The sequence below is a fragment of the Albidovulum inexpectatum genome, from assembly GCF_002927635.1.
Taxonomy (GTDB): Bacteria; Pseudomonadota; Alphaproteobacteria; order Rhodobacterales; family Rhodobacteraceae; genus Albidovulum; species Albidovulum inexpectatum.
In genome coordinates, this window is record NZ_PRDS01000001.1 from 280650 (window position 1) to 335705 (window position 55056).

Consider the following 55056-nt stretch of genomic DNA (forward strand, 5'->3'; position numbering starts at 1 on the left):
ACGGCCTTGCGCAGGGCTTCGACAAGGTCCAGCCGTTCCCAGCTGAAGCCACCATCTGATTCGGGCTCACGGCCGAAATGGCCATAGGCGGCGGTGCGTTCATAGATCGGCCGGTTCAGGCCCAGATGCGTGCGAATGCCGCGTGGGGTCAGGTCCATCACCTGCGGGATCGCCTGTTCGATTCGCGCGGCGTCGATCTCGCCCGTGCCATGGGTGTTCACATAGATCGACAGGGGGTGCGCCACGCCGATCGCATAGGACAGCTGCAGGGTGCAGCGCCGGGCCAGACCGGCCGCCACGATGTTCTTGGCCAGATAGCGTGCCGCATAGGCCGCCGAGCGGTCGACCTTGGTCGGGTCCTTGCCCGAGAACGCCCCGCCCCCATGCGGCGCGGCGCCGCCATAGGTATCGACGATGATCTTTCGCCCCGTCAGGCCGGCATCCCCGTCCGGCCCGCCGATCACGAACTTGCCCGTCGGATTGACATGCCAGACGGTCGCGTCGGTCAACCAGCCTTCGGGAAGGATCTCGCGGACATAGGGTTCGACGATGGCGCGCACGTCCTGCGACGTCAGGTCCGGGTTCAGATGCTGGGTCGAAAGCACCAGCGAGGTCACCTCGACCGGGCGGCCGTCCTCGTAGCGAATCGAAAGCTGCGTCTTGGCGTCGGGGCCCAGGTCCGGGGCCTCGCCGCTCTTGCGCGCCTGCGCAAGACGACGCAGGATCGCGTGGGAATACAGGATCGGGGCGGGCATCAGTTCGGGCGTTTCGTCCACGGCATAGCCGAACATGATCCCCTGATCGCCGGCGCCTTCGCCCCGGGCTTCGTCACCATCGACACCGCGGGCGATATCGGCCGACTGGGCATGCAGGTAGCTGTCCACCTTCATGTTTGCCCAGTGGAAACCATCCTGTTCGTAACCGATGTCGCGCACGCAGGCGCGCGCGATTTCCTCGACCCTCTGGATCACGCTGGCCGGCCCGCGCACCTCGCCACCGATCACGACGCGGTCTGTCGTGGCAAAGGTTTCGCAGGCCACGCGGGCATTGGGATCCTCGGCCAGGAAGGCATCGAGAACCGCATCCGAGATACGGTCGCAGACCTTGTCCGGGTGGCCCTCCGAAACGCTTTCGGAGGTGAAGACGAAGTTGGGACGTGCCATGAAGAGTGCTCCATTGAATGATCCCCGCCACGCCAGGAAGCCGTTGTGGCGGTTCGATGAATGTCTGGTTATCGGCCGAACCGGGTCGGGTCAATGGACCTTTGCGCTGCGCCGCCATGCAAGGGCCGCAAGCAAGAACGCCAGCAACGCGCCCATGGGCCAATCGCCCATGCGCGAATATGGCGTGGGCGGCAGCGCCGCCGGAACAGCAACATCGATCGCGCCGATCGCGCCCAGGGGAAGGGCGTCGATCACCCTGCCCCTGCCGTCAATCGCTGCGCTGATGCCGGTATTGGCCGCACGCAACAAGGGAAGTCCCTGTTCGATCGCGCGCAGCCGGGCCTGTGCCAGGTGCTGATACGGACCGGCGATCTTGCCGAACCAGCCGTCATTGGTGACCTGCAGGATCCAGTCGGGCCGATCACCCGCGGCGCGCACGTCCTGGGGGAACACGGCCTCGTAGCAGATCAGCGGCAAGACCCGGCCGGCGCGGCCCAGATCGATCAGGCGCGGCCCCGGGCCGGGGCTATAGCCATTCCCCTCCTGCGCGGCGAAGGCCGTCAGACCGAACGCGGCCAGCGCATCGCCCAGGGGCACATATTCCCCGAAGGGCACCAGATGCCATTTGTCGTAGACATCGATGACACGCCCCGCACCGTCGGCAAAGGCAAGGCTGTTGTAGAACCGCGCGCCGATCTCGCGCTGGATGCCGACGGCAACGGGCACGCCACCCGTGGCGCCGGCCAGGCGTTCGAAGAACGGCTCGGCCCCGTCCAGCAGGAAGGGCACGGCCGTCTCGGGCCAGACGATCAGGTCCAGGGCCACGGCCGAGGGTTTCGCGCTCAGCGCCATCTGGCGATCGAGGAACAGACGCCACATGTCGGCGCGCCATTTCAGATGCTGCTCGGCATCCGGCTGGACCAGACGAACATGGATCGGTCGATCGCGCGGCACTTCCGGCAAAGCCAGCCGCCACAGGCCAAGAGACCAGCCAAGCGCCAGAACCGCAACGGACGGGATGGTAACGAGCCCGCGCATGGACCAGTCGCGCGCCCCAAGCGGAAGAATCACGACAGCAACCGTGAGCACGCTCAGCCCCACCGGCCCGAACCAGGCCGCAAGCTGCGCCACCGGCGTATCGATCCAGACATGACCGATCAGGGCCCAGGGAAAGCCGGTCAGCACATAGCTGCGCGCCAGATCGGCCAGCCCGAAGCCCAGCACCAATCCCATCGCGCGGCACGCCCGGCCCGGCCAGAGGGCAGACATCCACCCCGCAAAGGCCCAGAACAGCGCCAGACCCGTTGCCGTGAAAACCAGCGCAAAGGGCGCCATCCAACCATAGGTGTCGGGATCGACAAGGAACGGCTCGACGATCCAGAACATCGCAGCGGCAAAATGGCCCACGCCGCCCGCCCAGCCCAGCCAGGCGGCCCGGACCGGGCGCGTCTCGGCCAGGATCAGTACGGCCAGGGCCCCAAGGCCGATCAGAGCCAGCCACCAGGCCCCCCAAGGTGCCTGCCCCATGGCGATGCCTGCGCCACACAGGATTGCGCCCAGCAATCGTGCCGCCGGGGGCCGCGCATCGCGACGAAAAGGGGCGGACAGACGCGCGATCATGGCCGATCAGGCAGAACCCTTGGGCAAACGCACGCGGATGCGCTTGATGCGCCTGGGATCGGCCTCGACGATCTCGAATTCGGCGCCGCTTTCGTGCGGGATCACCTCTCCGCGCGCAGGTACGCGGCCCAGCAGCATGAAGACCAGCCCGCCCAGCGTATCGACCTCGTCCTCTTCGTCCTCGTCGGCAAGGCGCAGGCCGATCTCGGCCTCGAACTCGGACAATGGCGCGCGCGCCTGAACCAGGTACTGGCCGGGCTTTTCAAGCTGCCACATCGCATCGTCGGCGGTGTCGTGCTCGTCCTCGATCTCGCCGATCACGGTCTCGATCAGATCCTCGAGCGTCACCAGCCCGTCCACACCGCCATATTCATCGATGACCAGCGCCATGTGGATGCGGTCGGTCTGCATCTTCTGCAGCAGGACGCCGATCGGCATCGATGGCGGCGCATACAGCAGGGGCCGCAGCATCTTGCGCAACACGAAACGCGGACGCGGATTGGCAAAGCCCTGCTGCAGCGCCAGGTCCTTGAGATGGATCAGCCCCAGCGGCGAATCGAGCGTCCCCTTGAACACCGGCAGACGGGAAAAGCCGCTTTCGCGAAAGGCCTCGACGACCTCTTCAAGCGTCGCAGTCACCGGCACGGCAACGATCTCGGCCTTGGGGATCGCCACGTCGCCCACCCGCATCCGCCGCAGGTTGCCGATGCCGGGAAGAAGCTGGGCGCCCGGATCGCGCGTTTCGTCATGCGATCTCTCGGTGCTTTCGGATTCGGTCGGTTCGGAATGCGTGAAGGCCTCGATCAGGCGGCCGAAAAAACCGCGATGTTCGTGACTTTCGGTTTCGTCATGCGCGTCATGCGCCACGCTAGAGCCGTCAGAGGTTTCGCCCATCGTTCCTTTCCATCCATTCCGGGGCCTTGCGCGACCCCGGCTCAATCCCCTGCGTCATATGGGTTCGCGATCCCCATCTTGGCAAGTATCCGCACTTCGGTCGACTCCATCAATTCGGCGTCGCCATCGCGCACGTGATCGTAACCCAGAAGATGCAACAGCCCGTGGACCAGAAGATGCGTCACATGGTCCTGCATCGTCTTGCCCTGTTCGGCCGCCTCGCGCGCGCAGGTGTCCCACGCGATGGCGATATCGCCCAGCTCCACCCCCATGCCGAATGGGTCGGGCGCGATCGGCGCGGGCAGGGCGCCTTCCTCTTCGGCGCCGCGTTCTTCGGCCGGCCATGACAGGACGTTCGTCGGTCTTGGCTTGCCCCGGAAATCGGCGTTCAACTGCGCGATGCGTGCATCGTCACAGCCAAGCAGGCTGATCTCGACGCCCGCCTCCGGCAGGCCCAGCTCGGCCAGGGCGATGCGCGCGACGCGTTCGGCCAGATCCGGCAGACCCAGCGTCTCCCAGCGCGCGTCCTCGATGACAGTATCAACCAGTGGCTCCATCCTCGGCGTCATACGCCTCGATGATGCGGGCGACAAGCGGATGACGCACGACGTCGCGCGCCGTGAAATAATTGAAGCTGATGCCGTCCACTTTGGACAGGATGCGTTCGGCATCGGCCAGGCCAGAAACCTGCCCCCGCGGCAGATCCACCTGACTGCGATCACCCGTGATCACCATGCGCGACCCTTCGCCCAGCCGCGTCAGGAACATCTTCATCTGCATGGTCGTCGCGTTCTGGGCTTCGTCCAGAACCACAAAGGCGTTCGACAGCGTCCGCCCCCGCATGAAGGCAAGCGGCGCGATTTCGATGCGCTTCTCCTCCATCAGCTTGGCCAGTTGCTTGGCCGGCAGAAAGTCGTTCAGCGCGTCGTAAAGCGGCTGCATGTAGGGATCGACCTTGTCCTTCATGTCTCCGGGCAGAAAGCCCAGACGCTCGCCCGCCTCGACCGCGGGGCGCGACAGGATGATCTTGTCCACATGCCCGCCGATCAGCATGGTCACACCGACGGCAACGGCCAGATAGGTCTTGCCCGTTCCCGCCGGCCCGATACCGAAAGCCATCTCGTGGCGGAAGAGATTGCGCACATAGGCTTTCTGCGCCTCGGTCCGGGGTTCGACATGCTTCTTGCGGGTGCGGATCTCGAACTGGCCCGCGGCGAACATCTCCAGCTGCTGATCCAGGGTGCCGCCCATATCGGGTCCGCCGCCCAGCCGGATCGCGGCATCGACCGCGCCGGCATCGACGGGCCGACCGGTTTCAAGCTTTTCATACAGCGATTGCAGGACCTGCGCGGCCTGGGCGCGGGCATCCGCCGGTCCGACAACGGCGACCTGATTGCCCCGTCGCAGGATATGGACACCCAGCTGATGCTCGATCTGGGCCAGATTGCGGTCAAACTCGCCGCAAAGGTCGATCAGCAATCGGTTGTCGGAAAATTCCAGAAGGGTTTCATGCAGATCCTCTGGATTCGGCGGCGGGGTCAAGGCGCTGATGCCCAAGCAAGTCTCCTTCAGTCAGGCGTCCTGGGCCAATGGTGCCCCCGTCTTGCCTGCAAGGCAAGCCCGTCAGGGCCGCACCGGCCCGGGAAACAGGGAATCCGCCGAAGGTCACACCAGCATGACACCGCGCGTCAGATCAGCTCTCCCGCCAGCGAATGCGGCGCCGATGCGGTGATGCGCACGCGACGGATCTCGCCCACGGCGGCGTCGGTCACGACATGCACCGCATAGAGGTGATCGGACTTGCCGACCATCTGACCCGGCAGGCGACCGGGCTTTTCGAACAGAACCGAAACCTCGCGCCCGACCATGGAATCCTGGGTCTCACGCTGCTGTTCGGACAACAGCGCCTGCAGCTGTTGCAACCGCGCATCCGCGACCTCGGGCGCAACCGGGTCGCGCTCGGCAGCGGGCGTGCCGGGCCGGGCCGAATACTTGAACGAATAGGCCTGGCCATAGCGGACGGTGCGCACCAGATCCATCGTCGCCTGGAAATCCGCGTCCGTCTCGCCCGGGAAACCCACGATGAAATCGCCCGACAGGACGATATCGGGCCGGGCCGCGCGGATCCTTTCGATCAGGCGGACATAGCCTTCGGCCGTGTGCTTGCGGTTCATCGCCTTCAGGATACGGTCCGATCCCGACTGCACCGGCAGATGCAGATAGGGCATGAGCTTGTCCACCTCGCCATGCGCCGCGATCAGGTCGTCGCTCATGTCGTTGGGATGAGAGGTAGTGTAACGGATCCGCTCCAGACCATCGATCTGGGCCAGTTCGCGCACCAGCCGCGCCAGCGTCCAGTCGCCATCGGGACCGGCGCCGTGATAGGCATTGACGTTCTGGCCCAGCAGCGTGATCTCGCGCACGCCCTTGTCCACCAGCGCTTGCGCCTCGCGCAGGATGCGATCGACCGGACGCGACACTTCCGCGCCGCGCGTATAGGGCACAACGCAGAACGAACAGAACTTGTCACAGCCCTCCTGCACGGTCAGGAAGGCGGTCGGGCGGATAGTCCTGGCCGGGCGTTCAGGCAGATGGTCGAACTTGTCCTCGGCCGGAAAGTCGGTATCGACCGGACGCTCGCCGCGTTCGGCCGCGCGCGTCAGCCGCGGCAAGCGGTGATAGCTTTGCGGCCCCACGACAAGATCGACGATCGGCGCGCGACGCATGATCTCTTCGCCCTCGGCCTGGGCGACACAGCCCGCGATGCCGATCTTCAGATCCGGGCGCGCGGCCTTCAGCGGCTTGAAACGGCCCAGTTCCGAATAGACCTTCTCGGCCGCCTTTTCCCGGATATGGCAGGTGTTCAACAGGATCAGGTCGGCCTCTTCGGGCCGGTCGGTCGTGACATAGCCCTCGGCGCCCATGGCTTCGGCCATGCGCTCGCTGTCATAGACATTCATCTGACAGCCATAGGTCTTGATGAAGAGCTTCCTGGTCTGGGTCATGTCATACCTCCGGGGCCGGACCCGCGGCATGTAACGCAAACTGGCCCGCGCTTCAATCGCAACACGCATTGCGCGACCGTCGGTGGCCGTTTGCCGCCCCTTGCATTCGACCGCGGCCTGCCCGACCTTGGCCCCGCCCCGCCGGATGGACGCGCGCAACGATCAGGATCGCAATGACGGGAACAATGTTCGCTTCGCTGGACGATTTCGTGGCCAAGGGGCGTGCCCATCTGGCGCGTGGCCCCGTGGCGTTGGTCTTTGTCGAGGACAGTGTGGAAATTGCCTCGACCCTGCTGCACCTCTCGCGGTCGGGTTTCCGCGCGATCATCGCATTCGTGCCCGCGCCGATCGCGCTGCCCGAGGCCGTGGGGTCGCTTGCCATCCGGGTGACGCACGACACCCTGACGCCACGCGCATGGGTTCACACGGTCAACACCGTCATCGATGCCGCGCCGGCGGGAACCTGGCTGCACTACTGCTTCAACGCGGAATACCTTTTCTACCCTTTCTGCGAGACCCGCAGCGTGGGCGAGCTGCTGACCTTTCATGCCGAGGAGCGGCGCGACGCGATGCTGACCTATGTCATCGATCTCTATGCGCGCGACCTGTCGGCTCACCCCAACGGCGTCAGCCGGGAAGAGGCCATGCTGGATCGCACCGGGTATTACGCGCTGGGGCGAAACGACCCGGTCACGGGCCAGCCGCTGGATCGTCAGCTGGATTTCTTTGGCGGTTTGCGCTGGCGGTTCGAGGAACACATCCCACCCGCCCGCAGGCGCATCAGCCGCATCGCGCTGTTTCGGGCGCAAAAGGGCCTGCGCCTGCAGGCCGACCACACGTTCAACATTCAGGAATACAATACCTATTCCTGCCCGTGGCATCACAACCTGACCGCGGCGATCGCCTCGTTCCGGGTCGCCAAGGCGCTGCGCACCAATCCAGGCTCACGCCATGATATCCACAGCTTTCTTTGGAGCCATTCGGTGCCGTTCGAATGGTCATCGCGTCAGCTGATGGAGCTGGGCCTGATGGAGCCCGGCCAATGGTTCTGAATGCCGCGCCCCGTCGCGCCGGTCAGGTGCGGCGCAGGCGGATGACGACATCGACGCGCGACAACTCGGCCCCGTCGGGCAGGCGCGGAAGACGCGCGATCTCGAGATCCTCGGCGGGTGCATCGACCAGACGGCCTTCGTCCTCCCAGAAGAAATGGGGATGGTCGTCAAGCCGCGTGTCGAAATAGCTGCGCGACCCGTCAACGGAGATCTCGTGGATCAGGCCCGCCTCGCAAAAGGCCCGCAGCGTGTTGTAGACCGTCGCCAGCGAGACCTGTTCACCCGCGGCATGGGCGGCGGCATGCAGGCTTTCGGCCGTGACGTGCCGGTCCTGCCCGTCGCCAACCAGCAGCGCGGCCAACGCCACCCTTTGCCGCGTCGGGCGCAGACCGGCGCGCGAAAGCCACGCCGTGCCCCGACGGGCGGCATCATTACTGATCGCGTCTTTTTCGAATGCGTCGCTCATGTCAATCATATAGGCCGACAACGCTGTCTTTTTCAACAAGCCGGGCGTCGGGACGACATCGCGCTGCAGCCTTGCCCTGTGGCCGAAACGGGTGATAGAGGGGGCAGCAAGTTGGTGGCGAGAGGGACAGGCCATATGGCGAACTATCCGACCCGGTTTGACAAGGAAGACCTGCTGAAATGCGCGCGCGGCGAGTTGTTCGGCCCGGGCAATGCCCAACTGCCCGCGCCGCCGATGCTGATGATCGACCGCATCACCGACATTTCGGCCGATGGCGGCGAACATGGCAAGGGCCACGTCGTCGCCGAATTCGACATCACGCCGGACCTGTGGTTCTTCGAATGCCATTTCCCCGGCAACCCGATCATGCCCGGTTGCCTGGGCCTGGACGGGCTGTGGCAGCTGACCGGCTTCAACCTTGGTTGGCGCGGATGGAAGGGACGTGGCTACGCGCTGGGCGTGGGCGAGGTCAAGCTGACAGGCATGGTCCGGCCCGACCGCAAGCGGCTTACCTATCATGTCGATTTCACCAAGGCGCTGCAGACGCGCCGACTGACGATGGGCGTGGCCGACGGCCGGGTCGAGGCCGACGGCGAGACCATCTATCTGGTCAAGGACATGAAGGTCGCCCTGTCCGAAAGCTGACACAACAGACAGAAGGAGAGCGCAGATGCGCCGCGTCGTAATCACGGGGATCGGGATCGTCTCGCCCATCGGCAACAATGCCGAAGAGGTCGAGGCCAGCCTGCGCGCCGGCCGGTCCGGCATCGTCTTTGCGCCCGAATATGCCGAACATGGCTTCCGCAGCCAGGTCCACGGCAAGCCGCAGATCGTACTGGAAGATCACATCGAAAAGCGCGACCTGCGCTTCATGGGGCCCGGCGCGGCCTACAACTTCATCGCCATGCGCCAGGCCATCGAGGATTCGGGGCTCGAGCCGAACGAGGTCTCGAACGAACGCACGGGCCTGGTGATGGGTTCGGGCGGGCCGTCCACCTCGAACTTCTTCCAGGCGCATCAGATCGTGATGGAAAAGGGCAGCCCCAAGCGGATGGGCCCCTTCATGGTGACGCGCTGCATGTCGTCCACCAACTCGGCCTGCCTTGCGACGCCGTTCAGGATCAAGGGCGTGAACTATTCGATCACCTCCGCCTGTTCGACCAGCGCGCATTGCATCGGCAACGGCGCCGAGCTGATCCAGATGGGCAAGCAGGACATCGTCTTTGCCGGCGGCGGCGAGGAGCTGGACTGGACCCTGTCGTGCCTGTTCGACGCGATGGGCGCGATGAGCTCGAAATACAACGACGCGCCGCAGACCGCCTCGCGCCCCTTCGACCGCAACCGCGACGGATTCGTCATCGCGGGCGGCGCGGGCGTCGTCGTGCTCGAGGAACTGGAACATGCCCGTGCCCGGGGCGCCAAGATCTATGCCGAGCTGACAGGATACGGCGCGACCTCGGACGGGTATGACATGGTTGCCCCGTCGGGCGAGGGCGGCGAACGGTCGATGCGGCTGGCCTTGTCCACCCTGCCAGCCGACCGCAAGATCGACTACATCAACGCGCATGGCACCTCGACGCCCGTCGGCGACACGACCGAGATCGAGGCGATCCGCCGCGTCTTCGGCCGCGGCAGCACGCCGCCGGTATCGTCGACCAAGTCGCTGACCGGCCACAGCCTGGGCGCGACCGGCGTGCACGAGGCGATCTATTCCCTGCTGATGATGCAGGGCAACTTCATCGCGGCTTCGGCCAACGTGTTCGAACTGGACCCCGCCATCGACGAAGGCGAGATCGTCACCGAACTGCGCGAGGGGGTCGAACTGGATTCCGTCCTGTCGAACAGCTTCGGCTTCGGCGGCACCAATGCCACGCTCGTGATGAGCAAGTTCCGGGAGTGAACCGATGGCCGATCTGATGAAGGGCAAGCGCGGGCTGGTCATGGGCGTGGCCAATGACCATTCCATTGCATGGGGCATTGCGCGCGCCTTGGCCGGCGAGGGGGCCGAACTGGCCTTCTCGTATCAGGGCGAAGCCTTCGGCAAGCGCGTCCAGCCGCTGGCCGCATCGGTCGGGTCGGATTTCCTTGTCGATGTCGATGTCACGGACGAGGCAAGCCTCGACGCCTGCTTCGATGCACTCGCACGGCGTTGGGGACGGATCGACTTCCTGGTCCATGCCATCGCCTATTCCGACAAGAGCGAACTGACGGGCCGCTTCATCAACACGACCCGCGACAACTTCAAGCGGTCGCTGGAAATCTCGTGCTTTTCCTTCATCGACGTCGCAAGGCGCGCCAGCGAGCTGATGCCCGAGGGCGGGTCGCTGATCACGCTGACCTATGCGGGATCGAACCGGGTCACGCCGAACTACAACGTCATGGGCGTGGCAAAGGCCGCCCTTGAAAGCGCCACGCGCTATCTGGCCAATGACCTTGGGCCGCAGAAGATCCGCGTGAACGCGATCAGCCCTGGCCCGATGCGGACGCTGGCGGGCGCGGCGATCGGCGGCGCGCGCGCGACCTATCGCCATACCGAACAGAACGCGCCCTTGCGCCAGAATGCCACGCTTGAGGCCATCGGCGGCACGGCGGTCTATCTGTGCTCGGATTACGGTTCATGCACGACGGGCGAGATCATCCATGTCGATGGCGGCTTTCACGTCCTGGGCATGCCGCAGCAGGAAAACCTGTGAGGCCGGCCGGGCCCTCAGTCGGCCAGTTTCTCAATCGGCCAGGCCCTCTTCGTCCAGCAGCGCGCGGCCGTCGCGCGATTCGACCTCGATCGCCCACAGATCGGGATCGAACCGTGCCTGACGGGCGATGGCCTCGTCCACCTCGGCCTCTGCTCCCTCGGCCAGGACGACCCAGGCGCGCGCGCCCGTCATCAGGTCAAAGGACCGGTGGTATAGCCTTGCCCGACCGTCGAGCGTTGCGACCTTGACCACGATCGCGCCCGCCGTCGGGTCCCCCCTGCGCAGCACATAGGCCGGCAGATTGGCGGCCTGAAGCCGCGCCAGATAGGCGCGGACCCAGAAATCCGATGTCAGTCGTGCCGTCACGGGATCCCCGCCATTGGCGACGCCTGTCATCCGTCGCGGCCCTCGTCGTAATCAAGGCCCATTTCGTCGAAACGCTCGCGCTCTTCCTGCCAGTTGGGCCGCACGCGCACCTGAAGGAACAGGTGCACGGGACGGCCGAGGAATTCCATCAGCTCGGCCCGGGCCAGCTGGCCGATCGTCTTGATGGTTTCGCCCCGGTGGCCCAGAACGATGCCCTTGTGGCCATCGCGCGCCACATAGATCACCTGGTCGATACGCACCGAGCCGTCCTTGCGTTCCTGCCAGCTTTCGGTCTCGACCGTCAGCTGATAGGGCAGCTCTTCATGCAGGCGCAGGGTCAGCTTTTCGCGCGTGATCTCGGCCGCGATCATGCGCAGCGGAAGATCGGCGATCTGGTCCTCGGGGTACAGCCACGGCCCTTCGGGCAGCTCGCGCGCCAGCCACGCCTTGAGATCCTGCACGCCGCGCCCCTTCTCGGCCGAGATCATGAAGGTGCGTTCGAACGGGAAGGCTTCGTTCAGTTTCTGCGACAAGGGCAGCAGGGTCTCGGGCTTGACGCGGTCGATCTTGTTGATGGCCAGGACCACGCGTTGATGCGGGGCAAGTCTTTCGCGCAAGGTGTCGATGATTTCCTGTACGCCGGGCGTCAGCCCGCGATGGGCCTCGACCAGCAGGACGACGATCTCGGCATCCGTGGCGCCGCCCCAGGCCGCGGCCACCATGGCACGGTCCAGTCTGCGGCGCGGACGGAACAAGCCCGGCGTATCGACGAAGATGATCTGGCTCTCGCCCTCGATGGCGATGCCGCGAATGCGGGTGCGGGTCGTCTGCACCTTGTGCGTGACGATCGATACCTTCGCCCCCACCATGCGGTTGAGCAGGGTGGACTTGCCCGCATTGGGCTCTCCGATAAGGGCGACGAATCCGGCGCGTGTGGTCATGGTTGTCGATGTTCCCGGCTGATCAGAAGCGGGGTTTACCCCAAAGCCGGCCGCGCGGCCAGCCCGTTCCTGCCCCATCCGCCCACAGGGGCATGCACCGGCTCAGGCGCCCTTCTGTACCTGCGCCAGCAGGGCCTGCGCCGCTGCCTGTTCGGCGGCGCGCTTCGACCGCGCCTCGGCCCGCGCGCTGCGCCCATCCTGCAACTCGGCCTGAATGGTGAAGGTCGGTTCGTGGTCCGGCCCTTCGCGGTTGACGACCTGGTAGCGCGGCGGCGTCATGCCGCGGGCCTGCGCCCATTCCTGCAGCGTCGTCTTGGCATCGCGGGCGTCGCTTTCGACCTGACCGATCCGATCGCCCCAGAGACGCAGAACCATGTCGCGCGCCGCTTCGAAACCCGCATCCAGATACACCGCCGCGATGACGGCCTCCATCGCATCGGCAAGCAGCGCCTCCTTGCGCCGACCGCCCGACATCATCTCGGACCTGCCAAGCTTCAGAACCTCGCCCAGACCGATTTCATGCGCCACGGCGGCGCAGGTTTCCTTGCGCACCAGCGCGTTGAAGCGTGGGGCCAGCTGGCCTTCGGTCGCCTGACGGTCGGCGGCCAGCAATGCCTCGGCCATGACCAGGCCCAGGACACGATCGCCGAGGAACTCCAACCTCTGGTTGTCGGGTCGCGAGGGCGTGGACAGCGAAGCATGGGTCAACGCCCGGGTCAGCAGCTCGGGGCGGCGGAACTGATGCCCCAGCCGGCGGGAAAAGGCGGCAATGTCGGCTGACAGCTTCACCGGTCTATTCCACCGCCTTGAAGAATCTGTCGGGGCGCCATGTCCAGAAGAAGAAAAGCGACCGCCCCGCCGACGAAAACATGATGCGGTCCGCGCGGCCGATCAGGTATTCCGCCGGAAGGAAGCCCACGCCATTCGGCCGGGCAAAGCGACTGTCCTGGCTGTTGTCGCGGTTGTCCCCAAGAAAGAAGTAATGCCCGGGCGGAACGGTAAAGACCGGGGTATTGTCCGCAAAGCTGTCGCGGATGTTCAGCACGTCATAGCTGCGCCCGTTGGGCAGGGTCTCGCGCTTGCGTTCCTTGATGCAGATGCCCCCGATACCCACCGGATCATTGGCACATTGCGGGATGTTGCGCTGAGACCCCTGGGGCTCCTTGATCTCCTCGAACAGGCCGGCATCCTCTTGCGGCAGAGCCTGGCCGTTCAGATAGACGATCCCGTCGCGCAGCTGGATCGTGTCTCCCGGCAGGCCGATCACGCGCTTGATGAAATCGGCGCCCGTTCCGGGGTGACGAAAGACCACGACGTCGCCGCGCTCGGGCTCGCGTGCGAAGATTCGTCCCTCGATCGGACAGATCGCAAAGGGGCAGGAATAGCGGGAATAGCCATAGGCCATCTTGTTGACGAACAGGAAGTCGCCGATCAGCAACGTGTCCTTCATCGAACCGGACGGAATCCAGAAGGGCTGGTAGAACAGCGTGCGAAAGACGCCCGCGATCAACAGCGCCCAGATCACCGTCTTGATCGTCTCGACGATGCCTTCCTTCTTTTCCGCCATGTCAGCCTGCCCCGATCCTTGGTTGCGGTGTTTCATGGGCGCGCCGGACAGGAAAAGTCAAGCACGCGTCGCGTCACATCATGCCCGCATGTCCGAAGCCAGGGGCCGGGCCTCGATCAGCACGAAGGCCTGCGCCCAGGGATGGTCGTCAGTCAGGCTGACATGAACGATCGCCTCGTGCCCGGGCGGAGTCATCTCGGCCAGCCTTCTGGCCGCCCAGCCGGTCAGCCGCATCACCGGCTGCCCCGTCGGCAGGTTCGAGACGGCCATGTCCCGCCACGCGATGCCCATGCGCAACCCGGTGCCCAGCGCCTTCGAGCAGGCTTCCTTGGCGGCCCATCGCTTGGCGTATGTGCCGGCCTCGTCATGGCGCGATGCCGCCTTGCGCTGTTCTTCCTCGGTAAAGACCCGGTTGCGGAACCGGTCGCCATAGCGCTCGAGGACCGAGGCAATGCGGTCGATATTGGCCAGGTCTGTCCCCACCCCCAGGATCATGCCGTTCTTCCCTTCTGCCTTGCGCCCGACGGCCAAGGACTAGCCCCGCTTGCGGCGGGTTTCCAGCTGGCGCACCCGCACGTTGCGCATGATCTCGACCAGCATCGCGGTCAGAAAGCCCATGATCAGCAGACCGTTGGCCGCTGCAAGCCCCCCAAGAAGCCGCCAGTCCACCGGCAAGAGGATGTCGCCAAAGCCCAGCGTCGTGAAGGCGACCAGCGCGAAATAGACCGCCCCCTCCATCGTGGCGAACAGGCCCAGAAGTCGAAACGCGATCGCCCAGATCCAGACCGAGGCCGTGATCACGCCCAGCACCCAGACGACCGCGACCCCAAGCCCGATCGAAAGGCGCAGGCCGTGCGGTTCGCGCAGGAACCAGTCCTGGGCGCGCAGCATGGCGGTCTCGACCGCCCAGAAGGCCAGCCCGGCGACAAATACGGTCAAAAGGATCAGTCCGGTTCCGACGGCAAGCTGCAGGATCATCGTTTTCCCTTTCCCACGATTCAGGATACGGGCAGACCCGCACAAGCAAAAGGGCGCGTGGGCTCTATGGACACCGCGTTCGCGCTGACCTATCTGATGCGGGCCATGGCCGAGAAACTGAACCCCAATTACAAGATCATCGCCGAGAACCGCCGCGCGCGCTTCGACTATTTCATCGAGGACGACCTCGAGGCAGGCATCGTCCTGACCGGCTCCGAGGTCAAGTCGCTGCGATCGGGCCAGTCGAACATCGCCGATTCCTATGCCTCGGTCGAGGATGGCGAGCTATGGCTGATCAACGCCTATATCGCCGCGCTGCCCCATGCGGGCATCTTCAATCACGAAGAACGCCGCAAGCGCAAGCTGCTGGTCAAGAAGCGCGAACTGGCACGCCTGTGGGCGGCGACCGCGCGCGAAGGCATGACGCTCGTGCCCTTGGTGATGTATTTCAACCACAAGGGCATCGTGAAGCTGAAGATCGGCATCGCCAAGGGCAAGAAGAAGGCCGACAAGCGCGAAACCGAGGCCAAGCGCGACTGGAACCGCCAGAAGCAGCGCCTGCTGAAGCAGCACGGATAGGCCAGATCGGCCTTGCGAAGCCCCCTGCCCGCCGGTTAATGCAAGGGCAGACTTGTCCGGCGCCACCACAGGCGCCCGCGCAGCAGGGGGGCCGCCCATGTCCGCTGACGATCCCAGAACGCTGGTCTCGACCGACTGGCTGGCCGCGCATCTGAAGGATCCCGACCTTCGGATACTCGATGCTTCCTGGTATCTGCCCGACATGGGCCGTGATGCCCGCGCGGAATACGAGGCCGCGCATATTCCCGGTGCCCGCTTCTTCGATATCGACGAGATTTCCGATCACCGGTCATCGCTGCCGCACATGGCCCCGCCACCCGAAAAGTTCGTCTCGCGCATGCGGGCGATGGGTGTGGGCGATGGGCACCAGGTGGTGGTCTATGACGGCGCGGGGCTGTTTTCGGCCGCGCGCGTTTGGTGGCTGTTCCGCCTGATGGGCAAGACCGATGTCGCGGTGCTGGACGGCGGTTTCCCCAAATGGCAGGCCGAGGGCCGCCCCGTCGAAGACATGCCTCCGGTCTTGCGTGATCGCCACATGACGGTCAGCCGCCAGGCGCAACTGGTCAAGGATGTCACGCAGGTCGCGGCCGCCTCGAAACTGGGCGATCACGAGATCATCGATGCCCGCAGCCCCGAACGCTTTCGCGGCGATGTGCCCGAACCGCGCCCGGGGCTGCGCGCGGGCCATATTCCCAATTCGCGCAACGTGCATTACCGCACCTTGCTGAATGCCGACGGCACGATGCTGCCGCCGGACGAGCTGCGGCGCGTCTTCGAGGCCGCCGGTGTCGATCTGAACAAGCCCGCGATCACGACCTGCGGGTCGGGCGTGACCGCCGCGATCCTGAACCTTGCGCTGGAACGCATCGGCAAGCGCGACCATGCGCTGTATGACGGATCCTGGGCCGAATGGGGCATGTATGGCGACCTGAAGGTCGCCAAGGGATAGCAGGAGCAGACAGATGCTGGGCAATCTGAAGCCGCAGGCCGTGGACAAGATCCTGATGCTGATGGGCGAATTCCGCGCCGATCCCCGGCGTGACAAGATCGACCTGGGCGTCGGGGTCTATCGCAACGCGCAAGGCGTGACCCCGATCATGCGCGCGGTGCACGCCGCCGAGGAACGTCTGCTGCAAACCGAAACCACGAAGACCTATACCGCCCTGACCGGCGAGCCGGGCTTCAACGCGGCGATGGCCGAACTGGTGCTGGGCCAAGGCTACCCGGCCGATCGCCTGGCCTCGGTCGCCACGCCCGGCGGAACGGGCGCCTGCCGCCAGGCATTCGAGCTGATCCGCATGGCCTCGCCCGATGCCACGATCTGGGTTTCGGACCCGACCTGGCCGAACCACCTGTCGATCCTTCGGCATCTGGGCATGAAGGTCGCCCTGTATCGCTATTTCGATACCGAAACGCGGGGTGTCGATTTCGCCGGCATGACCGAGGATCTTGCGGCCGCACAGGCGGGTGACGTGGTGCTGCTGCATGGCTGCTGTCACAACCCGACCGGTGCGAACCTGAACCTGGACCAGTGGGAACGGATCGCCGACCTTCTTCAGCGCACCGGCGCGACGCCGATGATCGACATCGCCTATCAGGGCTTCGGCGACGGGCTCGAAGAAGATGCCGCGGGCGTGCGTCTTCTGGCCCAGCGCCTGCCCGAAATGCTGATCGCGGCGTCCTGCTCGAAGAATTTCGGCATCTATCGCGAACGCACCGGCGTCCTGATGGCGCTGTCCGATCCCGCCCATCGCGAGGTGACGCAGGGCAACCTGAACTATCTCAACCGCCAGAACTATTCCTTCCCGCCGGATCACGGAGCGCGGATCGTCATGACGATCCTGAACGACCCCGCCCTGCGCGCCGACTGGCAGGCGGAACTCGAAGAGGTCCGGCTGGGCATGCTGGCGCTGCGTCAGCAGCTGGCCGAAGAATTGCGGCGCCTGTCGGGGTCGGACCGCTTCGGATTTATCGCCCAGCATCGCGGCATGTTCTCGCGCCTTGGCGCCACGCCCGAACAGGTCGAGAAGATGAAGAAGGATCACGCGATCTACATGGTGGGCGATTCGCGCATCAACGTCGCGGGACTGAACGAAAGCACCGTCCCCGTTCTTGCCCGCGCGATGATCGAGGCCGGCCTGTAATTCACACCGCCCGGAACCGTGGAAACGGACAGGCCCGGACCAGATGGTCCGGGCCTTCTGCTTGCGTTTATGTAAGGTCAGCAGGGTCAGCCCTTGGCGAATTCGGGATAGGCTTCCATCCCCAGCTCTGCCGTGTCCAGGCCGACGATTTCGGTTTCCTCGTCCACGCGGATGCCCATGACCGCCCGCAGCACCAGCCACACGGCCAGCGAAACGAAGAACACGAAGACGCCGACGATCACGATCGAAGCCAGCTGCCCGGTCAGGGTCGCGTCCGGGTTGGTCAACACGACGGCCAGCGTGCCCCAGATGCCGCAGACCAGGTGGACCGGGATCGCGCCGACCACGTCATCGATCCGCAGCCGGTCCAGAAGCGGCACCGCAAAGACCACCAGCACCCCGCCCACAGCGCCGATCAGCGTCGCCGCGCCCAGCGACGGCGTCAGCGGTTCGGCGGTGATCGAGACCAGCCCCGCCAGTGCGCCGTTCAGCACCATGGTCAGGTCGGGCTTGCCATAGCGAAGCTGCGTCGCGATCAGCGCAGCCAGGGCGCCACCCGCGGCGGCCGTGTTGGTGTTCGCGAAGATCCGGCTGATATCGGCGACATTGGCTGCGGTGTCCATGTAAAGCTGCGATCCGCCGTTGAAGCCGAACCAGCCCAGCCACAGGATGAACATGCCCAGCGTCGCCAGCGCCAGATTCGACCCGGGGAAGGGATTGACCTTGCCATCCTTGTATTTGCCCAGACGCGGCCCCAGCACGATCGCCCCGGCAAGCGCGGCCCAGCCCCCGACCGAGTGCACGACGGTTGAACCGGCAAAGTCGAGGAAGCCGAAATTGGTATCCAGGAACCCACCGCCCCATTTCCACGACGCCTGGATCGGATAGATCAGTCCCGTCAGCACGACCGTGAAGATCAGGAAGGGCCACAGCTTGATCCGCTCGGCCAGCGCGCCCGACACGATCGAGGCGGTCGTGGCGCAGAACATCAGCTGGAAGAAGAAATCCGACCCGACCGAGGCATAGGTAAGATCGGTCTGCGTTTCGGCCAGCCCGACTGGTTCCAGCGATGTCGTGCCAAAGGCGCCAAGCACGTTCTGGATGGTCCAGCCGTCGCCCGGATACATCAAATTGTAGCCGATCAGGTAATAGAGGATCGCCGCGATCGAGAAGAGCGCCACGTTCTTCATCAGCTGCATGGTGACGTTCTTCTGGCGGACAAGCCCTGCCTCGAGCATGGCAAAGCCCGCGCCCATCCACATCACCAGAAAGCCGGTGACCAGGAACATGAAGGTGTTCAGGATATAGCCGATCTCTTCCATCGGCGGCGTCGTGTCCGGCGCCGCATCCTGGGCAAGTGCAGGCACGCCCATCATGGCGCCGATGGCCACCAGACCGGCAAAGGCGGTCAGTTTCATTTGGATCTTCCCCTTGCTTGTCGAGTTGTTCACAGCGCGTCCTCCCCGGTTTCGCCGGTGCGCACGCGCATCGCGTCCTTCAGGTCCAGCACGAAGACCTTGCCGTCGCCGATCTTGCCGGTCTTCGAGACCCGCGCGATCGTGGCGACCACATCCTCGGCCAGCGCGTCCGCGACCGCGATCTCCAGCTTGATCTTCGGAACGAAATTCACCGCGTATTCCGCGCCGCGATAGATCTCGGTATGGCCCGACTGCGTGCCGAAGCCCTTGATCTCGCTTACCATCATTCCCCGCACGCCGATCGCGGTCAGCGCTTCGCGCACCTCGTCCAGCTTGTAGGGCTTGATTGCCGCTATGACGTATTTCACATCCCTCTCCTTCGCTGACGGCCCATCAGGCCTCGCTTCCAGTGGGGATGCCGCGGCGCGGCAAGACAATGTGCGGGGGCCTGAACAGGGCGGGGAATCCGCAATACGCCACCAGATCGGCACATTTTCGTGCAAATGCCTGAAATTTGATCAGCGGCATAACGCGCGGCGGCTTCCGAACGGCTCCACATTCGCCGCGCGACCCTGTATGGTCCGGGCCAAGACCGGCAGATCGGCAGTCAGCAGCGGAACAGGCAGGAATGAACGGAACAGGCGGCAGGAAACGCCCCCTTGTGGCGGAACGGCGGACGAACAGCACATCTTCGAACGCGAAGAAAAAGACCGCCTCGTCGCGCAGATCGACCCGCCGCGCCCGGTCTCAGGGGTCCCGGGCACCATGGCCTGTGCGCGCGGTTACGGGCCTGTTCAGATTCATCGCCCGGGCGATCTGGGCGATCGGCTGGCGCATCGCGGCGATGGTCGGATTGGTGGTGCTGCTGGCGACGCTGTATTTCTATCCGCAGCTTCCGCCGATCGATTCGCTGATTGATGCCCGAACGCGCGGATCGGTCACGATGCTGGACCGCGAGGGGCGCGTCTTTGCCTGGCGCGGCGAAACCTTCGGCGGCACGATCACGGCCGACACGGTCAGCCCGCATCTGAAGAATGCGATCATCGCAACCGAGGACAAGCGCTTCTACCGCCATCTGGGCATCAGCCCGCGCGGCATCCTTGGCGCGATCCGGATCAACCTGGCCGAGGGGCGCGGCCCGTTCGAGGGCAATGGCGGCTCGACCATCACCCAGCAGGTGGCCAAGCTGATCTGCCTCGGCGTGCCTTACGACAAGAGCAAATGGAAATCCGAAGCTGATTACGAAGCCGATTGCCGCCGTTCCAGCCTGTGGCGCAAGATCAAGGAAGTGCCGTTCTCCTTTGCCATGGAGGCCCGCTATGGCAAGGACAACATCCTGACGCTGTATCTGAACCGCGCCTATCTGGGTGCGGGCGCGCGTGGGTTCGAGGCCGCCGCACAGCGTTATTTCGGCAAATCGGCAAACGAGGTGAACCCGGCCGAAGCCGCGATGCTGGCGGGATTGCTGAAGGCGCCGTCCTATTACGCGCCGACCGCCAACCTGAAGCGCGCGCAGGACCGCGCCGCCGTCGTTCTGGGCCTGATGCACGATCAGGGCTACCTGACCGACCGGCAATATCGCGATGCGCTGGCCAATCCCGCCCGTCTTTCCAAGGCCGCGGAACAGCGCACGGGCGGGTATTTCGCGGATTGGGTCGTGGACAGCAGCCCGGCCTTCCTGGGCGACAGCACCACCGAGGACGTGATCGTCTGGACGACCCTGGACCAGAAGATCCAGAAATCCGCCGAGGAGGCCCTGCAAACGGTCTTTGAAACCAGGGTGAAGCCCGGATCACGGGCCGAGGCCGCCATCGTCGTGATGTCCGCCGATGGCGCGGTGCGGGCCATGGTCGGGGGGCGCCAGACCAAGGTATCGGGCGCATTCAACCGCGCCACGCAGGCGCGCCGGCAGGTCGGGTCGACCTTCAAGCCCTTTGTCTATGCCGCCGCGCTGGACATGGGCTATGACATGAATGCCTATGTCGAGGACGCGCCGCTGACGGTCTATGTCAAGGGCTCGGGCGAATGGTCGCCCAAGAACTATGACGGCAAGTATCGCGGCATGATCACCCTGACCGAGGCCCTGGCCAATTCCGTCAATACCGCGACCGTGCGGGTGGGCCAGGCCGTGGGCCTCGAAGCCGTGCGCCAGGTTGCCGCCGATTTCGGGCTGCAATCGGACCTGTCCACCGGCCCGGCGATCCTGCTGGGTGCGTCGGAATCCACGCTTCTGGAGATGACCGGCGCCTATGCGGGCATCCTGAACGGCGGGTCCTCGGTCCGGCCCTATGGCGTGCTGGAACTGCGCCTGCAGGGGGACGAGACGCCCCTGATGGGACAGGACGGTGGCATCGGCGAACGGGTGATCTCGGAACGCGCGGCGCGGCAGCTGACCTACATGATGACCCAGGTGATCGAGCAGGGCACCGGACGGCGCGCGCGACTGAAGGGGCGCGAGGCCGCCGGCAAGACCGGCACGACCTCGGATTACCGCGATGCGTGGTTCATCGGTTTCACGGCGGATTACGTGGTGGGCGTCTGGATGGGCAATGACGACAACACGCCGTTGACGGGCGTGACGGGCGGCGGCCTGCCCGCCGAAATCTGGCGCGAGGTCATGGAACGGATCGAGGCCGATCTGCCGCCACGCCCGCTGCCGATGATCCGGCCCGAGGACCTGCCGCCCCCGGCACTTGCCGAACCCTACAGCGAACAGCCCCGCCGACAGGCCACACCGCGCACGAGCGGCGATCCGATCACCGACCTGTTGCGCGCGATCCTGGGCAACTGACGGCTGCCCGGCGCGACGCGGGGCAAGCGATCAGCCTGCCCGCAGCAGGTCCCGTGCAAGCGCGCCGACATCCCCGCGCCGCCGATCCAGCATCGCGCCGATCTCGGTGCGCTCGGCCGCCAGCATGTTCACGCCTTCGATGATGATGTTGAAGAACAGCCGTTTCCCGTTCTTTTCGAACACGTGCCAATCGACCTGGAACGGGGCTTCGCCGCGCAGATGCGCGACCGAACGCACCTCGTAGAAGCTCTTGAGCGGGTGCGCATCGACGACCTCGATCCGGCCGCCGATGAATTCACGAAACCGCTTGCCGTATTTGCGCGCGATATAGCCCTTGAACGCCTTGATATAGGCTTCGAGATCGGCCTTTGACGCGGTCCGGCCCGCAGGGCCCAGGGCGCTGAGCGCGATGAATCGCGTATCGGCATAGCGCTCGAAGATCCGTTCGAACTCGGCATACATCTGCGTTTCGGACTTGCCCGAAGAGATGACCGCGTTCACCTCGCCGATCGCGCGCTCGATCAGCTCGCGCGCTTCGGCCGTGTTCAATGCAAGGGCCCGCCCCGGCAAGACCGCCGCGAACGCGGCGGCAGACAGCAGGCCAAGGGTCGAACGTCGCGTCAGGTCAGTTGGCATAGGGGTCCTCGTAGGGGTCGATGACATCGGCCTCGATGCCAAGCTCGAAATGGCGGTTCTGCAGATAGATCAGCCGCATCTGCGCATAGCTGTCGGCACTGTCGTAAATGACCGAATCCACCGCATCCCCGTATTTCTGCCGCTTGAGCACCTTTCCGGCCAGCTTGATGCCGGTGATATAGGTGCTTTCAGGCGCTTCGGTAAGAAGCCCCAGCGGGTCGATGACGGCATCGACGACGGTGCCGGCCAGGTCGCGCTCGGTCGTCGGGCCCATCACGGGCAGGACGAGGAATGCCCCTTCGGGCGCGCCCCAGACATGCAGCGTCTCGCCGAAATCCGTTTCCTCGGCATAAAGCCCCATCTCGCTGGCCGGGTCGAAGATGCCGCCGATCCCCAAGGTGGAATTGATGGCGAAGCGCAGCGTGTTCGTCAGCGCGGGCTTCAGGCGGAACTGCAACAGGCTGTTGAGCGCATCCGAGGGCGTGCCAAGGTTCTCGGCGACGTTGATCAGGCCATCGGCAACCGGTTCGGGCAGAAAGGGCTTCTTGTCCTTTCGGCCGCCGCCAAACAGCGTCCGGTCCAGTGCGACGTTTTCCGCATGAACCGCGCGGTTCTGTTCTTCGAACGGATCGTTGAACTCGGCTCCTGGCTGCGGGCGGGTACATCCGGACACCAGCAGGGCCGAGACCATCGCCACAAGACCAAGCCGCCGAACGCGGGTGGTATCGATCAATGAATTGCCAATCATTTTCGCTTTAACTTTCACGCCGGGATGCAACAATGGGGCTGTCACAAGGCTTAAGGGCCAAGCAGGGCAGAGACAAGGGCGCGTGCCATTTTGCCCCGATCGTCGGCGGCAGGGCACAAGCAGGGGGAAATGCGCGGGATGGCGGCCACATGATCCAGCAGGCATTGTTCAAGGGCAAGCGCGAGCTTGCGCGCGCAGTGCGAAAGGATCGGGCGCTGTTTGCAGCGATCGGTCTGTTTTCGGTCTTTGTGAACCTGCTGATGCTGACCGGGCCGATCTTCATGCTTCAGGTCTATGATCGCGTTCTCGGCAGCCGATCGGAAGAAACCCTTGCCGCGCTGTTTGCGCTGGTGATCCTGCTGTTTGCGATGATGGGGATCCTGGATCTGGCGCGCGCGCGGGTGGCGGCGCGGGTGGCCGCGCGGCTTCAGGACCGGCTGGATGCGCGGGTCGAAACCGCCGCACTGCGCCGGGCGGCGGTCGCCCCGAACGATAGCGTTGCGGCCAATGCCGGGCGCGACCTGGAATCGATCCGGCAGTTCCTGTCCTCGCCCGTCTTCCTGGCCCTGTTCGACGCCCCGTGGGCGCCGGTCTTTCTGGCGGCGGTGTTCGTGTTTCACCCGGCGCTGGGCGCCGTTGCGCTGATTGGCGGCGGCGTCCTGATTCTGGCCGCCGTGTTGAACCAGATCGTGACACGCGAACCGGTCCTGGAGGCCGCGCAGGCCCAGCGCGAGGCCGAGCGGATTGCCGACCGCTTTCGCGACGAGGCCGAGACGATCGAAAGCCTGGGCATGCGTGGGTCCAGTCTGCGCCGCTGGCTGCGGGCGCGCCGACAGGCGCTGGCGGATGGGGTTCGCGCCACTGATATCGCGGGCGCATTTTCGGGTTTTGGCAAGACCTTCAGACTGTTCCTGCAATCGGCGATGCTGGCGGCGGGCGCCTTCCTTGTGCTGAAGGGGCAACTCACGCCCGGCGCCATGATCGCGGCGTCGATCCTGATGGGGCGGGCCCTGGCGCCGATCGAACAGGCGATTGGCGGCTGGGCGCTGTTGCAGCGCGCGATCGCGGCGCGCCGACGGCTGAGCGCCCTTCTGGGTGCCGTGCCCGAACCCGAGCCGCGCACGGCCCTGCCGCGCCCACGCGCGGTTCTCGAAGTCAATCAGCTCTCGGTCGTGCCACCAGGACAGACCACGGCGACGCTGCGCATGATCTCGTTCCGGCTTGAACCCGGCCGCGCCTTGGGCGTCATCGGGCCATCCGGCGCGGGCAAATCGACATTGGCGCGGGCTCTGGTCGGCCTCTGGGCGCCCGCCGCGGGTTCGATCCGGCTCGATGGTGCAACGCTCGACCAATTCGATCCCGACGCGCTGGGACGTCATATCGGCTATCTGCCCCAGCGCGTGGCCCTGTTCGACGGCACGATCGCCGAAAACATCGCGCGCCTTGATCCCGATCCGGACCCCGAAGCCGTCATCAAGGCCGCGCAGCGCGCAGCGGCGCACCGGATGATCCTCGAGCTGCCGGACGGATACGACACCCGGATCAGCCAGACGGGCGGCCGCCTGTCGGGCGGCCAGATCCAGCGTATCGGACTGGCGCGGGCGCTCTACGGCGACCCGGTCATACTGATCCTGGACGAACCGAACGCGAATCTCGACAACGAAGGCTCGCTTGCGCTGAACGCGGCCATCCGATCGGTCAAGGAAAGCGAAGGCGCGGTCATCATCATGGCACACCGGCCGGCCGCAATTCAGGAATGCGACCAGCTGATGATTCTTGATTCGGGTATACGCCGCGCGCTGGGCCCGCGGGACGAGGTGCTGAAGGCGATGGTCAGAAACGTGGGCGACATCACGCGCGCCACGGGGCCCGGAGGCGTGACATGAAGGATGCGTTCTCGGTACGCGGGCCGCTGCTTGCGGGCTTTGTGGCGCTTGGCTTTCTGGTCGGCGGGCTGGGTCTCTGGTCGGTCACCACCACGATCGCGGGCGCGGTCGTCGCGCCCGGACGGGTCGAGGTCGAACAGAACCGGCAAGTCATTCAACATCCCGATGGCGGGGTGGTTGCCGAAATCCTGGTGAAGGATGGCGATTACGTCGAAAAGGGCGCACCGCTGCTGCGGCTGGATGGTACGCTTCTGCGATCGGAGCTTGCGATCGTCGAGACCCAGTTCTTCGAAATCCTGGCGCGCCGCGGACGGCTGGAGGCCGAGCGTGACGGCAACACGTCCATCCGCTTTCCATCCGAACTGGTCGAGGCCGCGCAAACCCGCCCCGAGATTGCCCAGCTGATGGCAGGCCAGCAACGCCTGTTCGAAGCGCGCGCAGAGACCGAAGCGAACGAGATCGAGCAATTGCGCCGCCGGCGCGGACAGATCGAGGCCCAGATTGCCGGGATCGCGGCCCAGCGCGCGTCGATCGACACGCAGCTTGGGTTGATCGAAGCCGAACTGGCCGATCTGCAATCGCTTCTGGATCGCGGCCTGACGCAGGTCGGCCGGGTTCTGGCGCTGGAGCGCGAGCGGGCCAATCTGCAAGGCATCGCGGGCGAACTGGATGCCGCTCGCGCCGAGGCCGAAGGGCGCATGACCGAGATCGACATCTCGATCCTCAAGCTTGGGGCCGAACGGCGCGAACAGGCCAACAGCCAGCTGCGCGACCTGGGCTATCGCGAACTTGAACTGGCCGAACGCCGGCGCGCGCTTGTCGAGCAGATCGACAGGCTCGAACTGCGTGCCCCGGTTTCCGGCATCGTCCATGCGATGCAGGTCACGACCCCGCGTTCGGTCATTCGCCCGGCCGATCCCGTCATGTACCTGATCCCACAGGACAGGCCGCTGGTGATCGCAGCGCGCATTTCGCCGATCCATGTGGACGAGGTTCAGCTGGGACAGCCGGTCGTCCTGCGCTTCTCTTCTCTCGACAGCCGCACGACGCCGGAACTGACGGGCCAGGTCGCGCGGCTCTCGGCCGATGCGCTGACCGATCAGGCAACCGGCGTCAGCTATTACCGGGCCGAGGTCGTTCTGGGCCCGGACCAGATTGCGCTTCTTGGCGATCGGGCGATCATTCCCGGCATGCCGGTCGAGGTCTATGTCCGCACGGGCGAACGCACGCCGCTGGCCTATCTGGTCAAACCGCTTGCCGATTACTTCAACCGCGCCTTCCGCGAGGGATGAGTCTTCCGTTTTCGTCATCAACAGGTCGCGCGCGGGCTTTCGCGCAGGACGAAGCATGACTAGGTTGCGCTACACAAGAACAACGGAGCCATGACCATGACCGGAAAGATCGAAGCACGCCTTGCCGAGCTGGGGCTGACATTGCCCGAGGCACCGGCGCCGGCGGCCAATTACGTGCCCTTCGTGCAGGTGGGCAAGCTGGTCTTCGTATCCGGCCAGATCAGCCAGGGCCCCGACGGCCTGATCAAGGGCAAACTGGGCGCCGATCTGGACGTCGAGGCGGGCGCGATGGCGGCGCGGGCCTGCGGTCTGGCGCTGATCGCACAGCTTCGGGCAGCCTGCGATGGCGACCTCGACCGGGTCGCGCGGGTCGTCAAGCTGACGGGATTCGTCAATTCCACCCCCGATTTCACGGACCAGCCCAAGGTCATCAACGGCTGTTCCGACCTGATGGTCGAGGTCTTCGGCGAGTCTGGCCGCCACGCCCGCGCCGCTGTCTCGGCCCCGGCCCTGCCGCTGGGCGTGGCGGTGGAAATCGAGGCCATCTTCGAGCTGCACTGATGCCATATGCCGTCGTCCCCCTGCCGCCCGAATTCCTGCAGGCGCCCATAACCCACCGCGGATTGCACGATCTGGCGGCCGGAATTCCCGAAAATTCCCTGGCGGCCGCGCGCGCCGCGATCGCGGGCGGCTATGGCATCGAATGCGATATCCAGCCCTCTTCCGACGGCGTGCCGATGGTGTTTCACGACTACGACCTGCGTCGGCTGACCGGTCGGGCGGGCCGCACGCGCGGCATGACGGCTGCCGAGCTTCAGGGCCTGCCCCTGCTGGGCGGGAACGAGGGGGTTCCGACCCTTGCCGCATTGCTTGACCTGATCGCAGGCCGCGTGCCCCTGCTGATCGAGATAAAGGACCAGGACGGCGCGATGGGCGAGAATGTCGGTGCGCTGGAGGCCGCCGTGGCCGAAGCGCTGCGCGGTTATCGGGGCCCCGTGGCCGTGATGTCATTCAATCCGAATACGGTCGAGGCCATGGCGCGCGCGGCCCCCGATGTGGCGCGCGGCCTCGTGACTTCGGCCTACCGGCCCGAGAACTGGCCGCTGCTTCCCGCCGCCTCCCGCGACCGGTTGCGCGACATCCCCGATTACGACCGCGTCGGCGCCAGCTTCATCTCGCACGAGGCATCAGATCTGGACAGGCCGCGCGTGGCCGAATTGCGCGACAAGGGCGCACATATCCTGACCTGGACGATTCGGTCGCCCGAAGAAGAAGAAGCCGCCCGGCGCGTCGCGCAGAACGTGACCTTCGAAGGCTACCGCCCCGCGCGGCAGGCTTGACGGAATGCGGGCACCGCCCCAATTGCATTCACAGGGGGCGTGCGATGGACACAGAGGCAATCGAGGTCGTGATGATCCCCGGTCTTGGCGACGTCGCCGAGACTGATTGGGACGCCTGCGCCTGTCCCGAAGCGGCAGAGGGCCGGCCGCGCGATCCATTCACCACCTACCGTTTCCTGTCGGCCCTGGAACGTTCGGGTTCCGTCGGGCCGGGCACGGGCTGGCAACCATGTCATCTGGTTGCGCGCGCAGCGGGTCGCATGGTTGCTGTCATGCCGCTTTACGCCAAGACCCACAGCCAGGGCGAATACATCTTCGATCACGGATGGGCGGATGCGTTCGAACGCGCGGGCGGGAACTATTACCCCAAGCTGCAATCGGCGGTTCCCTTCACCCCGGCCACGGGTCGGCGCCTGCTGACGGCGCCCGGTTGGGAACAGGCCGGACGCGCCGCGTTGCTGCAGGCCATGATTGCCATCGCCGAGCGCAACGGCCTGTCCTCGGCGCATGTCACCTTCTGCACGCAAGAGGAGGCCCGGTTCGGTGCCGACATCGGCCTGCTGCACCGCGTGACGCAGCAATTCCACTGGCAGAATGCGGGCTATGCCGATTTCGACGGGTTTCTTGCAGAACTGTCGTCGCGCAAGCGCAAGGCGATCCGCAAGGAGCGCGCGCAGGCCCAGGCCTTCGGGGGAACGATCCGGCGCCTGACGGGCGATCAGATCAAGGAACATCACTGGGACGCGTTCTGGGCGTTCTATCAGGACACGGGCAGCCGGAAATGGGGCCGCCCCTATCTGACACGCGCCTTCTTTGACGAAGTCCACCGGACCATGCGCGACGACATCCTGCTGGTTCTGGCCGAACGCGAAGGGCGACCCGTTGCGGGCGCTCTGAACTTCATCGGGCGCGACACGCTGTATGGCCGCTACTGGGGGGCGATCGAACACCATCCCTTTCTGCATTTCGAATGCTGCTATTATCAGGCCATCGAACATGCCATCGAACATGGCATGACCCGGGTCGAGGCCGGTGCGCAGGGCGAACACAAGCTGGCGCGCGGCTATCTGCCCCGCCCGGTGCACTCGCTGCACTGGATCGCGCATCCCGGTTTTCGCGAGGCCGTCGCCCGCTATCTTCGGGCCGAACGCGATGCGATCGACCACGAGATCGAAGTGCTGACCGACTATGGCCCGTTCCGCAAGGAGACCGGCCGCGAATAGGATGGAGGAACACATGACCACAATCCTGACCACCGAGGAACGCGAAGCCGCGCTGCCCGATCTGGGCGCAACCGGCTGGGCCGCCGTCGAGGGCCGCGACGCGATCCGCAAGATCTGGAAGTTTCGCAGCTTCTCGGAAGCCTGGGGCTTCATGTCCCGCGTCGCCTTGCAGGCCGAGAAGCTGAACCATCATCCGGAATGGACCAACATCTACAACGTGGTGGATGTCACGCTGACAACCCACGATTGCGGCGGCCTCAGCGCGCTGGACCTGAAGCTGGCGCGCGCGATGGACCGGATCGCGGGCGATGCCGAGGTGCAGAGGGACCACGGCGCGCCGGTCACGTGCCTGTGCCAGGAACATGCCGCGCGAGGCACCGCGCCCGAATGACACCGGGAACCCCTTGACCCCGTGCCGCGTTCCGTTAGGCGGGTTGCGGGACGATCCGCGCCCGCAACACGACGACGAACAACGGTAAGGGGATGGAATGGATCTGCAACTTGGTGATCTTTCGAACTGGCTGACGCAAGAGCGCATCGACCTGGCCATCGCGATGGCCTTGAACGTGGTCTATGCGATCATCATCCTGATCGTGGCGCTTTTCGCATCGGGCTGGGCCCGGCGCCGGATCACGCGCATTCCCGAACGAAATCCCCGGCTTGACCCCACCCTGTTCGGCTTTCTGGGCAGCCTGGCCAAATACGGCATCCTGGCACTGGCCGGCGTGTTCATCCTGAACCGCTTTGGAATCCAGACGGCATCCCTGGTGGCGCTGATCGGTGCCGCGGGCCTGGCAATCGGCCTGGCGCTTCAGGGCACGCTTTCCAACCTTGCCGCGGGGGTGATGCTGATCCTGTTCCGGCCCTTTCGCGTGGGCGACTATGTCGAGATCTCGGGTGTCTCGGGCACGGTCAGGGAGGTCGCATTGTTCTTCACCGAGCTTGCGACCGCGGACAACCTTCAGGTGATCCTGCCAAATGGCGATGTCTGGGCGAACAAGATCGTGAACTATTCTGCCAACCCGACCCGGCGCGTCGATCTGACGATCGGCGTCAGCTATGACACCGATCTGAAGCGGGCCGAAACCGTCCTGCGCGACATCGTCACCGCCGACCCGCGGGTCCATGCGGATCCCGAACCGTTCATCAAGGTCAAGGCCCTGGGCGATTCCTCGGTCGATTTCGCGGTCCGTGCCTGGGTGGATCGCGCCGACTGGTGGGATACGACCTGCGACCTGACGCGGGCGATCAAGGATCGGCTCGACGCCGAAGGGATCGACATTCCCTATCCGACCCGAACCATCCTGATGCCCGGCAATCAGGCCGCGTAGTCTGACTCAGATCGCCTCGAGCAGCGACTCGCCCGCCGAAACCGTGCATTCACCGGGCGAGTCCTCGACCTGCAGCACGCGAACGACACCGTCCTCGGCCATCAGGGCATAACGGCGCGAGCGGTTGATCAGGCCGACGGGCGGCGCGGAGAAGTCCATCCCGATCGCGCGCGTGAACGCCGCCTCGGGATCGGCCAGCATCAGCAGACCGGCCTTCTCGGCCCCGGTCGATTCGGCCCAGGCCTTCATCACGAAGGGGTCGTTGACAGACACGCAGATGATGTCCTCGACGCCCTTTTCGGCGAACTTGTCGCGGGTGCGCATGAAGCTGGGGACATGCGCCGTGGTGCAGGTGCCGGTATAGGCGCCGGGCAGCCCGAAGATCACGACCTTGCGGCCCTTGACCAGGTCGGACAGCTGGACGGTTTCGGGGCCATTGTCCCCCATGCGCATCAATGTGGCATCGGGCAGGCGATCGCCGGGTTTGATTGTCATCTGGATGTCCTTCACATTGCGTTTTCCCAAGCCAACGATATAGCCTCCGCACCAGCTTGGACCAGAGGAGACATCGCATGGGCGACCGGATTGTCATCGTGGGCGCGGGCCAGGCGGGCGCGTCGCTTGCCGCGAAACTGCGCGCGCTGGGACATGACGGGCCGATCACGATGATCGGCGACGAACCCGTTCCGCCCTATCAGCGCCCGCCCCTGTCAAAGGCCTATCTGCTGGGCGAGATGGAGGCCGAGCGGCTGTGGCTGCGCGCGCCTTCCTTCTGGCAGGAAAACGGGATCGAGCTGATCACCGGACACCAGGCGACCGCCATCGATCGCGACCGCCGCGTCGTCCGCGCGGGGGGACGGGAGATCCCCTATGATCAGCTTGCCCTGACCACGGGGGCACGGCCGCGCCGCCTTGCGGCGGAAATCGGCGGCGACCTGCCGGGCGTGCATGTCGTGCGCACGCTGGCGGATGTCGATGCCATGGCGCCCGAGTTTCGCCCCGGACGCCGCGTGCTGATCGTCGGCGGCGGTTATATCGGGCTCGAGGCCGCAGCGGTCGCCTCGAAACTGGGCCTGAAGGTCACGCTGATCGAAATGGCGCCGCGCATCCTCAATCGCGTTGCTTGCAAGCAGACCGCCGACCATTTCCGCGCGCTGCATCAGGCCCATGGCGTGACGATCCGCGAATCGACCACGCTGCAACGACTGGAGGGCGAGGGCCATGTCAGCGCCGCGATCCTCAATGACGGCGAGCGGATCGAGACCGATTTCGTCATCGTCGGCATTGGTATCCTGCCCAATGTCGAGCTGGCGCAGGAGGCCGGCCTGACGATCGAGAACGGCATCTGGACCGATGCCCTGGGGCGCACATCGGACGCGGCGATCTGGTCGGCGGGCGACTGCGCCTCGTTTCCCTGGGCGGGCGGGCGTATCCGGCTGGAAAGCGTGGGCAATGCGATCGACCAGGCGGAATGCGTGGCCATCAACATGCTGGGCGCGAACACGCCCTACCAGGCCCGGCCCTGGTTCTGGTCGGACCAGTATGACGTCAAGCTGCAGATCGCCGGGCTGGGCACCGGCCATGACCGGATCGTGACCCGGCAGGGTGAAGGCGGCGCGGTCAGCTTCTGGTATTTCAGGGGCGACCGCCTGATCGCCATTGATGCCGTCAACGACGCGCGCGCCTACATGATCGGCAAGCGCCTGATCGAGGCGGGAAAGACGGCCGACCCCGACCGGCTGGCCGATCCGGGCTTCGACCTCAAGTCGCTGTTGCGCGCATGAGGATCATCGGCGGAACGCGGCGTGGCCTGAAACTGGCCGATCTTGGGCCGGGCGACGAACAGGCACGGCTGCGCCCGACCTCGGACCGGGTGCGCGAGGCCATCTTCAACCTGCTGACGAACGGCCCCTACGGCAATCCGGTCCATGGCGCGCGCGTGCTGGACCTGTTCGCTGGAACGGGGGCACTGGGGCTCGAAGCCCTGTCGCGCGGGGCGGCGCGCGTGGCCTTCGTCGATGACGGCGCGGTGGCGCGCGCGCTGCTGCGGCGCAATATCGAGAAGATGCAGGCGATGGGTGTCACCGATGTCTGGCGCCGCGACGCAACCCGGATGGGCCCCAATCGCGGCCCGGGCTATGACCTTGTCTTCCTCGACCCGCCCTATGGCCAGGGCTTGGGGGAGCGCGCGGTGGCATCCCTGATCGAGGGCGGCTGGCTTACGCCACAGGCCTTGATCGTGTGGGAGGAAAGCACCCCGCCGGTGCCGCCGGCGGGCATCGAACAGATCGACCAGCGCCGCTATGGCGACACGATCATCACCATATGCAGGGCGGCCGGATGACCCGCCCCTTGCCGCGGCCGGCTGCCGTGCTGTTCGATTGCGACGGCGTGATCGTGGACAGCGAACCGATCACGGATCGGGTGATCGCCCGCAACCTCAGCCGCCATGGCTATCCGGTTACGCCGGACCAGGTTTCGGCCCTTTTCGTCGGCGGCACCATCGCGGGCATCGCCGCTCACGTCCACCGGCAAGGCATTGCCCTGCCCGAGACCTGGGTCGAAGACGTCTATGACGAAATGTTCGCGGCGCTGGCCCGGGGCACGCCCCTGGTCGCGGGGGTTGGGGATGTGTTCGATGCGCTCGATCGCGCGGGCATCCCTTATGCGGTGGGCTCGAACGGACCCCATCGCAAGATGCAGGTCACCCTGGGCCAGCGTCCTGCCATGATGCAACGACTTCAGGGGCGGATCTTTTCGCGTGAGGATGTGGCCCGGCCGAAACCTGCGCCCGATCTTTACCTGCACGCGGCACGCGCGCTGAACGTTCCCCCCGGCGCGTGCATCGTCGTCGAGGACAGTGCGACTGGCGCACGCGCGGCCGCGGCCGCCGGGATGGCGTGCCTGGGCTATGCACCGCACGGGCGGATCGAGCATCTGGCGAGTGAAGGCGCCACGCCGTTTTCCGACATGGCCGACCTGCCGCGGCTTCTTGGCCTGTGACGCGATCAGGCGGCCTTCCACGTCGGATGGAACAGGCCCGCAGGCGATAGCGTGAAGATCTCGCAGCCATCGGCCGTTACGCCCACGGAATGTTCGAACTGGGCCGAAAGCTGCTTGTCGCGCGTGACCGCCGTCCAATCGTCGGACAGAACCTCGGTTTCGGGCCGCCCGAGATTCACCATCGGCTCGATCGTGAAGAACATGCCCTCTTCCAGCACCGGCCCGGTTCCGCGCCGGCCATAGTGCAGCACGTTGGGCGGCGCGTGAAAGACACGGCCAAGCCCGTGGCCGCAGAAGTCGCGCACCACGCTGAAACGCTGGCTTTCGACATAAGACTGGATCGCATGGCCGATATCGCCAAAGGTCGCGCCGGGACGGACGGCCTCGATCCCCTTCATCAGCGCGTCATGGGTCACCTGAATCAGGCGCGCGGCCTTCTTGCTGGGCTTTCCTGCGACATACATGCGGCTGGTATCGCCATACCAGCCATCGACGATCACGGTCACGTCGATATTCAGGATGTCGCCATCGCGCAGCACGTCATCGGCACGCCGCTTCTCGAGATCCTTCGAGATCGTCTCGTCCCGGCTCATCGGGATGGGGGCGCCCGGTATGCCGTGACAGACCACGTGGTTCACCGAAATGCACGAGGCATGCTGATAGCCGCGATAGCCGATCGTGGCCGAACGCACACCCAGCTCCTCGATCCGGTTGCGGATGAAATCGTCCAGCGCGCCGGTCGTGACACCGGGCGCGACCATCGGCGCGACCTCGTCCAGGATCTGGGCGGCGACGCGACCCGCTTCGCGCATTCCGGCAAAATCCTCCGGCTCATGGATGCGGATTCCGTCCTTGGTCACTCGGCCACGGGAAGTCTTCAAGGGTCGCTCCTTTCCTGATCTCGCGGTGTAGATAGTGAACTGCGGGGCCAAAGACCAGAGCCGGGGCTTTCCCGCGCGCCCGCGCCAGCCTAAAGATGCTGGGAAAGACGGGGGAAACCATGCCGAATCCGACAGCCGCAATCCTGATCATCGGGGATGAAATCCTGACCGGCCGCACCCGCGACGCCAACATGCACCACCTGGCGCAAGAGCTGGCCCGCGCGGGCATCGACCTGATCGAGGCCCGCTTTGTACGTGACGACCACGACGCGATCGTGCGCGCGGTCAACGACCTGCGCAAGGCTCATGACCATGTCTTCACCTCGGGCGGGATCGGGCCCACCCATGACGACATCACGGCCGATGCCGTGGCCGCCGCCTTTGGTGTCCCGATCGGGATCCGCGAGGATGCGCGCGCGATCCTGGCCGCCCATTACGACCGCGCCGGGCTGGAATTCAACGCCGCGCGCCAGCGCATGGCGCGCATTCCCGAAGGCGCGACGCTGATCGAAAACCCGATCTCGGCGGCACCCGGCTTCTCGCTGGGCAATGTCCACGTGATGGCGGGCGTGCCGGACATCTTCAAGGCGATGGTCGCATCGCTTCTGCCTCGCCTGACCGGCGGCAAGCCACTGATGTCGCAAAGCTGGCGGGTCGAGCAGGGCGAAGGCGTGATCGCCACGCCCCTGGCCGAACTGGCCGCCGAATTCCCCGATCTGTCCTTTGGCTCCTATCCCTTCATTCAGAACGGGGTCCACGGGTCAAACATCGTCGTGCGCGGCACCGATCCCGCCCGCATCGACGCGGCAATGGCACGGCTGGCCAAACTCTTCCCCAATCCACGCGTATGACCGACCTGTTTGCCGTGACCGAGGCGACATGGCCGGCCGCCGCATTGCACCGGGCCGGTGCCTTTGTCGTGCGCCAAGGGCAGGGCGGCGGCAAGCGTGTCTCTTCGGCCACGCTGGACGGCCCGTGGGATGCGCGGGACATAGCGGCGGCCGAGGCCATGCATGCCCGCCTCGACCAGCCTTCATTGTTCATGATCCGCCCCGGTGAGGAAGCGCTGGACACGGCGCTTGCGGCGCGCGGCTACGTCGTGGTCGATCCTGTCCACATCTTCCACGCCCGGCTCGACGTCGGCGTGCCATTGTGCGGGCCGGTCCCGCCTGTTTCCGCCTTCGAAATCTGGCCGCCTCTTGCGGTCATGCGGGACATCTGGGCCGAAGGCGGCATTGGTCCCGAACGCCAGGCCGTCATGCAGCGGGCAAAGGGCCCGAAGACCGCGATCCTTGCCCGCAGCCGCGACCGCGCCGCGGGCGTGGCCTTTGTCGCAATCCACGACGGAACGGCCATGCTGCACGCATTGCATGTCCTGCCGCAACTTCGTCGGCAAGGATCCGCCGTCAACATCATGCGCAAGGCTGCCCATTGGGCACAAGATCACGGCGCAGGCCAGTTATCTGTCGTCGTCACGCGCGCGAACGCCGCTGCCTGTACATTGTATTCTTCTTTGGGAATGCAGATTGTGGCAGGATATCACTATCGTCTGGGGGGGACGAAAACGGGGATGACGGCACGTTGAAGGACATGGATGCCAAGCCGACGGCGCTTGACCTGCCCATGGTCGAGCCTCTTCCGGTTGAGACCCGGAAGTATTTCGACCTGTGCCAGGAAAAGCTTGGCCTGATCCCGAATGTCCTGAAAGCCTATGCCTTCGACATCGCAAAGCTCAACACCTTCACCACCTTCTACAATGACCTGATGCTGGGCGAAAGTGGCCTGTCCAAGCTGGAACGCGAGATGATCGCGGTCGTCGTTTCCGCGTTGAACCGCTGCTGGTATTGCCAGGTCGCGCACGGGGCCGCGGTGCGGCAGCTGTCAGGCGACCCCGCGCTGGGAGAGGCGCTGGTCATGAACTGGCGGGTTGCGCCGCTCGACGCACGGCAGCGCGCGATGCTGGAATTTGCGGAAAAGCTGACCCAGTCCTCGCACAAGATCGAGGAAAGCGACCGTCAGGCCCTGCGCGATGTCGGGTTTTCGGACCGCGACATCTGGGACATTGCCTCGGTCATCGGCTTTTTCAACATGACAAATCGCATCGCCTCGGCGACCGGGATGCAGCCCAATCCCGAGTATCACGGGGTGGCGCGATGAAACGTCTGCTGACTGCATTGGTTCTGGCGGCACCCGCCCCGGTCATCGCGGCACCCACATTGTCCATGCCGCCCAGCGCCCATGCCACGGCCGAGGAGGTCCGGCCGCTGGAAAGCTATGCGATGCCCATCGGGCCCTGGCATGACGGCAAACTTCCCGCCATCGAGGTACGCGGCGAAGTCACACGCACCGCATGGCGCATTCGCGAAGGTGACACGACGACACTGGCCGTGATGAACCGCCTGCGCGAACAGCTTGTCGCCGAAGGCTTCGAGATCCTGTTCGAATGCGAGTCCGAAGCTTGCGGCGGCTTCGATTTCCGTTATTCGACCGAGATCCTGCCCGAGCCGGACATGCATGTCGATCTGGGCGATTTTCGATATCTGGCAGCGCGCCGCGACGCGGGCGCGACCAAGGACCATTTCAGCCTGCTGGTCAGCCGTTCGGCCGACAGCGCATGGGTCCAGATGATCCGCGTCGGCGCGCCGATTTCCGATCCCACCCCGCTTGCCAGGGCGCGCTTCACGGCCGATGACGCCGCCGCGGATCCAGAAAGATCCGTGACCGACACGCTCGTCGCGCTTGGCAGGGTCGTGCTGGACGATCTGGAATTTGCATCGGGCACAACCTCGCTTCGTCCCGGGGATTATCGCTCGCTTGCCGCGCTTGCCGCCTATCTGAACGAGGATCGCGCCCGCCACGTCACGCTTGTGGGGCACACCGATGCCGATGGCCCGCTTGAGGCCAATGTCGTCATTTCGCGCAAGAGGGCCGAGGCCGTGCGCCGCGCGCTGATCGATCGGTTCGGGGTCAATCCCGACCAGATCGCGACCAACGGCATAGGCTGGCTAAGCCCGATCGCCTCGAACATGACCGAGGAAGGCCGGGCACGGAATCGCCGGGTCGAGGCGTTGCTGACCGCGCCCCGATAGGACATGCCCGTCCTCGATCGAAATCATGCGGCAACGGATTGCCCCGTTGCCGGGACGTTTCACCACAGGTCGGGGCCCTTGTCGGCAAAGGCTTCCGCCAGAAAGTCGATGAAGGCCCGGACCTTGGGCTGCGTGAAGCGCCCGGGCGGATAGACCGCATAGACGCTCAGCGTCTCTTTCGGCAGGCTCGGGATCGCATCTTCCAAAAGGCCCCGCTTCATCGCGTCGGCGTACAGGAAGGACGGCAGATAGGCGATGCCAAGTCCGGCAATCGCCGCCTGCAACAGCGACTGGCCGTCATTCACGGTCAGCCAGCCCTGCGTGCGCACCTGACGCTTTTCCCCCGATGGCGCCGTGATCTTCCAGACATTGCCCGAGGCCTGGTTGGAATAATGCAGCAGCTTGTGTTCGTTCAGATCATCGATCCGCTGCGGGCGTCCAAACTTCTGGAAATAGGACGGTGAGCCGACCATGCGCCGCGTCGTCTCACACAGCTTGCGGGCGCGCAGCGAGGAATCCTCCATTTCGCCCAGCCGGATCGCCATGTCGAAGCCTTCCGAGATCAGTTCGACATAGCGGTTGTTCAGCACCATGTTCAGCGAAATGTCCGGGTATTGGTGCAGGAAACGGCCCAGAATGGGCGACAGCAGACTGACGCCGAAATCTGTCGCCACGGAAATGCGCAAAAGGCCCGAGGGCGCGGCCTGCATCGCGGTGACCAGGGCATCCGCTTCGCCCGCGTCATTCAGAACGCGCCGCGCCCGGTCGTAATAGGCAAGGCCGATCTCGGTCGGGGAGACACGCCGCGTCGTGCGGTTCAAAAGCCGCGCGCCCAGCCGCGCCTCCAGCGAGGAGACATGCTTCGAAACGGCAGACTTGGAAATGCCAAGCTTCTTGGCCGCGTCCGTGAACCCTCCCTGATCAACGACCGCGGCAAAGGCTTCCATCTCTGTCAGTCGGTCCATTGATTTCACCCGTTATATAATGACCGCCGTCATCATGTATCGGGCGCAATTCGGGCAACATTGCGATCTGCGCTGGACAAGACTGGGGTATTGTTCGGCACCAAAATGCCTGAATTCCGTCGTTTCGTTCCAAATCCTTGACAGCGGATCAGATCGTCATGGCCAGCCGCGTGCCCTGGTCGATCGCCCGCTTGGCGTCAAGCTCGGCCGCCACATCGGCCCCGCCGATGACATGCACGGGCTTGCCCATGGCCGCGATCGCGGGTTCCAGCGCGCGCAGGCTCTTCTGCCCGGCGCACAACACGATCGTGTCGGCCTCGATGACCTGGGGATCCTTGCGCTCGGGACCAAAGCTGACATGCAGGCCGGCCTCGTCGATCAGCTCGTAATTCACGCCGCCGATCATGCGCACGCCGCGCGCCTGCAACGAGGCCCGATGGATCCAGCCGGTCGTCTTGCCCAGCCGGCGGCCCAGCTTTTCGGCCTTGCGCTGCAACAGGGTGACCTGACGCGCGGGGCGCGGCGGATGCGGCTGGGTCAGTCCGCCCGGCGCGATCTCGGGGTCCGTGACGCCCCATTCCCGCAGCCATTCCTGCAGGTTCAGCGTCGGGCTTTCGCCTTCGTGGGTCAGGAACTCGGCCACGTCGAAGCCGATGCCACCAGCGCCGATGATCGCGACGCGCTCGCCGACCTCGGCACCGGTAAGCACATCGACATAGCTCAGCACATTGGGGCGATCCTGACCCGGGATTCCCGGATCACGCGGAACGACACCGGTTGCCACGATGACCTCGTCAAAGGGCGCAAGAAGCTCTGCGCCCGCCTCGGTGTTCAGGCGCAGCTCGACGCCGCGCCGGCCCAGCATCGTCGAGAACCAGTCGACCAGCGCGTTGAATTCCTCCTTGCCCGGGATTCGGCGGGCAAGGTTCAGCTGGCCTCCGATCTGGTCGGCTTTCTCGAAAAGCGTGACGCGGTGGCCACGTTCGGCCAGCGCAATCGCCGCAGCCATTCCTGCCGGGCCGGCGCCCACGACGGCCACGGATTTGGGCTTGGCCGCCGGACGCAGGACGATCTCGGTTTCATGGCAGGCGCGCGGATTGACGAGGCAGGTCGAGATCTTGCCTTGGAACGTGTGGTCCAGGCAGGCCTGATTGCAGGCAATGCAGGGCGCGATCTCCTCGGCCCGGCCCTCGGCCGCTTTGAGCACGAAATCGGGGTCGGCGAGGAAAGGACGGGCCATCGACACCAGATCGGCGCAGCCCTCCGCCAGCACCGCCTCGGCCACTTCCGGCATGTTGATTCGGTTCGAGGTGACGACCGGAATATCGACCTTGCCCTTCAGCTTTTTCGTTACCCAGGCAAAGGCTGCGCGGGGCACGCTGGTCGCGATGGTGGGCACGCGGGCCTCGTGCCAGCCGATACCGGTATTCAGCATGGTCGCACCCGCCTCCTCGATCGCGCGGGCAAGACGCATGACTTCGTCCCAGCTCTGCCCCTCGGGCACCAGATCGAGCAGCGAGATCCGATAAATGATGATGAAGTCCCGGCCCAGCGCCTCGCGCGTCCGGCGCACGATCTCGACAGGCAGCCGCATGCGGTTTTCGTAGGCCCCGCCCCAGCGATCTGTGCGCTTGTTGGTCCTGAGGGCAAGGAACTGGTTGATGAAATAGCCTTCGGAGCCCATGATCTCGACCCCGTCATAGCCCGCTTCGCGGGCACGCAGGGCGGCGGTCACGAAATCGCCAATCTGCTTCTCGATGCCTTCCTCGTCCAGTTCCTTGGGCACGAAGGGCGAAATCGGCGACTTGATCGCCGACGGCGCGACGCAGTTCGGCCCATAGGCATAGCGTCCCGCATGCAGGATCTGCATCGCGATCCTTCCGCCCTCGGCATGGACGCGATCGGTCACGACGCGATGATTGGCGATGTCCTGTTCGGTAAACAGGCCGGCCGCCCCGGGAAAGACCGCGCCCTCGGCGTTGGGCGCCATGCCCCCCGTGACCATCAGCGCAACGCCGCCCCGCGCACGGGTGGCATAGAACTCGGCCACCCGGTTCCAGTCCTTCGTCTCTTCCAGATTGGTATGCATCGAGCCCATGATGACCCGGTTGGGCAAAACCACATGCCCCAGATCAAGCGGCGACAGAAGATGCGGATAGGTTGTCATCGATGCCTCCCAGATTTTGGCGCCAAGATGACGCATCAACCCGCCCCGGTCATCATCGACGCTGCGTCAGCAGGCGGGGCAGTCCTGCTTGACCCGATGGCGGCCATTGGCTAGGCGAAGCTGAACGCAACCCAACGCGCAAGGAGCCGCAAGGTGGCCAATCCCTCCATCCTCATTCTTCCCGGCGACGGCATCGGCCCCGAAGTCATGGCCGAGGTCAGGAAAATCATCTCGTGGTTCGACGCAAAGCGCGGCCTGTCCTTCGACGTCAGCGAAGATCTTGTCGGTGGCGCGGCCTATGACGTGCACGGCACGCCGCTGGCCGATTCCACGATGGAAAAGGCGCAATCGGTCGATGCGGTCCTTCTGGGGGCCGTGGGCGGGCCGAAATACGATTCCCTGCCCTTCGAGGTGAAACCCGAACGCGGCCTGCTGCGCCTGCGCAAGGAAATGGATCTTTACGCCAACCTGCGTCCGGCGGTCTGCTTCGATGCGCTGGCCGATTTCTCGTCGCTCAAGCGCGACGTCGTCGCCGGTCTCGACATCATGATCGTGCGCGAGCTGACATCGGGCGTCTATTTCGGCGAACCGCGCGGCATCTTCACCGAGGGCAACGAGCGCGTGGGCATCAACACCCAGCGCTATACCGAATCCGAGATCGCGCGCGTGGCGCGTTCGGCCTTCGAGCTTGCGCGGCGGCGGCGCAACAAGGTCTGCTCGATGGAAAAGGCCAATGTCATGGAATCGGGGATCCTGTGGCGCGAGGTTGTCCAGAAGGTCCATGACGAGGAATATCCAGACGTGGAACTGTCGCACATGTATGCCGACAACGGCGCAATGCAGCTGGTGCGCAACCCCAAACAGTTCGACGTGATCGTGACAGACAACCTGTTCGGCGACATCCTGTCAGACGCCGCCGCCATGCTGACCGGCAGCCTCGGCATGCTGCCCTCGGCCAGCCTGGGCGCGCCGATGGCCAATGGCCGACCCAAGGCACTGTACGAACCCGTCCACGGTTCGGCCCCGGACATCGCCGGCCAGAACAAGGCCAACCCGATCGCCTGCATTCTCAGCTTTGGCATGGCGCTGCGCTATTCCTTTGACCAAGGGGCCGAGGCAGACCGGCTGGAACGCGCGGTCGAAGCGGTCCTGGCCAAGGGCCTGCGCACAGCCGACCTGATGGGGCCGGAAGGCGGCAGCCCGGTCTCGACCAGCGAGATGGGCGACGCGATCGTTCAGGCGCTGGACGAATCGCTGTAAGCCCGCCGGGCAGCTGCAGACATGACCGGGCGCCCCGCGGGGCGCCCTTTCCTGTTGCGACAAAGGAAAACCCCCGGGCCAGAGGCACGGGGGTTCAAATCGTGCGGGTTACCCCGCCAGCGTATTCAGGCGTCAGAGCGCGCCTTCGCGCTGGGCCTTCTTGCGCGCCAGTTTACGGGCGCGGCGAATGGCCTCGGCCTTTTCGCGGGCACGCTTCACCGAGGGTTTCTCGTAATGCTGCCGAAGCTTCATTTCGCGAAAGACCCCCTCGCGCTGAAGTTTCTTCTTCAGAGCACGAAGCGCCTGTTCGACGTTGTTGTCGCGAACGCTGACCTGCATGTGGTTGTCACCACCTTTCCGGGTTAGAGTTGCAATCGATCGCAGGAGCCGTCCCTATAGCAAGAGCCTTGGCACTTGTCCATTCCGCCGCAAGAGGCCAGATTCCACCAGGGACGCAACAGGGGATGACACAGCCATGACGACCGACCCGTCCTTCGAGACAGGCACCGATTCCGCCGACCTGCGCGCCCGGCTTCTGCAGGCTGCGCTGCCTCATGTGGTCTTTGATGGCTGGTCGCAGGCAACCTTCGAAGCCGCCCTGAACGACAGCGGGATCAACCCCGACCTGGCCAGTCTGGCCTGCCCGCGCGGGGCCGTCGATCTGGCCGTGGAATATCACCGGCAGGCGGATGCGCGCATGCGCGATGCGCTGGCGCAGGAAGACCTTTCCGGGATGCGTTTCCGTGATCGGGTCGCCCATGCAATCTGGCTGCGTCTGCAGCTGTGCGACCGCGAGATCGTGCGGCGCGGCGCGGCCCTGTTCGCCCTGCCCCAGAATGCCGCCATTGGTGCGCGGCTGGTCTGGGAGACGGCAGATTCCATCTGGCGCGCGCTTGGCGACCGCTCGGACGACATCAACTGGTACACCAAGCGCGCAACGCTTGCGGCTGTCTGGTCATCGGTCGTGCTGTACTGGCTGGGCGACGACAGCGACGGCCAACAGGCCACGCGCGACTTCATCGACCGCCGGATTGACGACGTCATGCGGATCGAGACGCTCAAGGCAAGGCTGCGTGAAGCGCCGCTTGTGGGCCGGATGCTGTCGGCGCCCCTTCAGATCCTGTCGCGCATTCATGCGCCGTGGGGCACGCCCGAAGATCTGCCCGGCCGCCTGAAGGGAGCATCGAAATGACGCCGCCCGGCAAGATGCGCGCGATCGAGATTTCCCGCCATGGCGGTCCGGAAGTTCTGACACTGGTCGAGCTGCCGGTTCCCCAACCCGGCCCCGGTCAGATCCTGATCGAGATCCACTGGGCCGGCGTGAACCGCCCCGATGCGTTGCAGCGCGCGGGGGCCTATGCGCCTCCGCCATCGGCCTCGCCGCTTCCGGGACTGGAAGCGGCAGGCCGGGTGGCCGCAATCGGGCCCGATGTCAGCCAATGGCAGGTCGGGGATCTGGTCACCGCCCTCTTGCCCGGCGGCGGATATGCCGAATATGCCATCGCGCCCGCGGCCCATGCCCTGCCCATTCCCGCCGGCCTGTCGCTGCGCGAGGCCGCCTGCCTGCCCGAGACCTGCTTTACCGTCTGGACCAACGTCTTCGATCGCGGGCGCCTGCGCGCGGGAGAGCGGTTTCTTGTGCATGGCGGCAGTTCGGGTATTGGCACGACGGCGATCCAGCTGGCCAATGCGATGGGCGCGCGTGTCTTCACGACGGCGGGGACGGCAGAAAAATGCCTTATCTGCGGGGAACTTGGCGCCGAACGCGCGATCAATTACCGCGAGGAAGATTTCGTTGAAATCCTGCGCGCCGAGGGCGGTGCGGACCTGATCCTCGACATGGTGGGGGGCGACTACATTCCGCGCAACATCCGGGCCCTGGCCGATGACGGTCGGCTGGTGATGATCGCGTTCCTTGGGGGACCGAAGGCCGAGTTGAACTTTGCCCAGATCATGGCGCGCAGGCTGACCGTCACCGGATCGACCCTGCGCCCGCAATCGGATCTGGCCAAGGCCCGGATTGCCGAAAGCCTGCGCACCCATGTCTGGCCCCTGATCGAATCGGGCCGGATGCGCCCCGTGATGGATTCCGAATTCCCGCTGGATCAGGCGGCCGAGGCCCATCGGCGGATCGAATCCCCCGAGCACGTCGGCAAGATCGTTCTCAGGGTGCACAAGGATGCAGGCTGAAGCCAACATTCGGCCGCCGCGGATCAAGGCTATGGGCAAACGGCACGCGGCACGCTATGCTGCAACGCAGCAAAAGGTGCGCCCATGACAGGCAAGGTCATCGCAATCGTCCAGCAGAAGGGCGGATCCGGCAAGACCACGCTGGCCGCCAATCTGGGTGTCGCAGCCAGCAAGCGCGGCTTGCAGGTTGCGCTTCTCGATACCGACCCGCAGGGATCGCTGGGCCGGTGGTTCATGACGCGGCGCGAAAGACTGGGCCAGCCCGGGCTGGACTTTTCGACCTCGTCGGCCTGGGGCGTTTCCTATGAATGTGAAAAGCTGAAACGTGTCGCCGATCTGGTGATCGTCGATACGCCGCCCAAGGTCGATGCCGATCTGCGCCCGGCCCTGCGCGAGGCCGATCTGGTGCTGGTGCCCGTCTCGTCATCGCATGTGGATCTGTGGGCGACCGATGGCGTTCTGGACCTGGCGGCGCGGGAAAATCGCGACGCTTGGCTGGTGCTGAACCGCACGCGATCGGGCACGCGTCTGGGTGAACAGGTTGCCCAGGCCGCGGCCGGCCTGAATGCCGGCCTTCTGCAGGCGCATCTGGCCAATCGCGTCGCCTATGCCGAATCCCTGGGCCTGGGCCTTGGGGCGGTCGAAATGGGCCGCGGCGTCGCCGCCGATGAGGTCAGCCGCCTGACCGACGAGGTGCTGCGGCTGCTGGAGGCCTGAGACGGCGCCAGTCACCCGGCATGTCCGCGATCGGCTGTTTGCACTTCGCCCACCCGGGCGCAATACTGGCAACATGCGTCAGCTGCGCAAAAGGGAATCGACATGCCGAAGATCGACGAAAGCTTCACCGGCCAGACAGTCATCACGACGTTCGAAACGATGCCGGGAACGGCGCTGGAACTGATGGATGAACTGAAGGACGCCTATGAGAACTTCATCCGCCATCAACCGGGCTTCATCGCGGCCGGCCTGCACATGAACGACGCGCAGACCCGCATCGCCAATTACAGCCAGTGGCGCGACCGCAAGGACTTTCAGGCCATGCTGCGCACGGCCGAGATGCGCGAACGCAACAAGCGCATCGCCGCGCTCTGCACCCGCTTCGAACCCGTCATGTACGAGGTGTTCGCGACCTACTGATCCGTCCCTGCCAACAGGTCGCGCACCATCGGGGCAACCCGCGTCCCGTACAGTTCGATCGAGCGCATCATGTATTCGTGCGGCAGCGGCCCCGATGAATATTTCATCTCGAACCGGTCCAGACCCAGCGCGCGCACCGTGGCCGCGATCTTGCGCGCGACGGTTTCGGGACTGCCGACATAGAGCGAGCCGCGCTCGATCTCGGCTTCGAACTGGGCACGGGTGACGGGCGACCAGCCTCGTTCACGCCCGATCCGGTCATACAGCGCCCGGTAATGCGGCCAGAGCTGTTCGCGCGCGATCTCGTCGGTATCGGCGACATGACCGGGCGAATGGACCCCGACCGGCCGGTGCGGTCGGTCCAGCTCGGCCTGTGCGCGGCGGTACAGATCCACGTAGGGTCGGAACCGCGACGGCGCCCCCCCGATGATTGCCAGGATCAGCGGCAGATCGTAATGCACCGCCCGCATCACCGATTCGGGCGATCCGCCCACCCCGATCCATACCCGCAGCGGCTGGGCCAGCGGCGGATAGACGGGCTGATCCTTCAGCGGCGGGCGCACCGTGCCCGACCAGGTGACGCGCGGCTGGCGGATCAGACGGGTGAAAAGGTCCAGCTTCTCGTTGAACAGGCGTTCGTAATCCGACAGGTCGAAGCCGAACAACGGAAAGCTTTCGGTGAACGAGCCCCGCCCAAGGATCACTTCGGCCCGGCCGTTCGACAGGGCATTCAGGGTGGAAAACCTCTGGAACAGGCGGACCGGATCGTCCGATGACAGAACTGTCACGGCGGTACCAAGGCGGATGCGCGAGGTCCGCGCGGCGATGGCCCCCAGGACAGGCTCGGGGGCCGAGATGGCAAAGTCGTCCCGATGGTGTTCGCCAAGGCCGATGAAATCCAATCCGACCTGATCGGCCAGAACCGCCTCCTCGACCACGTCCCGGATGACCTGATCGTGCGGCTTCAGACGCCCGTCGGGGGTCTGTGTGACATCGCCGAACGTGTCCAGCGCAAATTCCAGTTCCATCGTTCATCCCCAGAAGGTTGACACCCTGTCTAGCCCATCGGGGATGGGGGACGAAAGGCATGGGAATGCGCGGGGCATGTGCGCCGCTGCACGGTCAGCCGTTTTCGCGCAGAACCTGTCCCGCCAGATAGAGCGACCCGCAGATCAGGATGCGGCTGCCCGGGTCCCTCTGCGCGATGGCGCGCACGGCGTCCAGCACCGATTCGGCCGTCTCGGCATGGATCCCCGCCGCCAAGGCCGCGTCTCGGGTCTGCCCGGCGCTGAGCGTGTTCGGCTCACCGGGAATAGACACGGCCGTCAGGCTGTCGGCGCGGGCCGCGACCGGGCGCAGATAGCCCGCGATATCCTTGGTGTTCAGCATGCCCACGATCAGATGCGTACGCCGTGCGGGCATCCGGGCCAGCGTCTCGGCGACTGCCTGACCGCCCGCGGGATTATGCCCGCCATCCAGCCACAATTCGCATTCGCCCGCTGCATCGACCAGTGGACCGCGTCGCAGGCGCTGCATGCGCGCGGGCCATTCTGCCCGGGTGACGGCTGCCTCGCAGGCCGTTTCGTCGAACCCAAGCTCTCGCAGCGCGGCAATCGCCGCGCCGGCATTCTGAACCTGATGTGGCCCCAGAAGGTTCGGCAGGGGCAGATCCAGCAGCCCGCGTTCATCCTGATAGATCAGGCGGTCATGTTCCTCCCAGACCTGCCAATGCTGGCCATGGACGATCAAAGGCGCCCCGACGCGCGCGGCGGCCTTCTCGATCACCTCCAGCGCCACGGGATCTTGCGGCCCGACGATGCAGGGCACGCCACGTTTCAGGATACCGGCCTTTTCCGCCGCGATCTGGCCCAGCGTGTCGCCCAGATATTGCTGATGATCCAGCGAGATGGGCGTCAGGATCGTCAGACGCGGCCGATCGACGACATTGGTCGCATCCAGCCGCCCGCCCAGCCCGACCTCCAGCAGCGTGTAATCGGCCGGAACGCGGGCAAAGGCCAGAAGCGCCGCGCAGGTCGTGATCTCGAAATAGGTGATCGGCGTCCCGCCATTGGCGTCTTCGCATTCGGCAAGGATCTCGGCCAGATACGCCTCGTCGATCAGTTCCCCGGCAAGACGGATCCGCTCGTGGAAACGTGCCAGATGCGGCGAGGTATAGGCATGCACCCGCAGTCCGGCCGACTCCAGACCCGCGCGGATCATGGCCTGGGTCGATCCCTTGCCATTCGTGCCCGCGATGTGGATCACCGGCGGCAGGGCGCGCTCGGGATGTCCCAATGCGTCCAGCAATCGCCAGACACGATCCAGCGTCAGGTCGATGATCTTCGGATGAAGCGTCATCATGCGCGCAAGGATCGCGTCGGAATGCTCGGTCATGGGCTCTCCGGGGGAAGACAGGCGGTAAACGGGCAGCCGGACGGACCTAGCCGTCCTTCTTGCCGGATTTCTCCGGATTGCCGGATTTTGGCTCGGTCTCTGCGGCAGGCACCTTGTCCGGCGCCGGCAGATCGGCCTTCACGGCGGGCGGCAGGCCCATCATCATGCGGATGATCCGCGTCAGCTCGTCCTTCAGGGCCTTGCGATGCGTGACACGGTCGATCATGCCGTGATCCAGCAGGTATTCCGAACGCTGGAAGCCTTCGGGCAGTTTCTCGCGGATCGTCTGCTCGATGACGCGCGCGCCGGCAAAGCCGATCAGCGCGTTGGGCTCGGCCAGGTGCACATCGCCCAGCATCGCATAGGAGGCCGTGACACCGCCCGTCGTCGGATGGGTCAGCACGACGATATAGGGCAGGCGCGCTTCCTTCAGCATCTCGACCGCGATCGTCGTGCGCGGCATCTGCATCAGCGCCAGAATCCCTTCCTGCATGCGCGCGCCACCCGCGGCGGTGAAGATGACGAAGGGCCGCTTCAGCTTTACCGCCCGTTCGGCGCCGGCAATGATCGCGTTGCCCACATACATCGACATCGACCCGCCCATGAAGGCGAAATCCTGCGCGGCGGCGACGATCGGCGTGCGGTTCATCTCGCCTTCGGCGACCAGCATCGCCTCCTTCTCGCCGGTGGCTTTCTGTGCGGCCTTCAGGCGGTCGGGATATCTTTTCTGGTCCTTGAAATGCAGCGGATCGGCGATCGGCTCGGGGACCTTGATCTCGGTGAAAACGCCATTGTCGAACAGCGCCTCGAAGCGCTTGCGCGGCGAGAATGCCAGGTGATGGTCGCAATTCGTGCAGACATTCAGGTTGTCCGCCAGCTCGCGGTGGAACAGCATCGTCCCGCATTCGGGGCACTTGGTCCACAGGTTCTCGGGCACCTCGCGGCGCGAGAAAAGCGAATTGATCGTGGGCCGGACGAAGTTCGTGATCCAGTTCATCGAGTCTGCCTTGGCATCGCTGCGTCAGGGCATTCAGATAAGCCGCCTCGTCCCGAATTGCAATCAAACCCGCAGGCAGAGCCGCGCCAGAAGCCACGAAACCACCATCAGCCCCAGATCGACGACCAGCGCGGGGCCAGCCGCGGCCGGATCCGACAGGTCGATGGGCAGGATGAACAATGCCAGCCCGTCCATCTGGCCACCCGCGCCGACGACCAGCATCGCAACCGCATTGTTGACGAAATGCAGCGCCATCGCAGCCCCCAGATTCCCCGTCCGCGCCGTCAGATCGCCGGCAAGCAGACCGAAAAGGATGGCCCAGACGGTGATCGCCGATGCATTCGCCCCATACGCGCCCGGCATGTGGTGGCCCAGACCGAACAGAAGCGCGGGCAGTCCCAGCCAGATGAGCGGCGCGCGGAAGCGCGCGGCCAGTTGCGATTGCAGATAGCCCCGGAAGACCAGCTCCTCGCCCCCGGTCTGGATCAGAAGACCGATCAGCGCAAAGGGCAGGAACAGCAGAAATTGCGCAACATCAAGGCCGGGCCGAAGCTCGCCCCCCCACAAGGCCACGGGCAGCATTCCCAGCTGCAACGCGCCAACCGGCACGGCCACGCGCAGGAAGTTGCGCGCAAGGCCGCGCGCCGAAGGGCCGAATAGCGTGCCTGCGCGCCTGCGATGCACCAGGCGCACCGCGGCAATCGGACCCAGCGCCATTCCGATGAACGAATACAGCAGCATCAGCATGGCGCCCGGGGAATCCCCCCGCGCCATGCGGTTGAGGATCGCCCATGCGATCAGCTCTCCATAGCGCGCAGCCAGGAACAGGCTGAGCAGCAGAAGCGGCAGGACATAGCAGAACGCGATCACGACCACGCCCGCGACAAGACGCCACAGTTCGGCCCGGTCGCGTGCCGGGGCGCTGAGGGCTTCCTGTGCCGCCCATGCGGGGATCGGTCGTATCAGCATTGCGCGCGGACGCTAGCGCCACGCGCAATTGTGCGCAATACGGCCCCGCCTGCGGCGCAATCCTTGAAAACCTTTGGCGCGGCGGCCTGGCGGCTTGTGTCGCGCGCACCCCTCGCCTATTCCATTCGGGACGATCCACGTGGAGAAACCGCAGATGACGAACCGCCGCTTTGACAAGTCCAGATTGCCCAGCCGTCACGTCACCGAAGGCCCGGCACGCGCGCCGCATCGGTCGTACTTCTATGCGATGGGGATTTCCGAGGACGAGATCCACCAGCCGTGGGTTGGGGTCGCGACCTGCTGGAACGAGGCCGCGCCCTGCAATATCGCGCTGAACCGTCAGGCCCAGGCCGTCAAGCTGGGCGTCAAGAAGGGCGGGGGCACACCGCGGGAATTCACCACGATCACCGTCACGGACGGCATCGCCATGGGGCACGAGGGCATGCGTTCGTCCCTTGTCTCGCGCGAGGTGATCGCGGATTCGGTCGAGCTGACGATGCGCGGCCATTGCTATGACGCGCTGGTCGGCCTTGCCGGTTGCGACAAGTCCCTGCCGGGCATGATGATGGCGATGGTGCGGCTGAACGTGCCTTCGGTCTTCATCTATGGCGGCTCGATCCTGCCGGGGCGGCTGCATGGCCAGGACGTGACCGTGCAGGATGTCTTCGAGGCCGTGGGCAAGCACCAGGCCGGCACCTATTCGGATGCGGAACTCGCCATCCTTGAACGTGTCGCCTGCCCTTCGGCAGGTGCCTGCGGCGGGCAGTTCACCGCCAACACGATGGCCTGCGTTTCCGAGGCCATCGGCCTTGCCCTGATGAACTCGTCCGGCGCGCCCGCCCCCTATGAAAGCCGCGACCAGTATGCCGAGGCCTCGGGCGAGGCGGTCATGAACCTGATCGAGAAGAACATCCGTGCCCGCGACGTGGTCACGCGCAAGTCGCTGGAGAATGCCGCGCGCGTCGTGGCCTGCACCGGCGGATCGACCAATGCCGGCCTGCACCTGCCGGCCATCGCGCATGAGGCGGGCATCGACTTTGACCTGTTCGATGTCTGCGACATCTTCCGCGACACGCCCTATTTCGTCGACCTGAAGCCCGGCGGGAAATATGTCGCCAAGGACCTGTACGAGGCCGGCGGCGTGCCCGTCGTGATGAAGGAGCTGCGCAAGATCGGCCTGATCCACGAAGATTGCATGACGGCTTCGGGCCGCACGATGGGCGAAGAGCTGGACCGGATCGAGCGCGAGGCCGATGGCCGCGTCATCTATCCCGCCGCCACGCCGATCACCCCGACCGGTGGTGTCGTCGGCCTGCGCGGCAACCTGGCCCCCGACGGTGCGATCGTGAAGGTCGCCGGCATGGCGCCCGAGGAACAGGTCTTCACCGGCCCGGCCCGCGTCTTCGAATGCGAAGAGGACGCCTTCGAAGCCGTCAAGAACCGCGCCTACAAGGAAGGCGAGGTCATCGTCATCCGCAACGAAGGCCCGGCCGGCGGGCCCGGCATGCGCGAAATGCTGGCCACCACGGCCGCCCTTTCGGGCCAGGGCATGGGCAAGAAGGTCGCGCTGATCACCGATGGCCGCTTCTCGGGCGCCACGCGCGGTTTCTGCGTTGGCCATGTTGGCCCCGAAGCCGCGCATGGCGGACCGATCGCGCTGATCCGCGATGGCGACATCATCACGATCGACGCGATCAAGGGCGAATTGTCGGTCGCGTTGTCGGACGAGGAACTGGCCCGGCGCAAGGCCGAATGGAAAGGCCCGCGCGAGACGCAGTATGCCTCCGGGGCGCTGTGGAAATACGCCCAGCTCGTGGGCGGCGCACGCTGGGGCGCGGTCACCCATCCCGGCGCCAAGGCCGAGCGGCATGTCTACATGGATCAGTAGGGCACTGATCGTTCTGGCCGCGGGCGGACTGCTCGCGGCCTGCCAGCCGGGCGCGACGGGCGGCCAGGCCACGCGCTCTATTGCCGTCATGGGCGGGGCCCTGACCATCGCCGGCCCGGCGGGGTATTGCATCGACCGAACCGCCAGCCGCAGCGGCCCCGATGGAGCATTCGTGCTGCTGGGCAGTTGCGCCTCGCTTGGTCGCTCATTGTCATTCGGGTCTCCGCGCTACCCCGCGGTCCTGACGGTTTCGATACTGCCCGGTGCGCCCGAGGCCGCCACTTTCGCCCAGAGTTTTGATGCGATCGATGCGTTCTTCCGCTCTGAAGCCGGTCGGCGGGCGCTTGCGCGTTCGGGGGAGGCCGCGAAGGTCGCGGTTCTTCAGTCCGAAAAACGCGGAGATGTCCTGTTTCTGCGTGTGCGCGACCAATCCCAGGACGAAGGCCGCAGGGTCGAACCCGAATACTGGCGCGCGATCTTTGCCTTGCGGGGCCAGATCGTCACGGCCTCGGCCCTGAGCGTGCCCGAAAGACCGGTGCCGCAGACGGCCAAGCGGCGCATCCTGGAAGAGCTGATCGCGCGGCTGGTCGCCGCAAATCCCGTCGCCAAAGACATCGGAAGCGCCGACTTGAGTCCCGAAGAGTCAAATGGTTAACACCTTGCGGTCAGAATGACCCCGCCAAGCAACGAAAGACGCCGCATGTCACGACGCCTGGGCAGATTGATCGAGCGTGTGCGCCTGCGCCAAAGCGCAAGCGCGGTGGATCGCATCGTCGCGCGCCTGCGTACCGCCGATATGCCCGATCTTCGCGACCTGCGGGGTGAAATCCGCAGGCAGCATGTCCGCCTGACCGCCGCTCTGCGCCAAGCCGATCTGCGCCTTGGTCGGGCACGCGTCGCAAATCCGCCGCGACCGCCCCTGTCTGACTGGGCGTGGCGTCCCGATCCGTTCCATGCCGATCTTCAGCTGCCGGTGCTGGTTTCGCCCGACAGCGGGGCCGTCCTGGCCGAGGGGATACGGGTGTTCCATGATGGCCGCAATGTCGAATGCGCCCTGCGTCAGTCTGGAACCGCCCGAAGGTCCGCTGCTGCACCCTTCGGGCTGGCACTTGACATGTTCGGCTTCGATGGCTCGTACATCTCGATCAGTATCGACTTGCCGCATTCGGGGCTGAAGGGTCTGTCACGACGCCATGTCGTGCGGCTGGAAACCGTCATGCGGTCGGAAACCGCAATCGGTGCTTCAGCGCGGCTGAACGTGCGGCACGGACCGAATACCGATCATCAATTGCGCGACATCGCCTTTGACAATGACCATGGGATGGCCGAATTCGACCTTGGCTATACGGAAATCGATGAGGCTCGCATCGAAAAGGCCTGGATCGACCTGATCCTGTCGCGCCCCGCCATGACGCGGATCGAAATCATGGACCTCGTCCTGAGCCGCTATCCGCGCGCCGAAATCTGAGGAGAGTTGATGACCCGCATCCTCTGGTCCCGCATCCAGGACGGCCACTGGGAGGCCGAGCTGGAAAGCCAGAACACTGACCCCCCGATCGTTGAACTGGTTCACCAGGGCGAGAGCATCGCCGAGGCACCAGCCCAGGCAGCAGAGGGACAGGACAAATGGCGTGTTCGCCTGGAGCTGCCCGCGCACTTGATGTCTGACCGGGTCCAGACTTGCCTTGTGCGTCTTCGGGGCCAGCCAGAGCCGCTGTGCCGTTTTGCCGTCCTTGCCGGCGACGCGCTGGAGGGCGACATTTTCGCCGAGCTGGAGGCCCTGAGGGCGGAACTCGACCTGCTTGGCCGCGCCTTTCGTCGCCATTGCCGCGAGACGGGCGCATCGTGAATCAGGGCATATCGACGTCGACCCAGACAAGCCGATGGCGCGAGGCATCTTGCGCGGCCCGATGGCCGGGTTGTTCCGGATCGGGCCAGAAGACGCCCGCATCGCGAATTGTCAGATCGCTTGACGGCAGGACATAGTCCACCCGCAAATTTCCCGGCCCCGTATCGTCGGGCCAATCCACGGTGTCGAGCGCCGGATTCCCATGATGAAGATCATTGGCGCCGCCCTGCATGCGCGCAGCGCGCGCCGCCCCCGTGGAAACCGGCGCGGGATCGACAAGCGTCGGATTTGACAAAAGGGCATTCAGGGCATCCCGGCGCCCCTCGCCATCGACAGGATCAAGGTTGAAGTTGCCCAGTATCACAAGTGGCGGTTTGGGCGCGCGATGCGACAGCCTGCCCTCCAGCAGGTGACGCCAAAGGGCGATCTCGTCCCGGTTGCGGCGGGCGTTGCGGTCCTCGGGACCGTCGAATACCGGCGGCGTGGCCCGGAATGCCAGAAGCGAAAGCCGCGTGCCCGAGGGAAGCACCACCGGCACGACCCAATGCCCAGTCGAGGATACGGGAAGCACCCCGAGCGCCTCACGCGGCAGGTCCGCTTCGTCGATCAGAGCCCCGGGCAGATCTGCCCACCGCAGCGACGAAAGGTCCAGCACGCTTTCGTGATCGATGGGGTGGCGCGACAGGATCGCCATTCCGCCAGCCCCGGCAAACCGCCCCCAGCCGCGCGCGTCGCCCGGTCCACCGATCCTGCCGTCACCATCAAGGTCCAGCCCGGTCTGCCAACCGCTGTTCGGACGCAGGGCGAACAGATGCGGGTAGTCGACACCGCGCGCGGCTATTCTGTCCCGAAGCGACCGCAGCGCAACAAGGTCGAGATCGTAGTCAAAGCCGGTCAGCAGCAACACATCCGGCCGGACGGTGGCAATCACCTCGGCCACCGCCTCGGTCTGGCTATCCTTGCCCGATGATATGTCGCGCAGCAGCAACCCCGGACCGCGCCGCGTCATCTCGACCTCGAATGTCGCCAATCGCAGGGTCTCGGCCACTGCCGGCGTCAGGAACAGCAGAAATAGGCTGGCGGCCAGGCCAGGAAGACGCGCCATCACGCGGCGGCAAGCCCGTGTTCCCTCTTGCGCGCGCTTCCCCTGCGTTTCTGTTCGATCATCCGGGCGACCCTGGCCAGGGCAACGCCCCTCATGAACAGCGACGCCGGCAGGAATGCCCAGGCGGCCATCGTCCAGACAAGCGTGTGCGGATTTTCAAGCGTGACCGGGCTAAACGCCATCGAGGCCATCTTGACGGCGGCGGGAACAAGGAACGGCAGCAAGAAGCCCAGCGCGATATTGACCCGCGCGTCGCGTGAAAGGCGTTCGACGACATCGCCGCCGGTCGTCGGGTCGAAAGTCGGCAGATTGACCCACACATTGAACGTACCGATGCGTTGCGGCCAGCCCATGATCCGCATCGTGACCGTGAAGAAAATGACCGTCGAAAGCGAGATGACATACGCCATCCCCGCCGCCGAACGGACAAGGATCAGATGCTTCAGGCTCATATCTTCAGGCAGCATGAGGACAACGAGCCGCACCGGGCTGTAGGGCACGTCGATCATCTGCCCGACGCGATCGCCAAGCACGATCAGGAAATTCGTCAGCGTCGAGGGATGCGTCTGACCCCGCACCATCGCCGACAGAACCAGGATCGTGATCAGCAACGACAGATAGCGGATACGGTTGAAGGGCGGCGCATCGCGAAACTCGATCAGGCCGGGATAGGATGAAACGTATTCGAAAAAGGTCAGTGCGCCCGCGAAGATCGCGATCAGCGCGACCATCTGGGTCGTGTCGGATGTGGTGCCCGGAATCATCAGCGATGGCGTTGCGATCAACACAACGATCAGCATGGCACGCACCAAGGCTCCCGTAACCTGCGACACCAACTTTACATCCCCTGTCCGACCGGATCTGTCACCGGCTTGCCGACAACCCTTCATCAGCGCCCATTCCGGTCGGGCCTGGCCGCCTCGGCGGCTCTCTGCCATATCATGCCCGGAATCATGCGCGAATTCTTGCCATCGCATCAATCTTGGACATCGTTTACACCGCGTCATTGCGGCGTTTTCATGGAAGAAG

At 65.3% G+C, this 55056-nt stretch carries 59 protein-coding genes and 1 riboswitch (1 of these 60 cut by a window edge); of the genes, 31 read left to right on the forward strand and 28 right to left on the reverse strand.

The annotated features are described in order from the left end of the window. The 6 genes from metK to miaB form a co-directional block, all read right to left on the reverse strand. On the reverse strand, positions 1–1163 hold the 5' portion of the coding sequence (gene metK / locus LV82_RS01435; RefSeq protein WP_104068923.1) for a methionine adenosyltransferase. 4 nt of this gene lie to the left of the window's left edge; only the first 1163 of its 1167 coding nucleotides appear in the window; its start codon is at positions 1161–1163; its stop codon lies off the left edge, out of view. Between the two features lie 6 nt (positions 1164–1169). After that, positions 1170–1218, reverse strand: a riboswitch (SAM-SAH riboswitch). A 35-nt stretch (positions 1219–1253) separates the two neighbouring features. Beyond that, positions 1254–2783 (reverse strand): apolipoprotein N-acyltransferase, encoded by a 1530-nt coding sequence (gene lnt / locus LV82_RS01440; RefSeq protein ID WP_104068924.1) that lies wholly within the window; start codon positions 2781–2783, stop codon positions 1254–1256. 6 nt (positions 2784–2789) lie between these two features. Then, positions 2790–3677, reverse strand: coding sequence for a hemolysin family protein (locus LV82_RS01445; RefSeq protein ID WP_104068925.1), 888 nt, complete (start codon positions 3675–3677; stop codon positions 2790–2792). 41 nt (positions 3678–3718) lie between these two features. Further along, positions 3719–4234, reverse strand: coding sequence for an rRNA maturation RNase YbeY (ybeY, locus tag LV82_RS01450; protein WP_104068926.1), 516 nt, complete (start codon positions 4232–4234; stop codon positions 3719–3721). Further along, positions 4218–5234 carry a PhoH family protein gene (locus LV82_RS01455; protein WP_170063328.1) on the reverse strand — a complete coding sequence of 339 codons (1017 nt, stop codon included), beginning with the start codon at positions 5232–5234 and terminating at the stop codon, positions 4218–4220. Before LV82_RS01455 ends, ybeY begins: the two co-directional genes overlap by 17 nt. A 131-nt stretch (positions 5235–5365) precedes the next feature. Continuing rightward, a complete protein-coding gene (gene miaB, locus LV82_RS01460) occupies positions 5366–6682 on the reverse strand; it encodes a tRNA (N6-isopentenyl adenosine(37)-C2)-methylthiotransferase MiaB (RefSeq protein WP_104069272.1) in 1317 nt (438 codons plus the stop codon). A gap of 173 nt (positions 6683–6855) precedes the next feature. Between miaB and LV82_RS01465 the strand changes: the two genes are divergently transcribed. Next, entirely contained in the window at positions 6856–7734 is an 879-nt protein-coding gene (locus tag LV82_RS01465; RefSeq protein WP_211289155.1) for a hypothetical protein, read from the forward strand. Between the two features lie 22 nt (positions 7735–7756). On the opposite strand, the gene irrA is transcribed toward LV82_RS01465, so the two are convergent. Next, positions 7757–8200 carry an iron response transcriptional regulator IrrA gene (gene irrA / locus LV82_RS01470; RefSeq protein ID WP_104069273.1) on the reverse strand — a complete coding sequence of 148 codons (444 nt, stop codon included), beginning with the start codon at positions 8198–8200 and terminating at the stop codon, positions 7757–7759. 135 nt (positions 8201–8335) lie between these two features. On the opposite strand from irrA, the gene fabA reads away from it, so the two are divergent. The 3 genes from fabA to LV82_RS01485 are packed head-to-tail and all read left to right on the forward strand — an operon-like array spanning position 8336 to position 10893. Then, complete coding sequence (gene fabA / locus LV82_RS01475) at positions 8336–8845, forward strand: bifunctional 3-hydroxydecanoyl-ACP dehydratase/trans-2-decenoyl-ACP isomerase (RefSeq protein ID WP_104068929.1); 510 nt, start codon at positions 8336–8338, stop codon at positions 8843–8845. Between the two features lie 25 nt (positions 8846–8870). Continuing rightward, entirely contained in the window at positions 8871–10100 is a 1230-nt protein-coding gene (fabB, locus tag LV82_RS01480) for a beta-ketoacyl-ACP synthase I (protein WP_104068930.1), read from the forward strand. 4 nt (positions 10101–10104) lie between these two features. Then, the gene (locus LV82_RS01485) at positions 10105–10893 is read left to right on the forward strand and encodes an enoyl-ACP reductase FabI (RefSeq protein ID WP_104068931.1); all 789 of its coding nucleotides are present in this window, start codon (positions 10105–10107) and stop codon (positions 10891–10893) included. A gap of 30 nt (positions 10894–10923) precedes the next feature. On the opposite strand, the gene LV82_RS01490 is transcribed toward LV82_RS01485, so the two are convergent. From LV82_RS01490 to LV82_RS01515, 6 genes are all read right to left on the reverse strand, one after another. Continuing rightward, positions 10924–11289, reverse strand: coding sequence for a DUF1491 family protein (locus LV82_RS01490; protein ID WP_245873028.1), 366 nt, complete (start codon positions 11287–11289; stop codon positions 10924–10926). After that, entirely contained in the window at positions 11286–12200 is a 915-nt protein-coding gene (era, locus tag LV82_RS01495) for a GTPase Era (RefSeq protein ID WP_104068932.1), read from the reverse strand. Before era ends, LV82_RS01490 begins: the two co-directional genes overlap by 4 nt. Positions 12201–12302: 102 nt before the next feature. After that, a complete protein-coding gene (gene rnc, locus LV82_RS01500; protein WP_104068933.1) occupies positions 12303–12989 on the reverse strand; it encodes a ribonuclease III in 687 nt (228 codons plus the stop codon). A gap of 4 nt (positions 12990–12993) precedes the next feature. Next, on the reverse strand, positions 12994–13767 hold the full coding sequence (lepB, locus tag LV82_RS01505) for a signal peptidase I (RefSeq protein ID WP_104068934.1): 774 nt from the start codon (positions 13765–13767) through the stop codon (positions 12994–12996). Positions 13768–13845: 78 nt separating this feature from the next. Beyond that, positions 13846–14262 (reverse strand): holo-ACP synthase, encoded by a 417-nt coding sequence (gene acpS / locus LV82_RS01510; RefSeq protein WP_104069275.1) that lies wholly within the window; start codon positions 14260–14262, stop codon positions 13846–13848. A 39-nt stretch (positions 14263–14301) separates the two neighbouring features. Next, entirely contained in the window at positions 14302–14745 is a 444-nt protein-coding gene (locus tag LV82_RS01515; RefSeq protein ID WP_104068935.1) for an ion channel, read from the reverse strand. A gap of 105 nt (positions 14746–14850) precedes the next feature. Between LV82_RS01515 and smpB the strand changes: the two genes are divergently transcribed. From smpB to LV82_RS01530, 3 genes are all read left to right on the forward strand, one after another. Next, entirely contained in the window at positions 14851–15324 is a 474-nt protein-coding gene (gene smpB / locus LV82_RS01520; protein WP_104069276.1) for an SsrA-binding protein SmpB, read from the forward strand. Positions 15325–15421: 97 nt separating this feature from the next. Next, positions 15422–16273 carry a 3-mercaptopyruvate sulfurtransferase gene (sseA, locus tag LV82_RS01525; RefSeq protein ID WP_104069277.1) on the forward strand — a complete coding sequence of 284 codons (852 nt, stop codon included), beginning with the start codon at positions 15422–15424 and terminating at the stop codon, positions 16271–16273. Positions 16274–16286: 13 nt separating this feature from the next. Beyond that, on the forward strand, positions 16287–17468 hold the full coding sequence (locus tag LV82_RS01530; protein ID WP_104068936.1) for an amino acid aminotransferase: 1182 nt from the start codon (positions 16287–16289) through the stop codon (positions 17466–17468). 86 nt (positions 17469–17554) lie between these two features. On the opposite strand, the gene LV82_RS01535 is transcribed toward LV82_RS01530, so the two are convergent. Next, complete coding sequence (locus tag LV82_RS01535; RefSeq protein ID WP_245873055.1) at positions 17555–18844, reverse strand: ammonium transporter; 1290 nt, start codon at positions 18842–18844, stop codon at positions 17555–17557. 71 nt (positions 18845–18915) lie between these two features. After that, the gene (locus LV82_RS01540) at positions 18916–19254 is read right to left on the reverse strand and encodes a P-II family nitrogen regulator (protein WP_104068937.1); all 339 of its coding nucleotides are present in this window, start codon (positions 19252–19254) and stop codon (positions 18916–18918) included. A gap of 260 nt (positions 19255–19514) precedes the next feature. Between LV82_RS01540 and LV82_RS01545 the strand changes: the two genes are divergently transcribed. Then, positions 19515–21677 (forward strand): transglycosylase domain-containing protein, encoded by a 2163-nt coding sequence (locus LV82_RS01545; protein ID WP_104068938.1) that lies wholly within the window; start codon positions 19515–19517, stop codon positions 21675–21677. A 30-nt stretch (positions 21678–21707) separates the two neighbouring features. Here LV82_RS01545 and LV82_RS01550 read toward each other — a convergent pair whose 3' ends face one another. Both LV82_RS01550 and LV82_RS01555 read right to left on the reverse strand, forming a co-directional pair. Next, a complete protein-coding gene (locus LV82_RS01550) occupies positions 21708–22313 on the reverse strand; it encodes an ABC transporter substrate-binding protein (protein ID WP_104068939.1) in 606 nt (201 codons plus the stop codon). Beyond that, complete coding sequence (locus LV82_RS01555; protein ID WP_245873029.1) at positions 22303–23046, reverse strand: MlaA family lipoprotein; 744 nt, start codon at positions 23044–23046, stop codon at positions 22303–22305. Before LV82_RS01555 ends, LV82_RS01550 begins: the two co-directional genes overlap by 11 nt. Positions 23047–23210: 164 nt before the next feature. Between LV82_RS01555 and LV82_RS01560 the strand changes: the two genes are divergently transcribed. The 7 genes from LV82_RS01560 to LV82_RS01590 all read left to right on the forward strand — a co-directional run bounded on the left by LV82_RS01560 (position 23211) and on the right by LV82_RS01590 (position 30133). Continuing rightward, positions 23211–24947 carry a type I secretion system permease/ATPase gene (locus LV82_RS01560; protein ID WP_104068941.1) on the forward strand — a complete coding sequence of 579 codons (1737 nt, stop codon included), beginning with the start codon at positions 23211–23213 and terminating at the stop codon, positions 24945–24947. Next, the gene (locus tag LV82_RS01565) at positions 24944–26239 is read left to right on the forward strand and encodes an HlyD family type I secretion periplasmic adaptor subunit (protein ID WP_104068942.1); all 1296 of its coding nucleotides are present in this window, start codon (positions 24944–24946) and stop codon (positions 26237–26239) included. Before LV82_RS01560 ends, LV82_RS01565 begins: the two co-directional genes overlap by 4 nt. A 96-nt stretch (positions 26240–26335) precedes the next feature. Continuing rightward, positions 26336–26800, forward strand: coding sequence for a RidA family protein (locus LV82_RS01570; protein ID WP_104069279.1), 465 nt, complete (start codon positions 26336–26338; stop codon positions 26798–26800). Next, positions 26800–27579 carry a glycerophosphodiester phosphodiesterase family protein gene (locus LV82_RS01575; protein ID WP_104068943.1) on the forward strand — a complete coding sequence of 260 codons (780 nt, stop codon included), beginning with the start codon at positions 26800–26802 and terminating at the stop codon, positions 27577–27579. Before LV82_RS01570 ends, LV82_RS01575 begins: the two co-directional genes overlap by 1 nt. A 44-nt stretch (positions 27580–27623) precedes the next feature. After that, complete coding sequence (locus LV82_RS01580; RefSeq protein ID WP_104068944.1) at positions 27624–28802, forward strand: GNAT family N-acetyltransferase; 1179 nt, start codon at positions 27624–27626, stop codon at positions 28800–28802. Positions 28803–28815: 13 nt separating this feature from the next. Beyond that, positions 28816–29193, forward strand: coding sequence for a 4a-hydroxytetrahydrobiopterin dehydratase (locus LV82_RS01585; protein WP_104069280.1), 378 nt, complete (start codon positions 28816–28818; stop codon positions 29191–29193). Between the two features lie 97 nt (positions 29194–29290). After that, complete coding sequence (locus LV82_RS01590; RefSeq protein WP_104068945.1) at positions 29291–30133, forward strand: mechanosensitive ion channel family protein; 843 nt, start codon at positions 29291–29293, stop codon at positions 30131–30133. Positions 30134–30139: 6 nt separating this feature from the next. Here the strand turns inward: LV82_RS01590 and LV82_RS01595 are convergent, their stop codons facing one another. Next, positions 30140–30628 carry a peroxiredoxin gene (locus LV82_RS01595; RefSeq protein WP_104069281.1) on the reverse strand — a complete coding sequence of 163 codons (489 nt, stop codon included), beginning with the start codon at positions 30626–30628 and terminating at the stop codon, positions 30140–30142. A 77-nt stretch (positions 30629–30705) separates the two neighbouring features. On the opposite strand from LV82_RS01595, the gene LV82_RS01600 reads away from it, so the two are divergent. From LV82_RS01600 to LV82_RS01610, 3 genes are read left to right on the forward strand one after another with little or no spacing between them, the layout of a single operon-like run. Beyond that, positions 30706–31917: an NAD(P)/FAD-dependent oxidoreductase gene (locus LV82_RS01600; protein WP_104068946.1), complete on the forward strand. Its 1212-nt coding sequence runs from the start codon at positions 30706–30708 to the stop codon at positions 31915–31917. Then, positions 31914–32477, forward strand: coding sequence for a 16S rRNA (guanine(966)-N(2))-methyltransferase RsmD (rsmD, locus tag LV82_RS01605; RefSeq protein WP_104068947.1), 564 nt, complete (start codon positions 31914–31916; stop codon positions 32475–32477). Before LV82_RS01600 ends, rsmD begins: the two co-directional genes overlap by 4 nt. Continuing rightward, positions 32474–33136 (forward strand): HAD family hydrolase, encoded by a 663-nt coding sequence (locus LV82_RS01610; protein WP_104069282.1) that lies wholly within the window; start codon positions 32474–32476, stop codon positions 33134–33136. Before rsmD ends, LV82_RS01610 begins: the two co-directional genes overlap by 4 nt. A gap of 5 nt (positions 33137–33141) precedes the next feature. On the opposite strand, the gene map is transcribed toward LV82_RS01610, so the two are convergent. Beyond that, a complete protein-coding gene (gene map / locus LV82_RS01615; RefSeq protein ID WP_104068948.1) occupies positions 33142–34017 on the reverse strand; it encodes a type I methionyl aminopeptidase in 876 nt (291 codons plus the stop codon). Between the two features lie 119 nt (positions 34018–34136). Between map and LV82_RS01620 the strand changes: the two genes are divergently transcribed. The 4 genes from LV82_RS01620 to LV82_RS01635 are packed head-to-tail and all read left to right on the forward strand — an operon-like array spanning position 34137 to position 37106. Continuing rightward, on the forward strand, positions 34137–34868 hold the full coding sequence (locus LV82_RS01620; RefSeq protein WP_104069283.1) for a competence/damage-inducible protein A: 732 nt from the start codon (positions 34137–34139) through the stop codon (positions 34866–34868). Beyond that, complete coding sequence (locus tag LV82_RS01625) at positions 34865–35602, forward strand: GNAT family N-acetyltransferase (protein WP_104068949.1); 738 nt, start codon at positions 34865–34867, stop codon at positions 35600–35602. Before LV82_RS01620 ends, LV82_RS01625 begins: the two co-directional genes overlap by 4 nt. 5 nt (positions 35603–35607) lie before the next feature. Next, positions 35608–36174, forward strand: a complete 567-nt coding sequence (locus LV82_RS01630; RefSeq protein ID WP_104068950.1) for a peroxidase-related enzyme — start codon at positions 35608–35610, stop codon at positions 36172–36174. Further along, positions 36171–37106, forward strand: a complete 936-nt coding sequence (locus LV82_RS01635; RefSeq protein ID WP_104068951.1) for an OmpA family protein — start codon at positions 36171–36173, stop codon at positions 37104–37106. Before LV82_RS01630 ends, LV82_RS01635 begins: the two co-directional genes overlap by 4 nt. Positions 37107–37165: 59 nt before the next feature. Here LV82_RS01635 and LV82_RS01640 read toward each other — a convergent pair whose 3' ends face one another. After that, complete coding sequence (locus LV82_RS01640; RefSeq protein WP_104068952.1) at positions 37166–38071, reverse strand: LysR family transcriptional regulator; 906 nt, start codon at positions 38069–38071, stop codon at positions 37166–37168. A 148-nt stretch (positions 38072–38219) separates the two neighbouring features. Then, positions 38220–40238: an NADPH-dependent 2,4-dienoyl-CoA reductase gene (locus LV82_RS01645; protein ID WP_104069284.1), complete on the reverse strand. Its 2019-nt coding sequence runs from the start codon at positions 40236–40238 to the stop codon at positions 38220–38222. Between the two features lie 153 nt (positions 40239–40391). Here LV82_RS01645 and leuB point away from each other — a divergent pair, with 153 nt between their 5' ends. After that, positions 40392–41498, forward strand: a complete 1107-nt coding sequence (leuB, locus tag LV82_RS01650; protein WP_104068953.1) for a 3-isopropylmalate dehydrogenase — start codon at positions 40392–40394, stop codon at positions 41496–41498. 132 nt (positions 41499–41630) lie between these two features. On the opposite strand, the gene rpsU is transcribed toward leuB, so the two are convergent. Beyond that, on the reverse strand, positions 41631–41837 hold the full coding sequence (rpsU, locus tag LV82_RS01655; protein ID WP_104068954.1) for a 30S ribosomal protein S21: 207 nt from the start codon (positions 41835–41837) through the stop codon (positions 41631–41633). 136 nt (positions 41838–41973) lie between these two features. Between rpsU and LV82_RS01660 the strand changes: the two genes are divergently transcribed. The 4 genes from LV82_RS01660 (at position 41974) to LV82_RS01675 (ending at position 44825) form a co-directional block, all read left to right on the forward strand. Then, entirely contained in the window at positions 41974–42690 is a 717-nt protein-coding gene (locus tag LV82_RS01660; RefSeq protein ID WP_104068955.1) for a COQ9 family protein, read from the forward strand. Beyond that, the gene (locus LV82_RS01665) at positions 42687–43688 is read left to right on the forward strand and encodes an NAD(P)H-quinone oxidoreductase (protein ID WP_104068956.1); all 1002 of its coding nucleotides are present in this window, start codon (positions 42687–42689) and stop codon (positions 43686–43688) included. Before LV82_RS01660 ends, LV82_RS01665 begins: the two co-directional genes overlap by 4 nt. Positions 43689–43772: 84 nt before the next feature. Beyond that, positions 43773–44405 carry a ParA family partition ATPase gene (parA, locus tag LV82_RS01670; protein ID WP_104068957.1) on the forward strand — a complete coding sequence of 211 codons (633 nt, stop codon included), beginning with the start codon at positions 43773–43775 and terminating at the stop codon, positions 44403–44405. A gap of 102 nt (positions 44406–44507) precedes the next feature. Further along, a complete protein-coding gene (locus LV82_RS01675) occupies positions 44508–44825 on the forward strand; it encodes an antibiotic biosynthesis monooxygenase family protein (RefSeq protein ID WP_104068958.1) in 318 nt (105 codons plus the stop codon). Here the strand turns inward: LV82_RS01675 and LV82_RS01680 are convergent. The 4 genes from LV82_RS01680 to LV82_RS01695 form a co-directional block, all read right to left on the reverse strand. Then, positions 44819–45853, reverse strand: coding sequence for an LLM class flavin-dependent oxidoreductase (locus tag LV82_RS01680; protein WP_104068959.1), 1035 nt, complete (start codon positions 45851–45853; stop codon positions 44819–44821). The two genes, LV82_RS01675 and LV82_RS01680, sit on opposite strands and share 7 nt — an antisense overlap. A 94-nt stretch (positions 45854–45947) precedes the next feature. Next, a complete protein-coding gene (locus LV82_RS01685; RefSeq protein ID WP_104068960.1) occupies positions 45948–47219 on the reverse strand; it encodes a bifunctional folylpolyglutamate synthase/dihydrofolate synthase in 1272 nt (423 codons plus the stop codon). A gap of 46 nt (positions 47220–47265) precedes the next feature. Further along, positions 47266–48216: an acetyl-CoA carboxylase, carboxyltransferase subunit beta gene (gene accD / locus LV82_RS01690; RefSeq protein WP_104068961.1), complete on the reverse strand. Its 951-nt coding sequence runs from the start codon at positions 48214–48216 to the stop codon at positions 47266–47268. A 63-nt stretch (positions 48217–48279) separates the two neighbouring features. Beyond that, positions 48280–49185 carry a CPBP family intramembrane glutamic endopeptidase gene (locus LV82_RS01695; protein ID WP_104068962.1) on the reverse strand — a complete coding sequence of 302 codons (906 nt, stop codon included), beginning with the start codon at positions 49183–49185 and terminating at the stop codon, positions 48280–48282. Between the two features lie 154 nt (positions 49186–49339). Here LV82_RS01695 and ilvD point away from each other — a divergent pair, with 154 nt between their 5' ends. The 4 genes from ilvD to LV82_RS01715 are packed head-to-tail and all read left to right on the forward strand — an operon-like array spanning position 49340 to position 52922. After that, positions 49340–51073, forward strand: a complete 1734-nt coding sequence (gene ilvD, locus LV82_RS01700) for a dihydroxy-acid dehydratase (RefSeq protein WP_104068963.1) — start codon at positions 49340–49342, stop codon at positions 51071–51073. Then, complete coding sequence (locus tag LV82_RS01705; protein WP_146065113.1) at positions 51054–51728, forward strand: hypothetical protein; 675 nt, start codon at positions 51054–51056, stop codon at positions 51726–51728. The genes ilvD and LV82_RS01705 overlap by 20 nt, the downstream gene beginning before the upstream one ends. A 45-nt stretch (positions 51729–51773) precedes the next feature. Continuing rightward, positions 51774–52541 (forward strand): DUF6478 family protein, encoded by a 768-nt coding sequence (locus LV82_RS01710; RefSeq protein ID WP_104068965.1) that lies wholly within the window; start codon positions 51774–51776, stop codon positions 52539–52541. Positions 52542–52550: 9 nt separating this feature from the next. Then, entirely contained in the window at positions 52551–52922 is a 372-nt protein-coding gene (locus LV82_RS01715; protein WP_104068966.1) for a hypothetical protein, read from the forward strand. 1 nt (position 52923) lies between these two features. Here the strand turns inward: LV82_RS01715 and LV82_RS01720 are convergent, their stop codons facing one another. Together LV82_RS01720 and LV82_RS01725 are read right to left on the reverse strand one after the other, a co-directional pair. After that, positions 52924–54027, reverse strand: a complete 1104-nt coding sequence (locus LV82_RS01720; RefSeq protein ID WP_104068967.1) for an endonuclease/exonuclease/phosphatase family protein — start codon at positions 54025–54027, stop codon at positions 52924–52926. Then, the gene (locus LV82_RS01725) at positions 54027–54827 is read right to left on the reverse strand and encodes a hypothetical protein (RefSeq protein ID WP_245873030.1); all 801 of its coding nucleotides are present in this window, start codon (positions 54825–54827) and stop codon (positions 54027–54029) included. Before LV82_RS01725 ends, LV82_RS01720 begins: the two co-directional genes overlap by 1 nt. Positions 54828–55056: the final 229 nt, after the last annotated feature.

Bases quoted from the DNA above. Each gene is read 5' to 3' on its own strand.
- lnt (WP_104068924.1), bottom strand. From the start codon at position 2,783: ATGATCGCGCGTCTGTCCGCCCCTTTTCGTCGCGATGCGCGGCCCCCG.
- LV82_RS01445 (WP_104068925.1), bottom strand. From the start codon at position 3,677: ATGGGCGAAACCTCTGACGGCTCTAGCGTGGCGCATGACGCGCATGAC.
- ybeY (WP_104068926.1), bottom strand. From the start codon at position 4,234: ATGGAGCCACTGGTTGATACTGTCATCGAGGACGCGCGCTGGGAGACG.
- miaB (WP_104069272.1), bottom strand. From the start codon at position 6,682: ATGACCCAGACCAGGAAGCTCTTCATCAAGACCTATGGCTGTCAGATG.
- LV82_RS01465 (WP_211289155.1), top strand. From the start codon at position 6,856: ATGACGGGAACAATGTTCGCTTCGCTGGACGATTTCGTGGCCAAGGGG.
- irrA (WP_104069273.1), bottom strand. From the start codon at position 8,200: ATGAGCGACGCATTCGAAAAAGACGCGATCAGTAATGATGCCGCCCGT.
- fabA (WP_104068929.1), top strand. From the start codon at position 8,336: ATGGCGAACTATCCGACCCGGTTTGACAAGGAAGACCTGCTGAAATGC.
- fabB (WP_104068930.1), top strand. From the start codon at position 8,871: ATGCGCCGCGTCGTAATCACGGGGATCGGGATCGTCTCGCCCATCGGC.
- LV82_RS01485 (WP_104068931.1), top strand. From the start codon at position 10,105: ATGGCCGATCTGATGAAGGGCAAGCGCGGGCTGGTCATGGGCGTGGCC.
- LV82_RS01490 (WP_245873028.1), bottom strand. From the start codon at position 11,289: ATGACAGGCGTCGCCAATGGCGGGGATCCCGTGACGGCACGACTGACA.
- era (WP_104068932.1), bottom strand. From the start codon at position 12,200: ATGACCACACGCGCCGGATTCGTCGCCCTTATCGGAGAGCCCAATGCG.
- lepB (WP_104068934.1), bottom strand. From the start codon at position 13,767: ATGGCGGAAAAGAAGGAAGGCATCGTCGAGACGATCAAGACGGTGATC.
- acpS (WP_104069275.1), bottom strand. From the start codon at position 14,262: ATGATCCTGGGGGTGGGGACAGACCTGGCCAATATCGACCGCATTGCC.
- LV82_RS01515 (WP_104068935.1), bottom strand. From the start codon at position 14,745: ATGATCCTGCAGCTTGCCGTCGGAACCGGACTGATCCTTTTGACCGTA.
- smpB (WP_104069276.1), top strand. From the start codon at position 14,851: ATGGCCGAGAAACTGAACCCCAATTACAAGATCATCGCCGAGAACCGC.
- sseA (WP_104069277.1), top strand. From the start codon at position 15,422: ATGTCCGCTGACGATCCCAGAACGCTGGTCTCGACCGACTGGCTGGCC.
- LV82_RS01530 (WP_104068936.1), top strand. From the start codon at position 16,287: ATGCTGGGCAATCTGAAGCCGCAGGCCGTGGACAAGATCCTGATGCTG.
- LV82_RS01535 (WP_245873055.1), bottom strand. From the start codon at position 18,844: ATGATGGGCGTGCCTGCACTTGCCCAGGATGCGGCGCCGGACACGACG.
- LV82_RS01545 (WP_104068938.1), top strand. From the start codon at position 19,515: ATGAACGGAACAGGCGGCAGGAAACGCCCCCTTGTGGCGGAACGGCGG.
- LV82_RS01550 (WP_104068939.1), bottom strand. From the start codon at position 22,313: ATGCCAACTGACCTGACGCGACGTTCGACCCTTGGCCTGCTGTCTGCC.
- LV82_RS01560 (WP_104068941.1), top strand. From the start codon at position 23,211: ATGATCCAGCAGGCATTGTTCAAGGGCAAGCGCGAGCTTGCGCGCGCA.
- LV82_RS01565 (WP_104068942.1), top strand. From the start codon at position 24,944: ATGAAGGATGCGTTCTCGGTACGCGGGCCGCTGCTTGCGGGCTTTGTG.
- LV82_RS01570 (WP_104069279.1), top strand. From the start codon at position 26,336: ATGACCGGAAAGATCGAAGCACGCCTTGCCGAGCTGGGGCTGACATTG.
- LV82_RS01575 (WP_104068943.1), top strand. From the start codon at position 26,800: ATGCCATATGCCGTCGTCCCCCTGCCGCCCGAATTCCTGCAGGCGCCC.
- LV82_RS01580 (WP_104068944.1), top strand. From the start codon at position 27,624: ATGGACACAGAGGCAATCGAGGTCGTGATGATCCCCGGTCTTGGCGAC.
- LV82_RS01585 (WP_104069280.1), top strand. From the start codon at position 28,816: ATGACCACAATCCTGACCACCGAGGAACGCGAAGCCGCGCTGCCCGAT.
- LV82_RS01590 (WP_104068945.1), top strand. From the start codon at position 29,291: ATGGATCTGCAACTTGGTGATCTTTCGAACTGGCTGACGCAAGAGCGC.
- LV82_RS01595 (WP_104069281.1), bottom strand. From the start codon at position 30,628: ATGACAATCAAACCCGGCGATCGCCTGCCCGATGCCACATTGATGCGC.
- LV82_RS01600 (WP_104068946.1), top strand. From the start codon at position 30,706: ATGGGCGACCGGATTGTCATCGTGGGCGCGGGCCAGGCGGGCGCGTCG.
- rsmD (WP_104068947.1), top strand. From the start codon at position 31,914: ATGAGGATCATCGGCGGAACGCGGCGTGGCCTGAAACTGGCCGATCTT.
- LV82_RS01610 (WP_104069282.1), top strand. From the start codon at position 32,474: ATGACCCGCCCCTTGCCGCGGCCGGCTGCCGTGCTGTTCGATTGCGAC.
- LV82_RS01620 (WP_104069283.1), top strand. From the start codon at position 34,137: ATGCCGAATCCGACAGCCGCAATCCTGATCATCGGGGATGAAATCCTG.
- LV82_RS01625 (WP_104068949.1), top strand. From the start codon at position 34,865: ATGACCGACCTGTTTGCCGTGACCGAGGCGACATGGCCGGCCGCCGCA.
- LV82_RS01630 (WP_104068950.1), top strand. From the start codon at position 35,608: ATGGATGCCAAGCCGACGGCGCTTGACCTGCCCATGGTCGAGCCTCTT.
- LV82_RS01635 (WP_104068951.1), top strand. From the start codon at position 36,171: ATGAAACGTCTGCTGACTGCATTGGTTCTGGCGGCACCCGCCCCGGTC.
- LV82_RS01640 (WP_104068952.1), bottom strand. From the start codon at position 38,071: ATGGACCGACTGACAGAGATGGAAGCCTTTGCCGCGGTCGTTGATCAG.
- LV82_RS01645 (WP_104069284.1), bottom strand. From the start codon at position 40,238: ATGACAACCTATCCGCATCTTCTGTCGCCGCTTGATCTGGGGCATGTG.
- rpsU (WP_104068954.1), bottom strand. From the start codon at position 41,837: ATGCAGGTCAGCGTTCGCGACAACAACGTCGAACAGGCGCTTCGTGCT.
- LV82_RS01660 (WP_104068955.1), top strand. From the start codon at position 41,974: ATGACGACCGACCCGTCCTTCGAGACAGGCACCGATTCCGCCGACCTG.
- LV82_RS01665 (WP_104068956.1), top strand. From the start codon at position 42,687: ATGACGCCGCCCGGCAAGATGCGCGCGATCGAGATTTCCCGCCATGGC.
- parA (WP_104068957.1), top strand. From the start codon at position 43,773: ATGACAGGCAAGGTCATCGCAATCGTCCAGCAGAAGGGCGGATCCGGC.
- LV82_RS01675 (WP_104068958.1), top strand. From the start codon at position 44,508: ATGCCGAAGATCGACGAAAGCTTCACCGGCCAGACAGTCATCACGACG.
- LV82_RS01680 (WP_104068959.1), bottom strand. From the start codon at position 45,853: ATGGAACTGGAATTTGCGCTGGACACGTTCGGCGATGTCACACAGACC.
- LV82_RS01685 (WP_104068960.1), bottom strand. From the start codon at position 47,219: ATGACCGAGCATTCCGACGCGATCCTTGCGCGCATGATGACGCTTCAT.
- accD (WP_104068961.1), bottom strand. From the start codon at position 48,216: ATGAACTGGATCACGAACTTCGTCCGGCCCACGATCAATTCGCTTTTC.
- LV82_RS01695 (WP_104068962.1), bottom strand. From the start codon at position 49,185: ATGCTGATACGACCGATCCCCGCATGGGCGGCACAGGAAGCCCTCAGC.
- ilvD (WP_104068963.1), top strand. From the start codon at position 49,340: ATGACGAACCGCCGCTTTGACAAGTCCAGATTGCCCAGCCGTCACGTC.
- LV82_RS01705 (WP_146065113.1), top strand. From the start codon at position 51,054: ATGTCTACATGGATCAGTAGGGCACTGATCGTTCTGGCCGCGGGCGGA.
- LV82_RS01710 (WP_104068965.1), top strand. From the start codon at position 51,774: ATGTCACGACGCCTGGGCAGATTGATCGAGCGTGTGCGCCTGCGCCAA.
- LV82_RS01715 (WP_104068966.1), top strand. From the start codon at position 52,551: ATGACCCGCATCCTCTGGTCCCGCATCCAGGACGGCCACTGGGAGGCC.
- LV82_RS01720 (WP_104068967.1), bottom strand. From the start codon at position 54,027: ATGGCGCGTCTTCCTGGCCTGGCCGCCAGCCTATTTCTGCTGTTCCTG.
- LV82_RS01725 (WP_245873030.1), bottom strand. From the start codon at position 54,827: ATGCTGATCGTTGTGTTGATCGCAACGCCATCGCTGATGATTCCGGGC.